The sequence below is a fragment of the Tildeniella sp. genome (assembly GCF_059505325.1).
This window is the reverse complement of sequence record NZ_JCACKI010000073.1, coordinates 135,291-191,533: the sequence shown is the minus strand read 5'-3', so window position 1 is coordinate 191,533 and position 56,243 is coordinate 135,291. Positions and strand designations below refer to the sequence as shown.

Genomic DNA, 56,243 nt, shown 5'->3' with positions numbered 1-56,243 from the left:
TGAAACATCTACCTAGAGAGGCATTCAAAGATCGAGCAAAAATGATTTCGCCTTAACTTGTCTTTACGTTTCGTTGGAGTTTGCAACATGGCGATCAGCGATCGCCTGTTTTTGATCGCGGTCAGGTTTGACACGCTCTCACTCGTTGAAGGCGATTGAGAATCCTATTGGCTAGATCAATTCCGACCACAGGCTTGCACAAATAGTCATCAGCACCGACGGTAAAGGCTTGATTTTGGGTGACTCGATCGCTCAACACACTCAAAAATAAGACCGGTAAACGCTGCCAGTGAGGATCGCGTCGCAATGCCTGACAGAGTTCAAAGCCATTTGTCTCCGGCAGATTAACATCTAAAACCAGCACGTCAGGCACAACCGCTTGTAGCACTGTCCAGAACTGGTGAGGATCTGCTAGAGTCGTGAGCTTAAAGTTCCAGGGACTGAGCAACTGTGGCAGCGATCGCAACCAATTTTGATCCTCATCAACAACCATGACTTTCGTTTCTGCCTCCGCTTCACAGCGAATCAGCGGCACCTCTAGTGATTGAGCCGCCCCCGCAATTTGTCGGCTCTGAATGGATTCTGTGTATTGAATTTCCTGCCGAAGCTGCTGTACCAATGCTGCGATCGAAACAGCCTGATAGGATTGCCAACCGTCTTGACTACTGAACGCCTGTTCGAGTTGACGCGCTAACGCCATACCCTGGTGTAGCCCAAAAATGCCCAACGTGCCTGCTAGTTTATGCGCTGTGTGTCGAGCCTGTTCGCATAGCTGAGAATCGAGTGAATCTAGCTGTATCGCTGCGATCGCCGACGCAAAGACAGTCAATTGAACCAGAAGTTTCGGTTTGTCAGCAGCCCATGTTTCATTGAGAAACGTCAGATATTGAGCTTGCAGATCAGTGGCGCTGTGCGATCGAGGGGACGTATCTAAAAGGGAACGATCGCCCTCTGGGGCTTTCAGGTAATACCCGCGCCCATGTACCGTTGCAATACAATCTGAGGGCGCACCCGCCAGCAAAAGTTTATGACGCACCCGCCGAATATGGGAACGTACCGTCGCCTCTGAGGGAAATTCATCTGATGACCAGAGCCGACCGAGAATTTCGTCGGTGCTGAAAACATGCTGACTATCTTGCAACAGCAGCTCTAGTAGCTCATATTCCTTGGTGGTAAGCGTGAGGCGGCGATCGTTGTACGTCACTTCGCACGTGCTGGAGTTTAACAGTAGATCACCCCAGCTCAATAACGGCAGGGGATTACTGCGACTGCGCCGGAGTAACGCTCGAATTCGGGCACCCAACTCTGCGACATCAAATGGTTTCACCACACAGTCATCGGCACCCGCATCCAATCCACTGACTTTAGCTGTGCTAGTGTCCTTAGCCGTGAGCAGCAGAATAGGGGTAGTGCAGCCTTCTGCTCGAAAGCGTTTGCAGAGACTAATCCCATCTAACTTGGGCAACATCATATCGAGCACGATCAAGTCGTAGTCGAACGTTGAGCCATACGTCCAACCCGTTTCGCCATCTTTGACGGTATCGACTACGTAGTGATGATTGGCAAGGCTCTTGGCGATCATTTTGCTGAGGGACTCGTCATTATCAACCAGTAAGATTTTCATCGCTCCAATGACCAGTCCAAAATTTTGGCAACTTGCTCTGGCAAATCCAGTGAGTTGAACGGTTTTGTAATCGCACCACTTACACCGACGTGATTGAACTGGCGTTTTTCGGCAAAAAATCCCACTACATGACTTTTTTCATCAATTTTCCTCAATATGAGGAACGTCAGTCACGCTGACCGCACGAGGACTATCATCCTTACAGTGTAATTTCATTTTCGTCGGCTTTCTAACGGCGATCGCCCTAGCCAATCACTGTATGCCTGATTGTTAAACCGATACTGTGAATCTAGCGGTGTTGCCTGGGTTTGGTGCTTGAAGGTTGGGGCGATCGACGAGAAGATGAACTAGGCATCCAACAAATTCCATCTTCAAAAAATCTCAGGCGGTGCTTCTTACCCTTTCCTCAAGTATAAAAGTTCTGTCTCAACCCCACCGTATCAACAAACGTTAATTGTGTTTAACAATGAGCCAGTTTTGTAAAGCCTCAAATCAAATGTTGCCTGGTCACCCGGTTTTGGCAGCATCGTTTTAGGGCTGCCAGGTATTTATAATGGAACATACAAAGGGTACCCAGCTTGCACAAAATGATGGATGAGTTGCGGCACACCCAAACGGCTCAATGATTAGGAGTTGGCTTGCTTTGATGAATGCAATGGAGTTTTTTGAACAGAGCACAGGGCAGTGGCGATCGCAGCGTACCACGCATCATCTTGCGTTCAAACGCGCTGAAATGGGTGAGTCTGAAATTCATATCGAAACGCTGGCAGTTGGCGATCCCAAAGTGCTTGAGATCTGCCAACTGCATGACGTTGACCCCAGTTTGGCGATCGGTGGCGCATTTGTTTCCTGGCATGGCTCAATGGGATGGGATCGCAACGATGAAAACCATGAAGGGTCTACCGTCTTCGTCCTTGTTCCTGATGCGGATCAACCTCAACAGGGCAGGCTTTTGCGAGAGCGTGGCTACGCAGAAATCGTCCCTGTCATTGGGCAGTATCACATCGACGATGACAATGGTTTGGTGTTGACGACCGAGTACGAGTCGATGAGTTCCACCGAACGCTTCTGGTTTGCTAACTCTAGCCTGCGACTGCGGACTAGCACAGTGAAGCGGTTTGGCGGCTTTAGCACCGCTACTTTCTGTACTGAATTTCGCGTTGAAGCACCTGCAGACAACCTTAACGGCGATGACGCTGATCGCTCCAGCCAGCCTGGTGAACCGCTTCAAACCGATCGTGAAGCCACTAAAACCTTTTCCTTCTTTGGCTGGTAACGTGTTGGCTGCAAACTTGCACATGACGACCAGTACCGATCCGCTTGTCAGAGGGTTGGACTACCTGTATGGCGCTCGGAGTCTGTCGCTAGAGCCAGATATGGTAGCTATAGTGCATGATCTGGAGCAGCGCATTCCCATCTGCACCTGGATTGGCGAGCACATTGAGGCAGTGAACAGCGCTTTGAATGAGTGTCTTCTAGAGTGCCATGCCTGTTTTCACCCCTGGGAGCAGCCTGAAATTCAAATTTTCGCTGCTCCCCTGGCTCAATCCTTTGGCTTGGATGGCTTGTGCAACTTGCAAACTAAGCCCATTACCCTTTTGATTGATGTGGGACAATTGGCACCAGAAGACTGGTCATTGCTGGTGAGTCATGAGTATGCCCACGCCCATGCAGGTTCTCCTGGGCATCACGAAGCCTTTGCCCGATCGCTGACGCATCTATGTCTTGGCTTAGGCATCGCTCCTCCGCCTGATCATGTGGGCAATGCGGTTGACCTGCGATCGTATCCTCCTTACCGCTCAACCCAGGATCCGCTGGCATTCTGGCGTGGCGATGGAGGAGACTGGCAGTGCGTTAGGGCTTAGGCAGAGTCTGACAGAAACGGGTTTCTCCATCAGTAGAGATTACTGAACATCCAGGTAATCTACAGAAACCCGGTTGCTCTCAATGTAAGGTTTGCTAACTTTTATCAAACTAAATCGAATAATGGTTCCGTTGTCCCGTATGATTATGAGCATATTTGTAAGCTTTTGTAAGGAATAGGAGCTTTTGTAAGCGTGGCACTTCCTCTTCTAGAATATAATCCCTCAAGTCAAAATCAGCGGGTCGCTAGTTTTGAAGTTGCTGGTGATGAGCAACCCAGGGTTTTTTCCACCGACAATATACTCTCGCCGTCAGACCTGGATGTGCTGATTGAAGCAGCCTATCGTCAGATTTTCTTCCATGCGTTTGCTGCCGATCGAGAGCGTTTTCTGGAGTCCCAACTCCGCAGTGGTCAGATCACAGTACGCGACTTTATCCGTGGCTTGTTGCTGTCTGACACCTATAAGCGCAGCTTCTATGACCTCAACAGCAACTATCGGTTTGTTGAGCAGACCGTGCAGCGCGTACTGGGTCGTGACGTTTACAACGAGCGGGAAAAAATTGCCTGGTCGATCGTGGTGGCAACGAAAGGCTCCAAGGGCTTTGTCGATGACTTGCTAGACAGCGAGGAATACCTGGAAGCCTTTGGTTACAGCATCGTGCCTTACCAGCGTCGTCGAGTTTTACCCGGTCGATCGGAAGGTGAACTGCCGTTTAACATCAAGTCTCCTCGCTACGACGAATACCATCGCGCCAAGCTTGGTTTCCCGCAGTTTGTGTGGCAAACGTCTGTTCGAGGTTACAAGGCTGCTGAGAAGAAGCCGACTGCGGGCAATCCCTCGCTGTTCCTGGATATGGCGCGATCGATTAATCCAAAAGTGAATGCACCGCAGCGTCTTTCAGCCACCAACGTCGATTACGAAAAGCTGGTGCCTCGTCGTCGCTAAGTTGGTGTCGATCAGTCTAATTCGTTCATCAGAACGCTAAAACAATTGAAGCCTGGAAAGGATGGTGGGTTTACGTCTCTTCTTTCCAGGCTTCAAAGTTAAGGCTGTTGAAACGTTTGAGATGACAGTCAACCGCAGCCAGCAGTCGCCGACCCTACGCGACTGATCGCTTTTAAGCAGATTCTTCATTCTCCGGGCGGAAGCCCAACTCCATCAGTGCTTTGCGGATTTTAGCTTTAGAAGGGCGCGTTTTAGGCGCAACCAATCCGACTTCTCGGGCAACTTCAAACAGTTCTCGCATGATCAAATCGAGAGAGTCGTCGTTTAAATCTTCTGGAACTTTCTCAATCCGACCTTCGTAAGCCAGCGTGTAAAGCTCTAGATGATGCTTCCCAATCACTCTAGCCAGTTTTCTTAGGGTTTCTGGGGTTGGGCAGGTGCCTTTAAAGCAAGCGCCTCGAAGCCGAGGTTGAGGAATGCCAGACAACTCCGCCAGACGGTTCATGCTAATACCTTGCGCTTCCAGGTATTGAAGAATCAACCGCCCTAAAGGGGAGCAATCGTCGGGTTTTACTAACAACCTTGCTGGCATAGGTGTGGTGTCAGGAGACTCTCAACTCTACAAAATCGCTGTAAAAGGTAATTACGTGTAGATGATACAGCGGTTTTTAGAGAATAGCCTACAGCCTGTAGGGTAAGCAATGCTCATCACCCCTGATCAGTTAGCGTTCCGGCTGTGAAAGGTAGTACAGAGAATCACGATCGCCAGTTATCTAGCCTTAACCCATAACCAAGTGACTGAATGCGCTGATAGTGAGTTTGGTTGACAGTATATCTGTGTCTAAAAGCGTTCTAGCCAAAGTTTTGTTGGCGATCGTCTTCGCGATCGTGCCCAATCGACTGCATGACCTGTTCCAACAATTCCGGCTCGTCAGCAAACAGTCCTGTGATTTGGTCGCTGGCAATGATCGGCTGATGCTCTGACTTCCGACTCGTTGCGCTAATCTTCTCCAAAATCAAAGCTGCGATCGCATCCTGCTCTGATTCTGACAATTGAGAAATGGCGGCGATCGCGGCTTGGAGACGGTTTGTCATGGCTAAGATCGAAAGGTCGCTACTCAGGCATTCTAGCTAAAGCAGTGACTTTATAAATTTTAACGAGCGTCCTTCACGCTGATAGAGCGCTTGATCGCACAGCAGGTCGATCGCTGTGAGTTGGCACCCGCAGCAAACTACCAGAGAGCGTCGCTACAGCAACGGTTTGACCGAGCATATCGAAAAACTCAATGCTATAACCTGGTTCAAGCCCTGCGACATCGTGGCGATCGATGATTGTACCAATATCGCCTGCCCGGAGGCTTTCTTCGGGTACATCGACTTGAAGTACGACATCTGTATAGAGTTGAAAATCCATGCTGCCTCCGTTCTAGTCTGGAACTAGTGTAATCAAGCGAGGAAAGGTTTGTCCGTTGTCAACTTGCCAAACGGTTCTGACAAACAGAGACTCGTTTGTAGGGGTTTGCAAGGCGGCAAAGATTTGATACCGAGTACCGTAAGGCGTTTCGCGAACCGTCTCAATATCAGCCTCTACGTGATACAGGCGAATGTCAGCCTCTAGCCGTTGCCATGCGGTCGCACTGTAACCGAAGCGTACTAATAAACGAGCTTTAGTTCCACCACGACGATGGTTGAGGTTAAGCAAGTAATCTGTCAGTTTTTCCGGTTCAATGACTGCAAACTCGCGATTTGGCAACTTCACAAAATATCCCTTTCAAACACTTTTACCTGTTACCTTCACTCCCCCTCCCTCACCGTCAACATTCGTTCTTCAATCCCCGCCCACTTCTCCCGCGACACCCTCACCGCTGCTTCCTTACACCGCACCATGAGTTCATTTGTATACAGGTAATTTGCTAGTGCTCTTAGTTCCTGTGCAGAAAAAGCAACCCATTCTTTCTGAAGATGCAGGGCATCTAACCAAGCTTGATAAATATGACTGGTAAATTCTATGCGTATATGAGGTGGTTGAATATCACTTGGAGCCTTTGTCTGAAGTTCTTTTAATCTGGCAGTTAACACTGGAAAATCTACATCTTTGAAAATTTTGGCTTCTTCAAATCTAAAAGCAAGATCAAGCGCGAGATCAATGTGACGAGAGAGATGAAACGCACGGGCTGGCGGACGAACGCCAAGTTTGAGGACGTTGCTTAGGTCAAAGTCTCTGGTAAGGCTGATAGCGTGTTTGTGAGCAAGCTCACTGGCAAGATTGAGGTCAAGGTCAGGGTCAAGATCAAGATAGAGAGATATAGCCGCTACTCTTTTGGCTGTAGGTTTGAAGTCTCCTTTTGATCCGGTGGTTGCTTTGTCTGCCCAGTTAATTAAAGCAATGAGATTCTCTGTGTTGATGAACATGTCTGCTTGGGCTTGCATCCGTTCCAAAAGATCATCGGCACGACCCATTAACCCTGCAACGAGCAGAAACACTTCTCGCCAGCGTCCATCGGTGAGGTGGTCTGCCACTAATTTTTCGACCCGACGGTAATCTTCGTTGATGTATTTTGCCACCAGATACTCTTGCAGGGTTAGATGCGAGAAGGAGTAGATGTCTCTCGCTCGTTCGACCAAAACGCCCTGCTGCACTTCAATGGCGGTTAAAACCGCTTCGCCATCCAGATGCTTGGGGGCGTTGAGGTTGTCCATCAAGAAGTGGCGGATGTGAAAGATGGCGGACTTCTCCGAGAAGAAGAGTTCATCGCCAAGAAAGGTGGTGTGGGCAATGTCCGCCAGCAATAGCTGTTCCAATTCTGGGCTGAGTTCACGATAGATGGGGTCGCGCTTCAGGCGTTTCTCAGCTGACCACTTTTTCAGCAGCACGTCCAGGGCTTCGCCGTACAGTGCAGCGCGATTTTTGGGGAAGTCTTGCGATTCGTCGTAGACCACGCAAAGTAAAGTCAGCAGTAGCGGCGTTTGCGCTAGTTCTTTGGCAGCAGCAGACTCGGACTGTTTTAGTAAGTCCCAGCATTGGGTGGCAATTTCTGGCTCGGAACGAAACCAGTGGCGGATGAATTCTTCAATTTGGGTATCGTCGAAAGCTGCCATTGCCAGATCTTTGAAGCGCTGGAAGCCGCCTTTGTAGGCAGCGATGCGGCAGGAGGCAATGAAACGGTTGTTGCTGTAACGATCGACCAGATTACCAATCTCAGCAATGACGTAATCCACATTCTCTGTGGGCACTTCATCTAGCCCATCTAGCAGAATTAGAAGCTTGCCTTTCTCCAGTGCTGCATCAGTAAATTTCTTGGGTTCGGGGAAGCCACAGGTCTCAAATTCTTTGACAATGAGATCGACGATCGCGATCTCCTTCGAGTTAAAGTCCTGCAACTTCAAAAAGACAGGCACACACTCATGCTGAAGTGCGCCGTTTTTCCGCTTCAGCGCTTCCAGTCCCACTTTGCGGAGGAACGTTGACTTGCCTACACCGGGACCACCCAACACCATGAGGTACTGATACTGATTGGCAACCGCAATGCCATCCTGACGAGCCGTACTTTTGAACTCAAACCCACGTCCACTCTGGCGAAACAGATCTTGCAGCGTTTCAGCCGACTCAAAATAACGAACATCAGAGCGTTCTAAAAGCTGAACTGCTGTGTAAACCTTATCCAACCTGACCGGAGCATCCATCCGCACGCAGACAATCTTCAGGTTGCCATGCCGTTTCTTATAGTTCTCGATGTACTGATGCGATGCCTTGAAAATAAGCTGCCTGATTGGCTCATCAATAGGTTTATTGCCCATCTCCCAGGCAGTTTTCAGCACCAGCCCTGCCAAACTTTTAGCGGCTTCGAGAAGGAGCGGCTCAAATCCAGTCATAAGCGGCTAACAGCAACGGTATGAAACCAGATTATCCGTTATTTTTTGGTAATGGGAGACGATTCAAACACAATTTCTGCTTTCAAGTGGAACCCACCTTGTTTTGAGTGAAGGGATTTCTACTTTGAGTGCGATCGTTCCTGTTTTGAATGGCATCATTCTGGTCTCAGGTGCGATCGTTGCTGTTCCAGACAGCAAGTTTTCTGCTTGAAGTGCGATCGTTCCTGTTTCAAGTGCGATCGTTTCTGTTTTGAACAGCATCGTTTCTGTTTTAAGTGCGATCGTTCCTGTTCTAGACAGCAAGTTTTCTGCTTGAAGTGCGATCGTTCCTGTTTCAAGTGCGATCGTTCCAGGTCTAAACAACACTGGTCTTGCTTCAGTTTGCATCGCTCCGGGTCAGGACATTTTCGTGCAGCGTTCCGTTCGCATCGCGTTCCGCAGGAAAGGAAGCGTTTCTGTTTTAAACAGCAAGTGGCGAGGTTTAAGCTCGGTGTTCCAAGTTCCAGGCTGGAAGTAGCAATGCACTTTAGTCGTGGGTGGGGCAGGCGATCGATGGAATATTGGTCAGTCAGCCACATGCCAAGCTTTAAACTCGGTAGAGTCTCAGGTTGGAGAGACGAAGTTCAGATAAAAGGGTCTGTATCCGGTCTGACTCCTCTCTCCTCTCCCCTCTCCCCTCTCCTTACAAAATCGTTGCAACTTCCTTCAAATACACCCGGCTAAACGGCTCGTTTTCACCGAGTTTGTATTGCTCAATTAAGCCATCCCGATGCACCGAAACGGTGTCTTTTTGTTTGACGACAACGGTGGAGTCGTCGAATACGTCACGGGTTAGCATCATTTCGGTCTCAGTTGGATCGTCCAACACAACCACGTTGCTGCCGTAGTAAAACATGCCGTCGCGATCGAGCACCTCTTCCCGATACTCGGCGATCAGTAGGTCAAGCCTGGGGTTACGCAACAGGTTTTGCACGTTGGTGTTGTAATCAGGATGCAGGCTTTTCTCAGAGCGGTTAACAAAAACGCCATCACGACAAACGGCACCAATGACCCAGTGCGGGTGCTGAAGCAGGATGTGATCGACGATTTCCTGCAGGTCTGAGACGGAGGTGCGATTGAAGCTAATGGTAGGAATGCGTGCCGCTTTGTCTGTGTCAAAGAACGTTTTCAAGATATGAGCGGGAACATCGACGCTTTCGCCCACAGCGGGCTTGAGATGCATGTTGATGCCCGGAGCCGCATTGATTTCAATAATGCCAAAGCTGCCGTCTTTCCACGAGGCTGCTAGATCAGGGCAAACCACATCAATGCCGAGGCAGGTAAGACGGAAGTGCAGAGCGATGTCCTGCGCCAGAATGATGTTATCTGGGTGAATTTGGCGAGTCGCATCAATGCTCAAGCCACCCGCTGAGAGGTTGGCAACTTTCCGCAGGTAAATGGTGCGATCGCGTTCCAGCACGCTCACCATTGCCAAGCCCTGTTCGTCCAGGTAGCGCTCCATCGCATCATCGCACTGGATTTTGCCTAGAGGTGAGGTTGGAGTGTCCACGCGGGCAGCGGTGCGGTTTTCGCGATCAATCAATTCACGAATCGTTGCGTCTCCATCGCCTGTTACAGATGCAGGACGGCGCTCTGTTGCAGCGACAAATTTGCCGTTTACACACAGCAAGCGATAGTCCTTACCCGCAATGCTTTGTTCAACAATGATGCGGGTGGATTGATCATCCGGGACGGCTTCAACGGCGCGATCGAACGCTAGCTCTAGATCATCCACGTTCTGAACATCAGCGGTCACGCCAATACCCTTGTGACCCACGACAGGCTTCACTGCGACAGGATACCCAATTTGCTTCGCAGCCATAATTGCTTCACCCACCGTATAGACAATGCTCCCTCTGGGAATCGGAAAGCCAAGCGTGTGGAGAAATTCCTTGCAGTCGTCTTTGCCCGTAGTGAAGTCTGAATCGATGTGGCTGTCGTGATCAAATGTGGTGGCAATGCCTCGTACCTGCTTTCTACCGTAGCCGTACTGCATCAACCGTTCGTCCCACAGGTAAAACGTGGGAATGTCGAGTTCGTAGGCAGTCTTGAGCAGTGCGTAAACGGTGGGACCGCCATAGACCGAATCACGGAAGAAGCCTTGCAAAACTTCGATCTGGTCTTCAATCCAAAAGCGTCGATCGCGGGTGATTGCTTCAAACCAGTCCCAAACGCAGTAGACGATCGCTCGACTGGTGCGACCGTGTAGCGACTGCACTGCAACTTTGGCAAGCACTTCCCCAGGTTTGACACTCCATTGCGTTAGATGCAAGTCCATTTCAAGTTTGCTGACTTCTGCAACGGTGCGGGCAAACAGATGAGCGTAGGATTCATGGGTTTCATCCAGCAGATGCGGGTAGCGATCGCCGATGACTTCAAGATAAGCATCCAGCGGTAGAGGCGGGTTCTCCTGCACCAGCGCAAAATCAAACGCTGCCGCTGCTGTCGGCAGGTAGAAATTGGGACCGCCATAATGCCTGAGATTGAAAATATCAAACGCATCGGTTGTCCTGGCGTTTACACGCACCATATCAATGCTTTGATCTAAAACCATGACGAAGTACCATTTCTATGCATCGTTGAGCTTAGCTTTATGGCTTCAACACTTTCCTCTACCGGAGGTTACGACCTGCTGTACAAAGAGAGTAAGAGATGCCGTCTACCTAGAGACATATCACCTTTGGGGGGTGAAAAAAAGCGACATAGTGGCTACAAATGTGTTGCACTTGTGAAGAGGTCATCACCTTATGAACAAGACATTTATGAGTAATCCTTTTACAAACGAGCCAACAATGGGCGAAGCAGTTGATCCCCTTAGAGCCGAAGTCCATGCTCTGGCGGAGGATGCCTTTCACCGTCACCTGATTTCTGGTCATGGTGATAGCGAATACCCCGACGAATATCAGATCGTGCATCAAGGCAAACCAAAGCATCTGTCGCTAAGCGGTGCCCGTGCCTTTCTAACTAAGTTGATACAGCGATCGACCTAAGATCGAGAGACAAATTTCTGACGCGATCGTCATATGCAGATCCTGCTGTTGGGAACCCTGCTTATGTTGTATCGGTCTCACTTCAGGCATGTCTCTTTGTTCGTAAAACCTCTGCACAGGGCGCTGATCTGCGATCGACGTACGGCAGTTGACGTGTACAAACTACGCACCAGAGGTAGGGCATTAATGCTGAAAACATTTCGTCGGCTTGTACCGCTGCCAATCATCGCACTGACGTTGATTCCATGCGTGGAAGGTGTAAAGGCAGAAGAAGAACTGATTGATGGGCAGTGCCAACCGAATCCACCCGTCAATGTTGCGGCAAACTGTCGATCGGCTACGTTTATCGACCCAGCAGCGGTTGAGGTCTACAATGAGTCTCGACGGTTCTGGCTCAGAACCGATTACTACGGTAGAAGCTCCGACCAAAACCGAATCGTGCGCTCTATGCTGTATGAAACGGTTGTTTGCACAGAACGAAAAATTGCGACGACAAAAGTAGTGAGTTACACACGCGGCGGTGCTTCGCAGAGTAAAACGCAGCCGCTAGAGTTTATCTTGCCCAAGCAACAAACGCGCACTCAGAGAAGCGCAATCCGGTTTGTTTGCGAACTTAACTAAGCGTTGTAACGCGTTTCTGTATCAAAATCTACCGAACGGATGTAACCAGCCTCTCGATCGCTATGCTCTACTAGAAGACTACTTTACAGAGAGTTGGAGACGGCTATGGCAGTACAGGATGCTGAAGGGTCAGTTGTAGCGGCATTACCAGACGATACGGCAGAGGCACAGGAGAGTGTAGCGCTCCCCGAAACCCACGGACAATTGGTGATTATTGGTGGTGCAGAAGATAAAGAGGGTGATTGCACCATCTTGCGCGAATTCGTCCGTCGGGCAGGCGGTTTGCAAGCACACATTGTGGTGATGACCGTTGCAACAGGGCTACCCGGTGAAGTAGGCGAAACCTATTTGAATTTGTTTGAGCGACTGGGCGTTGAGTCTGTCAAGGTGGTTGATACGGCTAGACGAGAAGATGCCAGCGATCCTAGAGCACTAGAGTTAACTCAGGCAGCAACGGGTGTCTTTTTTACAGGTGGCAATCAAGCGCGTATTACCGAGTGTTTAAAAGATACGGAACTTGATGCCCTGCTGCACAAACGTTTTGCTGAGGGCATCGTCATTGCTGGCACCAGCGCTGGAGCTGCCATGATGCCCGACATGATGATTGTTGAAGGTGAATCGGAAACCAATCCTCGCATGGAAGTGGTGCGCATGGATCGCGGTATGGGTTTTCTGCCCGGTGTCGTCATTGATCAACATTTTGCCCAACGAGGTCGCTTAGGTCGCTTGCTATCTGCGATCGCCCAACAGCCTGTGCATCTGGGCTTTGGCATTGACGAGAACACGGCAATTGCGATTAACGGCAAAGAGCTAGAAGTGATTGGCGAAGGCGCAATTACTATCGTTGATGTGGCAAACATCACCCACAACAACGTTGATGAACTGCTGCGGGATGAACCTCTTGCGCTCTGCAATGCCACACTGCATATCCTGCCGCATCGGTACAAGTTTGATTTGGAAAAGCGCATGCCGATCGACACAGAATAGCTTGTGGCACTGGGTAGCCTTCTTTCGTAAAGGATAGAGAAACAAGGCTCCCTCAATCACTAGCTCAATGAACCACATCAGTGCGTTGCCGTCTTGCAAGAGATGCCGGATTGCTCCAATGTGGCTGTTCAGGTTCCTGGCAACCACTGAGGTCTTTCTCACCAAGCACGATATTAGTTGTCTTGAGGTGTTGTTGCCGCATTCAAGGTTATCGGTCAAGTCGATCACTACCTTCAACTCAGAGCCGCAACCAGCTCCAACACAATGCTTGATCCTAATCTGCTCAACTCTCAGCAGTTTTCTAGTCTTGGTAATATCGTAACGGCTGGCTTGCAGCTCTCTTTCATACGGTTCAAGCCTTATTTACGTATGGCGATCGCTGCCCATTTTGGGTCACTACCACCTGCGTCGTCGCCGAGAAGGGTTTGATCTTCAGCTTCGCAATCCCGATCGTCCCTCAGAAAGTGTTTGAGTTGTGATGATGGCTGCATTAGAGGCATCGAGCACCATCGCTGCAACGCTACATGCCTGCAAAAACTCTGATCTAGTTAACAATAGGCTTATTTGCTTGTTTAACCGTACTTGATAGCGGTTGAACAGGGAGTTTCACGCTTTGGAGGGGCATTTGTATAGACTTGTGTCTGGCACCTTTGACTAAAATTCGTTTCACTGGCGATCTTTACCTCAGACGCAGTGACTGTATAATTGGCTCGTCCTTCGCAAAAGTTAACCTCAGTCAGGGCTGTGTAAGCTGCTTTTACTCGTAGGCTGCTTTTATGCAGGGACTTTTTACAGAGTGTTCCAAAAGCTTTTACTACCAATGCCGCAACGAACGTCGCCCTCCAAAGACACTCCGCTCCTAGGTCTGGCAATGCTTTTAGCGTTGCTGACAGCATCGAAGCCTTTAGTCGCGTTGCTGACGCTTGACCCGGTGCTGGCACAAACGCCTACGCCATCCTTCTCACCGCCACCTGTTGTTCCTAACGGCTCCACGGTCAGGGTAGATGGTTCCAGCAGCATGGCAACCATTAATCAGGCGTTGAAAAAAGCGTACGAAGAGAAGTATGCGGGCACCAGCGTCACTTTGGCAGAGGAAGGTAGCGATGCGGCATTGAAAGCACTGCTGGATGGAAAAGTTGACGTGGCAGCGATCGGTCGCTCACTCACGGCAGAGGAGAAGCAGAAAGGACTGGTAGCAGCTCCGATCGCACGGCACAAGATTGCCATCATCGTGAGTCCCAATAACCCCTTCACAGGAAACATCACGTTTGAGCAGTTTGCCAAGATTTTCCGAGGCGAAATCAAAAATTGGTCGGAGTTGGGTGGTGCTCCAGGTCTGATTCGGTTTGTCGATCGTCCAACCTTCAGCGACACTCGCCAAGCATTCCGCCCCTACCCTGTGTTTCAGAAAGCGCCCTTTAAGGCAGGCGAGAACACCAGGCAAACCGCTAAAGACAGTACAGATGAGGTTATTCAGGCGCTAGGAACCGATGGCATTGGGTACGCGATCGCGGATCAGGTGCTCGATCGCCCAGACGTTCGCATCATTTCGATGCACAAAACCTTGCCCGATGACCCGCGTTATCCATTCTCGCAACCGTTGGCATACGTGTATAAAGGCACTCCTAGTCCTGCTGTCCTCGCCTTTTTAGGCGTTGCTACAGCACCTGCCAGTAAGGGCATCATCGAAGCGGCACGAGAAACGGGTACAAAAGCGGCGGCGGATGCCAGCCCAATCCCTTCCAGTCCGTCGCCCATATCGCCTAGCCCAGAGACAAGCCCAACTGCGACACCAGATGTCGCTGCTGTGCCTCCTGGAACTACCGCTGAAACACGCGGCGGATTCCCCTGGTGGCTGTTGCTGTTGCCCTTGGCGGGTTTACTGCTCTGGTTTTGGCTGAAGGGTCGTCGTCCTGGAGCAGACCCCGTAGCGCCACCACCAGCACCGCCCGATCGCCTTCCTACGCCCGCCCCACCGCCAGCACCAGATGTTGCAGCCACAGGCGCTGTCCCGACCAGCGCTACGATTGCAGCAGGCGCGGGAGTCGCTGGCGCTGGGCTGGCTGGTGCTGCCGCGATCGCCAGTCATAACGAGGCAACGGAGAGTGCCGCGATCGACGATGCTGCGATCGACTACACCTCGATCGAGCCGCCCATTGTACCTGCTGCCGATGTGTCTGCTCCCGCTGTTGGTTCACCAGGAGACAGTGGGCTTCCTGGCGCTGCCGTGCTGGCAGGCGGAGTGCTGGCGGCTGGCGCTGGCGCTGCTGCACTGGCTGGGCTGGCGGCTGGCGGTACGGCTGCCCGTAGCAAAATCACGCTAACTCCATATCCTGATCAGCAAGCCTATGCGGAATGGGATACGCCCGCCGACCATAAAGCTGAACTGCAACACCAGGGCGGACGTACGCTCAAGTTGCGGCTGTATGATGTGACTGGTCTGAATCTGGCTGAGCAACGCCCTCAGAGTTTTCAAGAATTTTCGGTTGCGGAAGATGCAGTGCAACATATGTCAGCGATTCGACCCGATCGCGATTACATTGCTGAAATAGGCTATGTGACGGAAGATCATTACTGGCTGTCACTGGCACGCTCTAATTCGATTCGCATTCCGTCACCGTCTGAAGGTGTGGCGGTAGTCGGTGGTACAGCCCTGGCAGCCGGAGCAGGATTGGCAGTATTGGGCACGCTGGATAACAAAGCCCAAACCGATGTCGAAGCGACCAAATATGATGTGGGGCAAACTGACCTCAGCAGCGAAGCACTGGCTTCAGTGGACGAGGGGCTACCTGATCTACCAGAGGGCTACGGTGAAAGCCGCATCGTTCTCATGCCCCGTGATCCGCAGTGGGGCTATACCTACTGGGATGCACCCCAGGAGCATAAAGAAGAGCTACGGCAGCAGGGTGGACAGCGCCTTGCTCTGCGGCTGTATGACGTGACGGATGTCGATCTCGACCATGCCAGTGCTCACAGTTTGCAGCAGTTTGACTGTGACGAGTTGGCGCGCGACTGGTACGTACCCATTCCTGTGAGCGATCGCGATTACCTTGCCGAAATTGGCTACCTCACGGGTGATGGTCGTTGGCTGCTGCTGGCGCGATCGAACCCTGTTCGCATCCCACCAATCTACCCGTCTGACTGGTTTGAAGACCAGTTCATCTCGGTCGCCTGGGATGACGATCTGCGCGGTGCGACCCTGCTAGATTTAGTCTCCCCTAAAACGCCTGCCGCTACTACAGCCGCCAGCCCTCTTTACGCGCAAATCTTTGGGCTGGCTCAATCCACCGAGGCACTCCGCCTCGCAGGTTCCCTCTTCGGCTCGATGCAGCATATCGCTGGTTCCATGCAACAGATGCCACAGCAGTCTGTCAGCTCTTACGTTTTTCCATCCGGCGTGGGGGCATGGGCATTACCCGGTGTACCGACGGTTTCTGGCTTAACAATGTCAGGGGTTGGCATGTCAGGAATTGGGTTTGGAGCGTCTATGCCGCCGATCCGAGCGCGTAAATTCTGGCTGGTTGCCGATGCTGAACTCATCATTTATGGCGCGACAGAGCCTGATGCTACTGTGACGATCGACGGTCGTCCTATTCCACTCAATCCCGACGGCACCTTCCGCTTTCAGATGTCCTTCCAGGATGGTGTACTCAATTTTCCAATTATTGCTGTTGCTGCGGATGGCGAACAAACGCGCGCTATTCGCATGACGTTCAACCGTGAAACCCCTCACCGCCATACCAATGCAAAGGACGAAGCAGTGGATGAATTGTTCTAAATTCTCTGGTTCAGCTTTAACAGCGTGAAAGAAACACTAGAAGCTTCCATCTATATGTTTTACTTGAACAGTCAGGCATTGGCGTTTGTGCTGGATCACTCTGTAGCCCTACGCGAACTAGCGCAAATTGATTTTGGAGAACACAATGGCGAATGCAGTTGGGATGGTTGAAGTGCTGGGTCTCCCCCCTGCATTGTCAGTAGCCGATACGATGTGCAAGGCGGCTAACGTCACACTCGTAGGGACGGAAAAAGTCAGTGGTGCTCGTTATACGGTGATTGTTCGCGGTGATGTTTCTGAAGTCAATATGGCAGTAGAAGCGGGCGTGGAGGCAGCGAAGCGGATCATCGGAGACAAGCCGCTCTACCTTTCCTCTCACGTCATTGCCCGCCCCAGCGAAAACTTAGAGTATGTCCTAAAGTCGATGAGACCGAACGCAAAACTTGCGCAATATCTTGAGCGAGCCACCGATCGCCCACCGCTGGTCAGTTAAACCACAGCTAACTCGACTAGATGCGGTTTGGACGCTCCCCTTGTGAGCGGTCAAGCGGTTTTGCTATAGGCGATCGGTGGCTTAACGAGTTCTATACTCCTTGCTGCTTAAACCATGCCTGGAGTTTCTTCCAGCCATCTTTTGCGTCAGCCTCCCGGTAAGACGGGCGGTAGTCCGCAAAGAAAGCATGAGACGCATCAGGATACACAACGATTTCAGACTTGCTGCTGCCAGACTTGAGGCGATCGCGCATTTGCTCCACCGTAGTCAGCGGAATGCCCGTATCTTTGCCACCATAAAGCCCTAGCACAGGCACTTTCAACGTCGAAGCAACATCAACCGGATACTTCGGCATCAGTGCATTTGCATCGCCGACTAACCGTCCATACCACGCGACACCCGCTTTAACATTGGGATTATGAGCCGCGTAGAGCCAGACGATGCGACCACCCCAGCAAAAGCCCGTCGTTGTTAGCTTTGCCGCATTTCCCTTTGAGTCACTCACTGCCCAGGCTACCGTTGCATCAAGATCAGACATTACCTGAGCATCCGGCACTTTAGCAACGATCGGGCGAATTTCATCCACGCTGCTGAGCTTGAGAACATCGCCCTGCCGCGTAAAGAGCTGGGGCGCGATCGCCACGTAGCCCAGTTTGGCAAAGCGACGGCAAACATCCTCAATATGCGCGTGTACACCAAAAATTTCGTGGAGCACCAGCACGATCGGAAAGTTAGTGCCTTTCGCTGGCATCGCTCGATAAGCGGGGATCGAAGGAACATCCTTGGTAGGGATTTTGACTGCACCTGCGATGATTCCTTCCGCACTGGTGTTGATTACGCTGGCAGCGATCGGCTGGACTGCAAGTGCAAAACCACCAGCAAAGGCAGCCGTAACCATAAATCGGCGACGTGTAAATTCTGGCATGACGTTGATTGTTAGCGTTAGAAGTCCAGCTTCGATCTTAAGCCGTTAAAAATTTGCTCCAACGCGCAATAATGCCTTTCACCGTTGCAATAGTGTCCCTCAGCCAGATTCGATCATAACGTTATACAACGCTTTGAACAGAAGGCGAGGCTCTAGGCAGAGATAATTGTAAGAGCTTGACGCGATCGCTGTGCGTTCTGCATCCTGGTTAGATTAGCCTCGCTGGATGCTGACCGCTATCCGTTTGTAGAGAGCTTTAATTTACCTAACAGGGCGATAAATTGAATCAACCGATTGAACCAAAGAGTATGGAAAAAACTGAAGAAGCGTCCTTGAAACGAGTGTTTGGCTTACCGACACTCGTCATTTACGGCGTTGGTGATATTCTCGGCGCTGGCATTTATGCAGTGGTGGGCAAAATTGCCGGACTGGCGGGCACTCTCGTCTGGGCTTCGTTTCTGGTAGCGATGTCAGTCGCGGCACTGACTGCCTTAAGCTATGCCGAACTCGGTAGCCGCTTTCCGCTGAGTGGAGGCGTTGCCTGCTTTGTGCATCGAGCCTTTCGCACCGATTGGCTCTCCGTTATCGTCGGTTGGCTCATGTTTTGCACCTGTATTGTTTCAATGGCGACCCTTTCCAAAGCGTTTGCAGGCTATTTGACCACCTTCGCTCCCGTTTTTCCAGCCTGGTTGGTTGTTCTGGCGCTTTTCTGCGGTCTTGCCTTCATTAATTTTCGAGGAATGCAGGAATCGTCAAGCCTCAATATTTTTTGTACGACGCTTGAGGTTTCAGGTCTCCTGGTTGTGATTTTGGTATCAGTCCTCTTTATCAGTGGTGGCGGCACTGCTGGCAATGTGGCTGTGACGGCTCCTGTAGTGAGTGGTCAAACCTTGGGCTGGGTTGCCATTCTTCAAGGTGCCGCACTTGCCTTCTACGCTTTTATTGGGTTTGAAGACATCGTCAATGTTGCGGAAGAAGTCAATAATCCTGAGCGCAATGTGCCCAGAGCTATTTTGCTGGCACTCGGTATTGCTGGAGTGATTTATGTTCTCGTTTCCTGGCTTGCCACTCAAGTCGTGACTCCTGCGGAACTGTCTGCTTCTGGTGCACCACTGCTGGATGTGGTGCGTCGGGCACAGCCAAATTTTCCAGGCGTGGTATTTACCTTCATTGCGCTGTTTGCGGTGCTCAATACGGCGCTGCTGAACTTTATTACTGCCTCGCGGCTGCTTTTTGGGATGTCACGTGATGGGTTGCTGCCTGCCTGGTTTAGCAAACTACATGCAACACGCGCCACGCCCTACCGCACGATCGTCGTCATTTTGCCGATCGCCATCTTTCTGGCGCTATCAGGTACACTCCAATTTCTGGCAGGCACCACCGCAACGCTCATTCTCGCCATGTTCTGTTTAGTGAATTTGTCGCTGCTCATCATTAAACGTCGAGAAGGCAACGCTGATGGGTTTCGAGTGCCTGCGATCGTTCCCATATTGGCGCTGGTTTCCAACCTTGTGCTGATTGCCTTCGCGTCTAAGGAAAGCCACCTTTTAGCCGCCGCCTTCACAGGTCTGGGCTTCCTCCTCGTCCTGGTACGAAAAGCCTTGATGAAACCGAGTGCCGCCTAGTGCCAGTTGCCTCAGAGACTAAGACTTCTGTAGTACTTGATCAAAGTACTGATGCCTGACAAAGGGGCAGGATTTACAATAAAGTTGTACTAGTGTGAAGCAGTTCTCAGGATGCTTATGTCAATCCAGTTTCGGTTTCATCCAGAGAAAGCTGTTGAAGCCGCAGCGGTCTTCCTCAAGCTGCATGGTAAGCCTATGAAGTATTTAGGTTTACTGAAGATGCTTTATATTGCTGATCGTTTTGCGTTGGAACGTATGGAGCAGCCCATTACTGGTGATCATTACGTGTCAATGGATTACGGTCCTGTCCTTAGCGGCGTTTATGACCTGATTAAGGGAAAGCCTGTAGATGATGCTTTACCGCTCTGGTCTAAGTTTGTTTCTCCTCGCAGTGAAAACCAAGTTTTCTTATTGGATGATCCAGGAAACGAAGATCTTTGTGAAGAGGAAGAGGAAATTATTCAGCAGGTTTATCGATCGTTCGGGCATCTTGATCCTTTTGATGTAGCTGAGTGGACTCACGACCTTCCGGAGTGGAAAAACCCGCATGGTTCTACAATTCCGATTCTAGTAGAAGACATTCTCAAAAATGTGGGCAAGAGTGGCAGGGAAATCGAGGAGATTCAGCAGGAAGCCATTCGAGAAGCTTACTTAGATGGAGTCTTGAATGTCCAGCATCACCATTAATTTGGGCGATGCCTTCTTGTTGGATACGCCTCCCAACAGCGAGCATCTTTACATTGCCATTGCACAAATGTCTGAAGATGACTATCTGTTTGTCAATGTCACTAGCCGCAGACCTAATTCTGAATCTGCCTGTGTTCTTCTCCCTTGTTCAGACGTACCAGGCTTTATAGTCCGTGAGTCGGTAATCGCTTATCAGTTTGCCCGTCAGATGAATGCGATTGAACTGGCTGGGTTGATTACTGCTGGTAGTCCTATTCCCAAAGGAGTTTGCTCGGCTACTGTTTTGGCACAAATTCAGCAAGGTGGTTTAAATTCTAAGCGGTTGAGGAATCGTTACAAAGCTGCTCTTAAGACCTTTTTGGGAATACCATAAGCTGACTGCCGTCAGTAGTCTTACAAAAGTCGATAGCATTTAATTCTCGCTCCTAAGGCTTTAGCGACAGCAATTGTCACAGTGCCCACAACGTAAGCTGGTTGCCTCTGCTTCAAACCCAAACGCTTTCAGCAAGCATTGCCAGCGACAGTCTCGCGTTTTGAGGTAGTCGGTCATCTGCTTGGCAGCATGAGCGTTGGTTTGTCCAGAAGAATGAGCCTTTCCAGGCTTCATCACGTAGTGGAAGGGATCAGACCATTCGAGCTGTCCGGTGCTGTTGAGAAGAGAGAGGGCGATCGCGCCATCCTTAAATTCTCGACTGACGCTGGTGACGTTCCCTTGAGATGGCAATTTGTGGCTGAGTGCTTGAGCCGATCGCTGCTGCTTTGCTGCCTGTTGGATAAAAAACTGTCGACGCTGTTTGTCATCTGGGTCAAGAAAACCCGTTGTTTCGCTAATGAGCGTCAAGGCAGTAGCAGGTTTGCCATCCCGTCCCGATCGCCCGACTTCCTGCACGTATTCTGATAGCAACAACGGCGAGTGAAAATGCACTACCCAGCGGACATTTGGCTTGTCGATGCCCATACCAAACGCACAGGTGCAGATGACAAACTGCGTTGAACCGCCCAACCAGGCTTTTTCCATCTGTCGTCGCTCATCGGGACTTAAGCCCGCGTGATAGGCTGCTGTCTGAAAACCTTGCTGCGAAAGCCATTCTGCTAATAATTCACTGTCTCGACGGGTGCGAACATAGACCAAGCCCGCCTGTCCTGGTCTTGCTTGAATGAACTTCAGCAGTTGCTGCCGCCGCTGTCTCGGTGTCCAAACTACCTGCACATTGAGGTGCAAATTGGCGCGATAGGGATTGAGCCGAAAAACCTCTGGCTGCTGGAGTTGCAGCACTCGCTGGATCGTTTGCTGCGCGTCGGGATTGGCAGTTGCAGTGAAGGCAGCGATCGCCATCTTCGTCCCTTCTGGCTTAGACTTCAGCAATGCCGATCGCACCATACCTAACCGATAATACGCTGGACGAAACGTATCGCCCCATTGCACCAGGCAATGCGCCTCATCCAAAACCAGCCCGTTAATCTTTAGCTCTGGCTGACATAACCGCTCCCACACAGGCTCACTCAGCAGCGTTTCAGGCGAAAGATAGAGCAACCGCAAGCTTTGATTCTCTAGTGCCCACAGCGTTTGTCGGCGCTGCTGCTTTGACACTTCACTGTGCAGCAGGGCGGCTGGCAGACGGCGCTGACGCAATTCCTGCACCTGATTTTCCATTAGCGCCACTAAGGGCGAAACGACGATCGTCAACCCGGTTTGCATCAACGCTGGTAGCTGAAAGCAAATGGATTTGCCCCCACCTGTCGGCATAATGATCAGCGCATCCCGTTGCTCTAACAAGCACTGGACGATCTCTCCCTGCGGCGATCGAAAATCTGCATAGCCCCAGATTTGTTGTAACTTAGCGCGAATGGTTTCACGCACCAACACAGCCTGATGATTCATGCTAGATTTCCCCGATGGCAAAGCGCTGTCGATCGCATTGCCTCAGCATTCCCATCTTTGCAACGCGAATTGAACCATTTTCTCTAAAACGATCGTTAGACGTTTGGCGCTCTATTCCAGCAGCACAAACGGCATCAAATCATTAGAGTCTCTATGTCAAGCAATTTCAAGGCTGACAACGAGCGTTAGATATGCCCAGTGACAGCTCATCTGACCGCAGCCATAATAGAGGGGCTGAGGCAGAACCGCAATGAGGGCGTGCCAGATGAGTTTGACGGCGCAACAGCTAGAGGCAATGATGCCAGATGCCAGCCAGCTTTTAAGCAATGAGCCAGAGATGGAGAGTTCACTACATTACGCCCAACTGGCGCTTCTGGTTGCCTGTTTAGAGTTCTTATGGCGGGAACGGAATGACTTTTTCATTGGGGCAAATCTCACGGTTTACTTTAGTCGGCAACAACTGCGAAACCGAGACTTTCGGGGACCCGACTTCTTCCTGGTCAAACAAACGCAGAAGCAGCCGCGTAACGCCTGGGTTGTGTGGGAAGAAGACGGTAAATATCCCAACCTGATCATTGAGCTGCTCTCTGTTTCAACGGCGGACACCGATCGCTCCCTCAAAAAAGCGCTGTATCAAGATCGGTTTCGTACGCCAGAATATTTTTGGTTTTCACCCGAAACATTGGAATTTGCTGGCTTCCGATTAGCGGGACATGACTATCAGCCCCTTTCACCCAACACAAACGGCTGGCTTTGGAGCGAGGAACTAGACCTTTATCTGGGCATTGATGCAGAACAACTGCGTTACTTTACGGCTGAGGGTAGTTTGGTGCCAACGCCAGAAGAAGCCGCTTTACAGGCAGACCAACGAGCGGAACGCTTGGCTGATCAATTACGATCGTTGGGTGTAGAGCCAGATCAAATGCACTGAAACAGTGGTGCATCGGTTACACCATTAGCCAGATCTACAGCGCCATGCGCGATCGCCGAACGCCTACACTCCGTTGCCCAAAACAGCTCCAAAGACACTGAAAAATGCCTTTTCACAAATAGAACACTTGTTCTAAATAGTGTTATGAATAGGAAGAATACGATCGTTTCGCTCACACGATCGTTGAGAGGCTACACTAAACACGGACTTTTCTCCCCTAAGCGGCTTAGTTAAGCTGTGTACATTAAGCGTCTAGAACTTTCCAACTTTAAATCCTTTGGTGGCACAACGCCGATTCCGTTGCTGCCCGGTTTTACGGTGGTGTCTGGACCCAACGGTTCTGGGAAATCGAATTTACTGGACGCGCTGCTGTTTTGCCTCGGTCTGGCAGGCTCGAAAGGGATGCGGGCAGAGCGACTTCCCGATCTGGTGAACCATACGCAAAGCACTCGCGGTCGCGCTACGGTCGAAGCAAGCGTCACCGTCACCTTTGATCTATCCGATGAGCCGGAGTTATTGGAAGACGCGATCGAACGACAGGTTAACAGCGACGGCTCCATGCGCCAGGAAGATTCATCTAACGAACCTCATAACGGCAATGGTCACATAGAAAACGGGCACTTACAGAATGGCAATGGAACGCGACCCATCCGTACAGAATGGAGCGTTACCCGCAAGCTGCGCGTCACCCAGCAAGGCACCTACACCTCCAACTATTACATCAACGGCGAACCCTGCACCCTGACGGAACTTCACGAAGAGTTGAACCGTTTGCGCGTCTACCCCGAAGGCTACAACGTCGTCCTGCAAGGGGACGTAACTCGCATTATCTCCATGAATGCCCGCGAACGCCGCGAGATCATTGATGAACTGGCAGGTGTGGCAACGTTCGATCGCAAGATCAACCAGGCAAAAGAAAAGCTGGATGCCGTCAAAGACCACGAAGACCGTTACCACATCGTTGAAAAAGAACTGATCGACCAGCGCGATCGGCTTGCCCAAGATCGCATCAAAGCCGAAAAATACAAAAAGCTGCGGCACGAACTGCAAACCAAAGAGCAGTGGGAAATCGTCATCCGCTATCAGCAGTCCTTTCAGAGTGCTCAGCGACTACGAGAACAGCTTGAAGGGGGCGATCGTGAACACGCCGATATCACGACCCAACTTGAAACTCTGACAACTGCAATCCAACAAGCAACAGGTGAACTGGAGCAACTGAATGCCCGTGTCCGTGCGTTAGGCGAAGACGAGCAGTTGGCACTCCAGTCCACGCTGGCAACCCGCGAGGCAGAACTCCGTCAACTCCAGCGACAAGAGCACGATTTACAGGCAGCCAGTCGAGACGTAGCCGCAAAACTCGCGCAAACCCAACGAGAGCTTCAGGAACACGTGCAGGCGATCGACACCCTCGCCCAGCAGCAAACCGCAGAAGCGCAACTCATTGCTGCTCGACAGCAAGAGCGAGATCAGGCAAAACAAACCCTGGAGCAAAGCCGTGAAGCCGCCAATGCGTCAGCCGCCAGTGCCGAAGCTTGGGTGCAGGAGCAAACGGCTTTGCATCATGCGATCGAAACGCTAGTCGATACCCTGGAACCGCAACGTACCGAGCAGGCACAGCTACAGGAGCGCACCCGCCAGCTAGAGCGCCAGCTTCAGGAGCAAACGCAAGCACTAGAAACGACACAGCAACGGTTAACCGATCGCCAAACGCAAAAAGCGGACGTTGAAACACGGTTATTAGCAACTCAAGAGCAGATCCAGGCGATCGCTCAAAGCCTTGCTGCTGCCGAACAAGAACTCCAGATTCAGCAAGAAACCCAGACGCGACTCCTGCACGAACAGCGCGAAAAGCAGCGACGACTCGATAAACTCGAAGCTCAAACGCAGGCAATTCAGGAAGCGCAGGGCACCCACGCGACTCAAGTCATTCTGCAAATGGGTTTGACAGGCGTTTGCGGACTGGTCGCTCAGTTGGGACGAGTTGATCCCCGCTTCCAACTGGCGCTCGAAACGGCAGCAGGTGCACGGTTAGGGAATCTGGTTGTCGAACATGACGCGATCGCCGCTGCTGGCATCGAAATCCTGAAACAAAAACGAGCTGGACGCGCTACATTTTTACCGCTGAATAAGCTTCAGTCTGGACGAACTCCTTCTGGTAACGGTGTGCGATCGCTCTCTGGTTGTGTTGACTACGCTATTAATTTAGTGGACTTTGACGATCGCTACCGCAATGTATTCGCTCACGTTTTCGGCACCACCGTTGTGTTTGAAACCCTCAGCGCTGCCCGTCGTCACATGGGTCAGCACCGTATTGTGACCCTGGATGGCGAACTGCTTGAAACCAGCGGTGCCATGACAGGCGGCAGCAGCAGTCAGCGGCAGTCCATTCACTTTGGCACGGTCGAAGCAACCGAGTCGGCGGAAGTGGTGTCACTGCGCGATCGCCTGCACGAAATCGATCGCATCCTCGATCGCTGCGACCACGCCATGCAGCGGGCAACCCAGCTCACCAAAGAACGGACTCAGGCATTGGCAGAAGCCCGACAGCAACACCGCGAGGCACAGCTTCAAACCGAACAATTGGATGCCGACCGTCAAAATCTCACTGCTACGCTTGCCCAGATCCAAACGCAGTTGGCTCAAAACACGCAGGAAATGGCGATCGCCCAGACGCGCCTGCAAACCCTCGAAGCCGAGCTTCCCGCTCAAGATCGTCAGCTACAAACGCTACGGCAGACATTGGCAGACCTGGAACAATCTCAAACTCACAGCGAATGGCAGCACATTCAAACCGCCCTTCGCGCTCAAGAAACTGAACTCTCCCAGCGAGAACTGGCAGTGCGATCGCTCGAACAACGGCTGCAAGATTTAGATAATCAACGTCAGCGATCGCAAGAAAAAATTCAGCAGGGGCAGGAACGTTTAGAGGACTATCGGACGCAGCAAACAACGCAAATGCAGCAGCAGTCAGCGGTCAGCGGTCAGCAGTCAGCCTTGCAGGCACAAATTGGCGAAACGCAGGCGGCACTGGCGGAATTGGAAAAACGGTTGGGGCTGGAGAAGCAAACCCGCGATCGTGCCGAGCGTCAGTTGCGTGAACAGCAAACGAAGCAGCAGGAATTGACCTGGCAGCAGCAGAAACTTCAGGAAACGCAGCAGGCACGTCGAGACGAATTGACGGCTCTCCAGGTGCAGCTAGAAGCACAACAGCCCGACTTGCCCGATCCCTTGCCCAAAATTCCCGATACGGCAACCCGCGACTTGGTAGAGCTACAGCACGAACTGCGATCGCTCCAGAAGCGCCTTCAGGCAATGGAACCCGTGAATATGCTGGCGCTGGAAGAGTACGATCGCACCCAGGCACGACTTGAAGAACTCACCGACAAACTCCATACTCTGCAAGAAGAGCGTACCGAACTCCTCCTCCGCATTGAGAACTTTACCACGCTTCGCCAACGTGCTTTCAAGGAAGCCTTTGATGTAGTCAACCTAAACTTCCAGTCTATTTTTGCCACGCTTTCGGATGGTGACGGGCACCTACAGCTAGAAGACTCGCAAGACCCATTTAACGGAGGATTGAATCTCGTGGCTCATCCCAAAGGTAAGCCCGTTCAGCGTCTCGCCTCGATGTCTGGTGGTGAAAAATCGCTCACGGCACTCAGCTTCATCTTTGCCTTGCAGCGCTACCGTCCCTCGCCCTTTTACGCCTTTGACGAAGTGGATATGTTTTTGGATGGGGCAAACGTAGAGCGATTAGCTAGAATGATCAAACAGCAGGCGCAGGAAGCACAGTTTCTTGTGGTCAGCCTACGACGACCCATGATTGAATCTGCCGATCGCACGATCGGGGTCACTCAGGCACGTGGGGCATACACGCAAGTTCTGGGTATTAACCTACTGCCTCAAAGCGCCTCCGTCTAAGTTAACTGCTGTATGATTTCACCGCTATATGATTTGATAGTGATCATGCTTCGATGATCGGGATTTGACAAACAGGATTCGACCCATAATGGCATTTGAAGAGATCCGCCAACGCTCAGACCTTCTTGGCACACAGGTTATCACCCGCGACACTGGCAAAAAGCTGGGTGTTGTCAGTCAACTTTGGGTCGATATCGACCAGCAAGAAGTGGTTGCCCTCAGCCTGCGTCCAAATATCCTGTACGGTACACCCCAGCCTATGCTCTTAAGCAGCATTCGGCAGATTGGGGATGTCATTCTGGTGGATAACGACGATGTGATTGAGGATATTGATGTCGAGTCGTACAGCAGCCTGATTAATTGCGAAGTCGTCACCGAAACAGGCGAACTGTTGGGTAAGGTGCGCGGCTTTAAGTTTGATATCGACAACGGCAAGGTGACATCATTGATTCTGGCATCGATCGGTCTCCCCCTCATTCCCGATCAGATTGTCAGCACCTATGAATTATCCGTAGACGAAGTTGTAAGCAGCGGACCCGATCGCCTCATCGTGTTTGAGGGATCAGAGGAACGCCTGGATCAACTGTCTGTCGGTGTGCTGGAACGACTTGGCATTGGTAGCCCTTCCTGGGAGCGCGACGAGGAAGACAGCTATGTTGCGCCTGTTCGTGCTGACAATCAGCTTGGCACTGGGCTACGTACCCCGATCGCCACTCCTGTACGCCAAAAAGAACCCGTCATTCAAGAAAACTGGGACGATGACAACTGGAACGACGCGCCACCTCGCCAGTTGCGTCAACAGCAGCGTCGATCGATGCCTCTTGATTATGACGAGGACGAGAAAGACAATTGGGATGAGGCAACGCTGCCTACCCGCGATCGCTACGCTCAGCGTCCAGCGCCCCAACAGCCTTATCCTGACGTTGAATACGAAGACGAAGATCTGGACGGGGATGCGTGGGAAGATGAAACGCAAAAGCCTTTGCCCTACCAGCCGCCTCGCATCAATATTCCTGAGAAAACAAAAGCCCCAGAATACGAAGAAGAGGGCTATTAAGGTTTGCCAGGTATTGGTTTTGGGGTTTTAGCCTGATAACGCCTCGGTTTTTTCAAGAAGTTAAGCCGCTGGCAGTGATAGGCGGTTCTCCTCACTTGGGCGATCGTGCGTGAGCGACTACAATGAGGGGACTAAAATATAACGTTTTGTAACGTGAATCCCACAAACTTACAGCAAATTTCCGTCCAGCTAGGAAGCCAGAGCATGAAGGATCGCATGTTGGGGCTGGTATCTCTGCGCGAAGTCTCCGCTGAAGAAGCGGTGCCGCTGATCAAGAAAGTGCTCAACGATGAGAGCATTCAGGTGCGATCGATGGCAGTTTTCGCCTTGGGCTTGAAGCAAACCGATGAGTGCTACCCACTGTTGCTCGATATTCTCACCAATGAGCCAGACTATGGCATTCGAGCGGACGCAGCCGGAGCGTTGGGCTATCTGGAAGATCCAAGAGCGCTGGAGCCGTTAGTCCGAGCTTTTTACGAAGATACCGATTGGCTGGTGCGATTCAGCGCGGCAGTGTCGCTTGGCAACCTGAAAGATCCTCGTGCGTATGATGCGTTGATTCAAGCGCTCGACAGCAAAGAGGTGGTGCTGCATCAGGCGGCGATCGCAGCATTGGGCGAAATCAAGGCGATCGATGCCGTTGATCACATCTTGCGGTTTGCTCAAGCGGAGGACTGGCTGGTGCGGCAACGTCTCGCCGAAGCGCTAGGCAACTTGCCAAGCCCCAAGAGCATCTCGGCGCTGAAATATCTGGAAAAAGATAACCATCCCCAAGTCGCTGAAGCGGCGAGAATTGCCTTACAGAAGCTAGCAGCATAGCCTACCATCAAGATCCCCGACTTCTTCAAGAAGTCGGGGATCTAAAGCTTTAAGGTGCTTAAGTTAACCAGGCAACGATCGCACCCCTACTGGCATCCAAGCCCTTATAAACCAGCGAATCTGGTGGCATAGAGTGAAGTGCAGACACCAGACTGGCTTTCAATTTGGGATGCTGCTTGATGGCGTGACAATCTCTAAAGTAGGTGCGAATCGTGAACAGGGCAGCATCACAGTCGGGCAAGCCCCAAACAACTTGGCGTTCCATTCTGAGATAGAGTTGCGGATTTTTTGGATCAAACGCTCTGCCCTGCCAGGTATCGATCGCCACACCAGCAGGCGGCACGGGATGATGGTTTAAGCGTGTGTCGGTGCTGAGTCCCCAGGCAAAGCGCACCGAGGGCTTGCGGGTGATCATCGTGTGAACGATCGCGTTTCCTCTTTGATTCATCGCTGCCATGCCTGCAACGGGTGCATGAACTGTCGCAAAGTTTTGACCGATTTTTGACTCGGCTGACCAGTGGTTGGGGTAGCAAAGATGAATCGCGCTGATCCAGTGACGATCGCCCGATCGACTAACAACGGTGACATCTTCTTGCAGTTGCGCGGCTAAGGCATCCAGCGCAGAGCTATAGGACGGTACAATAGGGTTCGCTGCTTCCACCTGCTGTAGCTGGTACGCAGCATTAAGGTACAGCGTTTCTCCGGTAAGCTGGCTATGAAACGTCAAGATGCCATTTGCCTGTAATTTCAGTTGAAAGTGCTGCGGCTGTTCCTGTACGAGACGCTGGGTGATGAAGTGAGCGATCGCGCCTGCCACAGCATCCGTGTAGTCGTGGGTCTGATAATACTTGCTTAACCGCTCTGCCCGCGCCAGCCGCTTCATCTGGCGATAATGCACAAAGTTGCTGTCAAATTGAAACACCTGTCGATCGGCGTTACCATTGCCAAAGTCAGTACCCAACGGCACTAATCCCGGTTTCACATCATAACGTCCATGCGCTAGAGGAAAGTAGTACGCTGAATCGTGACACACCTCAACGGTTGGTGCTTCTTGCAGGTGTCGATCGGTAGAAAAAGCCATAGCCACCCTCCTGTTTTATGGATCTTTTTCAGCAGCATCGCTTAGACGTGACGGAGGCGGAAGCACCGCTGGCAGCACGGTTGCGTCCCCGCACGTTGGATGAGTTTGTGGGGCAGGATGCGATCGTCGGACCAGGGCGACTGCTGCGACGGGCAATCCAGGCAGACCAACTCTCCTCACTTATCTTCTACGGACCACCAGGAACGGGAAAAACGACGCTGGCAAGGATTATTGCTAACACCACCCAGGCACATTTTATTGCGATTAACGCGGTGCTGTCTGGCGTGAAGGAGATTCGAGAGGCGATCGCGGCGGCTCAAGACAAACGTGGCATGTACGGACAGCGGACGATTCTCTTCGTAGACGAAGTGCATCGGTTTAACAAAGCACAGCAGGACGCACTGCTGCCCTGGGTGGAAAACGGCACCGTGATTCTCATTGGCGCGACGACTGAGAATCCCTATTTTGAGGTGAACAAAGCGCTAGTCAGTCGATCGCGCTTGTTCCAACTCAAGCCACTGGACGAACAGGATCTACGGAATGTCGTGCAACAGGCATTGCAGGACGACGATCGCGGCTACGGCAAGCTCAACGTGCAGTTGGATCAGGACGCGATCGATCATCTAGTGAATGTCGCCAACGGTGATGCCCGTGCGCTGTTGAATGCTCTGGAACTGGCAGTCGAAACCACACCACCGGATGACGCAGGCAGCATTCACATCACGCTGTCGGTTGCAGAAGAGTCCATTCAGCGTCGTGCCGTCCTGTATGACAAAGAAGGGGATGCTCACTTTGATACCATCAGCGCGTTTATCAAAAGTGTGCGCGGCTCTGACCCTGATGCAGCGCTTTACTGGCTGGCACGCATGGTTTACGCAGGCGAAGATCCACGCTTTATCTTTCGTCGGCTGCTGATTTTGGCGGGTGAGGATATCGGGATGGCAGACCCCGACGCGATCGCGATCGTTCATGCCTGTGCCGAAACGTTCGATCGCATCGGTCTACCCGAAGGTCGCTATCCCCTCGCTCATGCCACCCTTTACCTGGCAACGGCTCCCAAATCCAACAGCGTCATGGGCTTTTTCGATGCGCTGGCTGCTGTGGAGCAAGAACGCGAAGGCGATGTTCCCAATCCCTTAAAAGACTCCAACCGGGACAAGAAAGGGTTTGGACATGGCGCGGGCTACCTCTATCCCCACGCCTACCGTGATCATTGGGTGGCACAGCAGTATTTGCCCAGTAGCCTGCAAGGTCAGGTGTTTTACCAACCGTCCGCTCAGGGCTTTGAGGCAGCGATTCAAACTCAGGTCGCACGACAGCGCGAAGCACAACTGGCAGCACTGGTAGACGATGGTGCATTCTCTGACGCGCTGACTTTTAGCCCTGTGGATTCGGCACAAGAGCGCTGGCTGCAACGCACAGTAGGGCAGGCAGGCGATCGACTGGGAGCCGTGCGCGATCGCCTCTTTGCCCTCGCGTCTCCACAGCGGCATCATGTCGTGCTGGATCTCAACGCTGGCAGTGGCTTGCTCACCTGGGAAGCGATCCGACAGGTGCCCGAAGGTAGTGTGGTTGCCTGTGTTCGTACCCCAAAGGATGCCGACGCATTGACCCAGCAAGCCGCTGCTTTACCAGAACTCACGCGCCCGATCGTGCTGCAAGCCTCCCTTACGGAGTTGCCGATTGTTCTAAACGCACAGGCAACTGATCTACGGTTTGATCGCATTGTGGGACGCAACGCGTTGATGCGAGAAGTGGACAAAGCAGGCATTGTGCGATCGCTTCTCAACTGGCTCCAACCCAACGGCACCGTCACTTTAGCGGAATCTGTTCCCCGGCAGGCACAGCGCCTTTATCAACTGCTCGATCCTGCATGGCTTTCTACTAAGCTCTATCAAACGCTGGCGCAGGCAGAAGATGCCATCTACACTCAGCCCGACGATCCGATGGTGAATTGGGATGTACCAGATCTACGAACCAGCTTTGAAACCGCTGGCTTCACGGTTGAGATTCAGCTTGAGCAAACTTTTACAGATACTTTGATCACCAAAGCGCTGCTCGATCGCTGGTTCACCGCCACTCACGCCCAGCCCACTTACGCGATGCATCTCTCCCAGCAACTCTCTCAAGCAGAGCTTACAAACATTCAGTCAGCCTTTAGTCGCCTGCTCAATCAAACGGTGAAGTGGCAAAGCGCGATTGCATTCGTCCAGGCTCATCGCTAAATGTACGTTCTGTGAAACAGCGTGTGCGAAGCACGTATCGCGTTTGTCCAGGCTCGTCGTTAAAGAGTCATTTAGATCCCCGACTTCTGGTTAAAGCCCAGCCCTGAAGTTGACCTCGATCGCAGAAGTCGGGGATCTTGAATCAGTCCTGATGCTAGGTTAAAGCAACGTTGCCGATCGAGTTAAAATTCAGCTTATTAAACGTTATACAACTCTACAAAATCGCCCTACAGATTCGTTTTTGCTGCTGACCGCTGACCGCTGACCGCTGACCACTGACCGCTGACCACCAGCCGGAGCTTGCTTGTGTAGCCACAGTTTAGTGAAATGGTATTAGAGCTATGGTGCCTCAACTTAAAACAACCGATAATCCACAGATCATCTACCCAGACAGCGACGGCAAGCCAATGGCAGACAACACCAAACAGTTCCGCTGGATTGTGGTCATTCAGCAGAACTTGGAATGGTTGTTTGCGGATGATGCCAACGTGTTTGTGGCGGGTGATTTGCTCTGGTATCCCGTTGAGGGCAATAACAGCCTCTGCACGGCTCCCGATGTCATGGTGATTTTTGGCAGACCCAAAGGCGATCGCGGCTCTTACCAACAGTGGCGTGAAGATCAGATTGCACCGCAAGTCGTGTTTGAGATCCTCTCCCCTGGCAACACGCGCACCGAAATGGATAAAAAGCTGGTCTTTTACAGCCGCTATGGGGTGGAAGAATATTATCTGTATGACCCCGATCGCAACGATTTGAGCGGTTGGCTACGCAATGAAAACGGGCTAGATGTGATCGATCCAATCGCCAATTGGGTCAGCCCTCGACTCGGCATTCGGTTTGACATAGCGGGTGCCGTGTTGCGTCTCCTCAGACCGGATGGTGAACCCTTCGCCTCCTACACAGTCACTGCACAACAGCTTCAACAAGCAGAAGCAAACGTAGAGCAAGAGCGGCAACGCGCAGAACAAGAACGGCAACGGGCGGAACAAGAACGGCAACGGGCAGAACAAGAACGGCAACGCGCTGAGCGCTTGGCAGAACGGTTGAGAGCCGCTGGTATTGATCCAGAAGCAGGTTAGAAGGAGCGATCGCAGCCGCCACGAACTTCAAACCCTCAACGCCGAACCTCAGAGTATCGTGCTTGAACCTCAGAGCATCAACCGCGAACCTCAGAGTATCAACCGCGAAGCTCGAAACATCAACGATGAAGCTCAGAGTATCAACGACGAACCTCAGAGCATCAACCGCGAACCTCAGAGCATCAACGACGAACCGTGGAGTATCAGCGATGAACCTCAGAGTATCAACGACGAACCTCAGAGCATCAACGACGAACCTCGGAACATCACTACGAAGCTTGCTTGACTGATAAAACTGCTGAAACTCTGTTGCTTCTGTGTTATCCCGCCCTGCATTCAAATGCAGGGCTAACGGAACCAAGTCCGTTGAAACGGACTAAATCCTTATCGAGTCCTTTTTAGAGGACTTGAACCAATTAGCCCACACTCTAGTCACGGGCGGGGACAGGCGATCGACCAGAAATTTCCCAGTCAGCCAACTGACGAAGCGTGGAGCATCAATGTCGAACCGTCGTTACTCGTCTACAACATTCGATACCAGGTTGCTTTCGTGTCCTCCCAGCCCTTTGCCGGGAGTCAGTCCGCGTCGCCCTTCTACCTGCGATCGGCGTAAAAATTGCCTTAAGTGGAGCAAGTGCTCATTGTCGGGCAGTGTGTCCAGCTTTTCGAGCGACTCATCGAGTGAGAAGCCCGATCGATACAGCAAGCGAAAGGCAGTTCTCAACGTCTGAATCACTTGCCCTTCTTGTTCTGCCGCCAAACCTGCACGCTTCAGACCGACTCGATTGAGCGATCGTACTCGTGCAGGCTGCCCCTCTACCAACATATAGGGTGGGATATCGCGTGTAATCTGGTGCATAAACGCCACCATGACCAACCGCCCGACATGGACAAACGGGTGAATTTCACCAACGCCACTAATGAATGCCCGTGATTCAACGTGAACGTGTTCGCCCAAAATCACCGCATTAGCAATCACGACGTGGTTTTCAATGACACAGCCCTGCGCGATGTGGATGTAAGCCATCAACAGGTTGCGATCGCCAATAGCCGTCACCTCATCCGCTTGATTCGATCGACTAATGGTGACATATTCTCGAATTTGGTTGTCATCGCCGATTTTGACCAGACTATTAACGCCAGTACTCGTCGGGTCTTGCGGCTCTACACCGATCGCTGCACCGGGAAAAATTTGATTGCGTGCGCCAATTTCGGTCCAGCCGTCCAGCACTACATTCGGTCCAATCACGGTTTCAGGACCAACTTTAACTTTTGCCCCAATCACAGCATGGGCACCGACTTGCACGGTTGGATGCAGTTCGGCATCAGGATGAATCGTCGCCGTTGGATGCAGAGAGGTAATCAAGAATGCGCTCCTATCAAAAAAAGCATCAAAGAAGTTTAATGAAGCGATGTTTGTCAATTAATGATGCCTTAACAAAAGGCTCAATCGCTTTACAAGCAACGGCTCACAAGTTGAGAGTCTATACTTGAGAGTGCTTTCAGCCTTTCGCAACACCAAAGCCGTCACTTTCTGTCTATTCACTAGCAAAAAGTCATCGTTTGATTTTAAAGCCATTCAATTATCAACGATCGTTAGCCATTTAATCGCGTTACCACTGCTCTTTAATTCGTTAAAAAAGTTTTCATTGTCAAAGTCAATCAACAACAACCCCTCAAATTATAAATTATCATGACGAAAAATAAATGACTAAAGGATGAATTGCTTAGTAGACGATCGCATTACCTTTTTAAGGAAAACAAAACGCCTGGAAAGCGACAGTTGGCATAGTCCATTAAGGCACTCAAACCTTGCTGCCGACGCAGGAAGAGCCACAAAACTGCTCCTTTTGCCGTAGCCATAGCAGTCCCAAATCAGGTTTGAGCGGCACTGAATCATTGAGCGCTCAGCGGTCAGTCACCAGCTTATCTCTAACCGCTGACCGCTGACTGCTAAGAACTGCTAGCCATATTGCTGCTCACAATGCATTTAGGATCGCTATATCGGTAACAGGTAATTGGCTGACATCCGCCCTATTAGGGAATCTTGTGCTAGGCTTGCTGGTAAGGATTATTTTCGGCTGTGTAATTCGTTTCACGAGCGTCCCTCCGAATCTAACTCTCCATACTTTTTGATTCGGGAGACTTTTCATGTCAATTTACGTTGGCAATTTATCCTATGAGGTCACTCAGGATGATCTCAATAAAGCGTTCGCAGAATATGGCGAAGTCAAGCGAGTGCAGTTGCCGACAGACCGAGAAACAGGACGTTTGAGAGGTTTTGCCTTCGTTGAAATGGGTACGGAAGTAGAAGAATCAGCCGCGATCGAAGCGCTTGATGGGTCTGAATGGATGGGACGCGATCTCAAAGTCAATAAGGCTCGCCCCCGAGAAGAGCGAGGATCGTCAGGCGGTAACTGGTCAAACAGCAACCGCACCTCCAGACCTTACTAACGTTGGCAGTTAAAGCTTTGACTCTAAGGTCTTGAAGGCAGACAGGAGAGTCTGCCTTTTTTGCAGATGGCTTCTTACAGTAAACCTTCATTCAGCGTCATACCAGTTAATCTGCGAGGAATTTGGATGACTCAAATTATTCCTGGTGAAAGTGAAGGTATTGATTCAGCGCTGCGTCGGTTTAAGCGCGCTGTTTCAAAAGCAGGTATTTTCCCAGATATGCGGAAGTATCGCCACTTTGAAACACCGATCGAAAAACGTAAACGCAAAGCACTTGCCAAACACAAGCAAGGCAAGCGGAGATCTCACTCATGACCACTGAAACATCCAATCTTCCGATCGAGAGCGTCATTTTGGAGTCCCTTCAGCAAGGTGACAAAAATCGCGGTCAACTCTTCGATGTCACTGGCAAAAGCTATCCCTTGCTGGTGCGTGCCTTGCAGCACCTCAAAGACCAGCACCACATTGAGACCTACTTTACTCCTACCGGAGATGTCTCTGTACTTACTTATCGCCTGCGCGCCGAGCGTTGACCATCCTGTTATGCCACCTCTTACCCTTCTGAACCCCATGAACACTAAAGAACTTATGAGTCGATACTCAGCAGGACAAAGAGATTTTAGAAATCTGAACCTGATGGCAGCGAATCTCAGAAACTTAAATTTAAGTGGTGCAAACCTAAGTGGTGCAAACCTAACCAAGGCAAATTTGACCCGCACAAATTTAAGCCATACTAATCTGACCGATGCGGTTCTGGTAGGAGCCAACCTTACAGAAACAAACTTGACTAAAGCCAATCTAACCAATGCAGATTTAAGCGAAGCAAATGTTAGTGAGGCGAATTTAAGCCATGCCTACTTACGCGGGGCAAGAACGGCGGATGGACTAAGCCCCAGCGCTATCGCAGACCCTCTTAAAGTCTCTCAGTGAGCCAATGTGGAGAAGACTGGAGAGGTAAAGGGTTTCATTTAGCTATGCCGCTGAATCAGGACTGCTTCCGAAGTGAATCTGGGCGATCGCAGCCAGCTAAAACAACCATTCCAAGCCAATGCTGACACGGCTGTCGCTACGAAAACGAGAATTTTGCTTCTGAAGATCGGTTGCTAGGCGCAGATTGCGTGTGAGTGCATAGCCGAAGGAAAGAGTCGTTAAACCAACTTCGTCTCCACTACCGGGAGCAACCCAGCTTTGCGTGAGGGCGAGATCGGCAGCACCTGTCCGTGACGGTATCAGCAGTAAGCGTAAGCCCGCATGAATGCCATTTGTTGAGTAACGAGTGGTTTCTAAATGGCGGTAGCCCACAACTGGTGCCAGATTAACAACACTACCCAGCGGACGCACGTAGTAGCGCAAATCGCCTCCCCAGGCTTCACGACTGCCATTAAACGCGGTTTGATAATCGGCACTGAGGGTCACGCCCGATCGCCCCACAAACACATCTTCAATGCCAACACTCAGCCCTCCTGCCTGTTTGGATGACGGAAACTGGGAGTAGCTCAACCGCAGGCGCGTCCTAAAGCTGGGATCATGCTTGATGTCAGCCAACACGTCAGGCACTTGTTTTAACCATCGTTGCAAGACAGGGCTACTTTCGATGAGTTTGGGGTCAAGGTCGATGGGAACGAGGGAGTGGGGAGTGGGGAGTGGAGAGTGGGGAGGTAAAGCCGGATTTGATACTGGCTGCTGGCTGCTGACTGCTGAAGCGTCTATTCCTTTTACTCCCTCCGATCGCTGCCTTGCTTCCACAAGATCGATCGCTGAGTGCGACACCAACTCAACGGGCAGACTCCAGGCAGGACGGGTGATAAAAGCCAGACCGATCGCTAGCAACAACATCTGAAGCAGGCAACGGGAAGGGCACAGGCGCGATCGCCATTCTGTGACTCGACTCATGAACACGTTAATAAAGGCATCCAGATTGCTTCCACAAAAAAACGGCTTTGCACCTATGTCCAGGTTATGCAAAGCCGCTCAAATCAAGGGTCAGCACACAAACGCTAACGAGCAGTCCCTTGCAACGGGGCAATCTCGATCGGCTTCATAAAATAAAGCTGAAGAAGCTGCCATGCGTTAGAGGCGTAATAAGGCAGCTTTTGGAAGAACTGCACAACCTTTGGCGTATTCGCGCTGACGATCGCTGTCAATTGGGCATTGTTCTGTACACACCGATCGAGTCGCTGGTAGAACGCTGGATTTTCGACATCCAGGATGACTGGAAAGACCTTACCAGTGCTTTCGTTGGTCTTGTTGATGACGTGAATATCGTATTCACGGGCATCCAAACCGAGCGCTTTGTAAAAGCCCGATCGCTGGATGTCGTTCAGGTACATGGTAGCAAACACGGACAGTAGAAAGAAGCGACACCACAGCTTTGCCCTCCAGTCGTTGAGAATCTGTGGCTGCGATCGCATCATTGCATCAAAGAAATCACCGTGCCGATTTTCATCCTGGCACCAGTTTTCAAAGAAGCGGAAAATTGGGTAGATGCGATCTTCGGGATGTGCTTCGAGATGGCGATAGATGGTGATGTAGCGCCAGTAGCCAATCTTCTCAGACAGGTACGTTGCGTAGAAGATAAACTTCGGCTGGAAAAAGGTATAGCTGCGGCTCTTGGTCAAAAAGCCCAGATCAAGCTGGAGGTTAAAATCCGACATCGCCTTATTCAGAAAGCCCGCGTGCCGTGCTTCATCCCGCGACATCAGTGAAAAGCACTCCGCCAAGACTGGATTCTTATCCTTTAGCTTGCGTGCCAGTTCCTTGTAGAGCAAAAAGCCGGAAAACTCAGCCGTGCAGGAGCGCTCCAAAAACTCAACAAACAGTTGGCGCGTCTCCCCATCAATGTGCTCCCAGGACTGATCAAACTCAGCCGTGCGGACAAAGTGATGTCGATTGTAGTCCACTCGAAACTCTTCCAGAATTGCCTGCAGTTCGTCCTCGTTGGGCGAAATATCCATCGCCGCCACTGCATCAAAATCGGTTGTGTAAAACCGGGGCGTTAAGATCGTTTCCTTTGCAGGAACTTTTACTCCGGGGCGTATTTCTTCAAAGCTAGGCTTTTTAAGGGAATCTACCATGAGTCGTTTCGTTCTTTTTTCAGAGACTGCATCAAGGGGATGGTGCGCTGAGCTACCGCAGTGTATCGCTGTCAAGTGCGGACTGAATCAGATGCGATCGGTCTACAAAGACTCTGCCAAGGTACAGCAGCGCGCAAAACCACTGTAATGATTACGCAGTCTAGTCTATCAAGGTATAGGGTGACAAAACTGAGCGATCGCATTAAGACTTGCAACACACTATCAACTTTTGTAATTACTAGGCAATGTCGTACCGCCTACCCTGCCTGCTTAAGAGCAAAGTCTTTATGATTTAGGAACGTGGAGAAAGCATCTCATAGGAAGAGGACTGTGGAAACGAGAGCATCCCAAACAGGTATGAACAAAGTTGGCACGGCTTACATTCTCTGGCTCGGTTGCCTACTTCAGATACATGGACTGCACCGCCTTTACAACGGCAAGATTTTGACGGGCTTGCTATGGATGTTCAGCTTTGGTCTGTTTGGTTTTGGGCAGATTATTGACCTTCTGCTGATCCCAAACATGGTAGATGAGCACAATTCTAAACTGAGAGCGAGTCAGGGGCTTCTGCCTGAAGGTGTTTTGCCAAATCAAGCCGCTATTCAGCAGGTCATCGCTACCCATCCAACCCCATTGCCACCGTCGTCAGAACCGAATCCCTTACTGGTTAAACTGCTGAGAGCGGCAGAAGCTAAAGGTGGTAGGCTCTCCGTTACGCAAGGCGTGATGGAAACAGGGGCTAGTTTTTCCCACGTGGAAACCACACTCATACACATGGTAAAAGCAGGCTACGTTGAGATCACTAATGATCCAGAATCGGGCGTTGTGATCTATGAGTTTAAGGAGCTTTGAAAAAGGCTAACACTAGCGATCGCGCCTTGGTCAGCCTCTACGTTTAATCCCTTAGTTCCTCACTAGCCACTTTTGGGCGTTCAGCCGTTGTAGCGTCCAAAAAACCAGCAATCCTAGATCAACCTTGCGTTCATCAATCCGAAACGACTCCATAGTGCTGGCTTTACCACCGCTTTCTGAGTAGGAAAAGCCTTTTTGACCGTTAATTTTCTCGTCGAAGAAATAGATGCTAAACGCTCTAGTTTGCTTGCCACCGCTGTTCCATTGACCAACGACTTGCCAACATTCTGGCGCTTGAGCGAACCCAATGACGTTGATCTTGCGCTTCGCAAAGGTCAGCTCGGCATCCGGAATGTCTTGCTTTGCTAAGCCTGCTTTGAGAGCGGGTAAATAGTCTTGCTGGATAAAGTCAGTGAACGGCTTGTCTTCCAACGCGGGCGGCTTTTCTTTCTTCGCTTTAGCGGCTGGTTTCGCGCCATCTTCACCGTCAGACGCTGCCTTAGGTGGACGCTTGGCGGCTGGTTTCTTAGGAGCAGTGTCTGCCTCAGGTGCTTCAGAAACAGCCTCTGGCTTATCGATCGCTGGCTCTGGTGCATTTGCCGTTGGTATATCCGTTGCCTTCGCTTCAGTATTAGTAGGAGCTTGTCCTTCAGATTGGTTTGGCTCAGCCTGGTTCGGAGTGGTTTCTTCTGCCATGTTTCAGGTCAATCCTTGTTTCAAATTGCAGCGATCGCCGCGCAGTCTTGAGCGTTAGATTCGAGTGAAGCATCACTCCCTGCGCTTCATCTTAATAGAATGCAGCGTTGCGGGCTAGTGGCAGGCGTAACCGTTAGCATAGAATCTGCTGCCAGGACAACGCGATGCTTCAAACTGTGCCTCAAACTTCATCACAAGCAGTACGTCTCCATACCTTAGTGCAAGGACAGGGCTTTCCCATTCTTTGCTTACACGGTCACCCAGGTTCGGGGCAGAGTTTGTCAGTCTTCACACAACCGTTGTCTGCTCGATTCACGACGATCGCGCCTGACTTGCGAGGCTATGGCGGCAGTCGCGCTCCAGCAGATTTTGTGATGACTGACCATTTGACCGATTTGGAGGCACTGCTTAATCGCTACCAAATCTCGCGCTGCCTGGTTTTGGGCTGGTCTTTGGGCGGTATCCTAGCCTTGGAGTTGGCGCTGCGAATGCCAGAACGGATCAGTGGGCTGATCTTAGTCGCAACAGCAGCGCGTCCTAAAAGCAGCCATCCGGCGATCGCGTGGCAAGACAATGCTTACACGGGCATCGCGTCGATCGCAAACTGGCTTAACCCTGGCTGGCAATGGAATATTGATACCTTTGGGCGGCGATCGTTGTACCGCTATCTCATTCAGCAGCATACGCCCTCTGCTTACCAGTACCTCGCCAAAGAAGCCTTGCCAGCGTATCTGCAAACCTCTAATCGAGCGACACAGGCGCTGTCTATGGCGCTTCAGAGGGGCTATAATCGCCTTGCCGATCTACCCGCTATTCAATGTCCATGCCTCGTGCTGGCAGGCGCGGACGATCGCCACATCACGGCTGCCTCCAGTCTGGAAACGGCTCAAGCGTTGCCCCATGCCCAGTACCATTGCCACCCCAACACAGCCCACTTGTTTCCATGGGAAATCCCAACCATCGTGCAAGCGGCGATCGAGCGTTGGCTTGACCAACATCCAGACGTTGTGACTCCTCCATCAGAAGATAGTACTGCCAGAAAATAGTGCTGCGTCTGCCTTTTCTTGACGTGCAATGCGTTAAGTGAATGTGAACGGCTGATAAAGCGATTCTTAAAGAATTTGTTCGTTCAGCAAATTCCCTGGCAATATCGGATCGAACGCGCTCAGAAAAGACACAATAGCTTGGAAGTTGAAATCGCCTCTGTCTCTCACCTGGGTGCTTCACAGTAATGCAAGAACCATCGATCGCGCCACTCCTCGAAGATCTGAAAAGTGTTGACGAAACTGTTCGCGAACGTGCTACTCACGCACTTTGGCGCATCTGGTTTGAGCAAAAAGGTGTTCTTGGTTTAGAAAGCATCCGACGTGCTCAAACCTTACTTGAGGCAGGCAATAATGTCGAAGCAGAGTCTACTCTGACGGCATTAGTGCAAAGCCAGCCCGATTTCGCGGAAGCCTGGAATCGGCGTGCAGTTCTCTACTACAGTCAGGGTCAATACTACCGGGCGATCGCGGATTGCGAAACCGTTATCCGCCTTAACCCAGTTCATTTTGGTGCTCTCCACGGCTTAGGACTATCCCATGCGGCATTAGGCAACTATCCAGAAGCCATTGCAGCCTTTCGCCAGGCAGCAGCCATTCAGCCTTTTGCGATCGCAAACCAGCGGTTGCTTCTTGAATGCACGCTGCGCCTTGGTTAACCTCCAGATTGTTCTACTGTCCTGACCTCTCATGAAGCTTCTTTCCATTATGGGATGAGTATTTTGCACTTACTCCCTACATTTTTGCGAGGCAAAGCGGTCGGTATCTGTGGCAATGGTTTATGCCCCAGCAGCTTTAGAAGATGTAAAAAGCATTACATAACGCCTTATAGATCTAGCCGTGAAAACAGGGCTAGCTTAACGAAATCTACGCGATCGATTGGCTGGAAACCAAACAGTTGAGAAGACCTAATATGCTTGCAAATGGCGGTGCGAAGCTCTCTTTGCTTCGTTTGAAAACGCCCAACCTAGCATCCATTTTCCCCTGATTCCGTACGATTCACATCATAAACAGTGATCTAAATCACCCATACTTCTAGGGTTAGATCACTTCCATTAATACGTAAGCAGAAGAGAATTTATGCAGAGCTCCTGCTAATCAAAATGAAAAAAACAGCAATTATTCGACACCTTGTCCAAAAAGCCTTACATATCAAAAAGCTCACTCCCGACATTGAGAATGAGATTAATTATGAGCTTACGCGCTTAGGACACATCTCAGATGTCGATTTTGAAGCACTTGAACTGCTGATGTCTGAGATGGACGCTGGACGAATTCAACTGATCTCTAGCCCTTAAGCCTATAGCTATTCCTGAATAAAGCGTTTCATCTCACTGCTTCCGCGCTTTTGAAGCTAACGCTTGTTCGGTTCAAGCTGAGAAGATGGGCTTCAGTCGGTAAATGTTGCTCTGATAACTACTGCTCAAGTATTACAACCGTTATGTCGATAGAGAGAGAACGCTAGGTTTTGTTTGAGTCTGCTCGATTCTGAAATACTTCTGTATGAGCCTGCCAGACTTGCTGGATGAAATGTCTGAACGGTACGCGCCCTCTTTCACAAGCACCGTCTTGTTCAACGCTAGTGCGATCGTCTGCGTAAAAATCGGCAAGCCATGGAAGCGCCTCAGTATCAAGCGCCGCTCGAAACAAAGTTGGCGGTAAAAGCAGATCGGAGTCTTGGCGTAGATCGTAGCAGTCTAACTGTTCACCCAGGGTCTCCTCCGACGTAGCTGTTTCAGCAGTGCGGAGTATCAACACCAGAGGGCGCACCCAGCAAAGGTGACGGCTTGCAATCATCTGAACCACTTCTGCATACAGATAACTGGTTTCATGTTGCAGGCAAACAATCTGGCAGGGTTGAAAGCCTGGAGCGTCGTCACCAACGAATTCGTGTGTTGCAGGAAAACCCATAGGGTTGAGGTAAGTACTAAGCTCCTCTACCGATCTTAGAGGATCAAATCATTCTCTCACTACAGCTATAACACTGAAATTAGCTCTGAGAGCGTCAGCATTTACAAGCTCTAGTAAACATCTGTTAACATTGGAAAGCGTCCGTTTTCAATCGTCGTGAATTGCTTAGAGAGAGGATAAAAAGTGTCTGTCGAAACCATTGAACGGCGTTCAACGGTTCGCAAGCTCGCGCCCCGTTATCGCGTGTTACTCCATAACGATGACTACAACTCAATGGAGTATGTAGTGCAGACTTTGATTACCACCGTTCCTAGCCTGACTCAACCCCAGGCAGTGGACATTATGATGGAGGCTCATACCAATGGGCTAGCTTTGGTGATTACGTGTGCACAAGAACATGCGGAATTTTACAGTGAGACTCTTAACAGTCACGGGCTAAGCAGTACGATCGAGCCTGATGAATAGCACCTCTAGAGCATCTTGAAGCAGGTGTTGACTCAGCTTGTACGATACCCAGCTCCGATCAGAATTGCTGCCTTCCTTTTGACATTGGTGTTGGTTTGGGTGCCGATCGCTGCACCAATTTACTGGCTGATTAACGACACCAACACCGTTAGCATTCTGACCCTGCTCTTACTGTATGCAGAATTCATTCTTCTAGTGCGTTTGTGGGGACGGTGGGTTTACCGTCAGCCTGGTTTACTTTGGCTTTACGGGCTAGAGTTTTCTCGGCGCATGGGTTTAGAATTGCTAGCTGGTCTAGGGATCGGCAGCTCCAGCGTGGCTGTACTGTTCATCACCCAGAGCGCTTTTGGGTGGGTAATGTGGCAACCGTTTTCGATCGTGGTGCTGCGAGTTGCTTTAGAAGGACTACTGGTGGCTTTGGGCATTGGTTTTGCGGAGGAGCTGTTCTTTCGGGGATGGTTGCTGGATGAACTGCAACGTGATTACCGCTTGTCGATCGCGCTTGTGGTCGATGCGACAGTCTTCGCTTTAGTGCATGGGCTGAAGCCGCAGTTTCCAGCCTTATTTTTAATGGCAGTCACGCTGATTTTGGCGAAGCGATCGTGCGCTGACTCTAACGACGCAGCAGGCTTTGATGGTCAGAGGTGGGGGCACCCGATTCTGAACACGCCTCGTGGACGCTTGGGGTTGCCAATGGGGCTACATGCAGGCTTGGTTTGGGGTTACTACGTTGTGAACGTGGGGCAACTCATCAAATATGCTCCGCAAGCGCCTGAGTGGTTGATAGGCTTTGATCGGAACCCACTCGCTGGAGCGATCGGTTTCCTGTTCCTTACTGCTTTAGCGATAGGGCTTTGGCGTTATGGTCGTAGGCTACAGGTATCGGAGCCGCGATCGTGATGATCTGTAGGACTGCGATCGCGCTCTTGCATTGCTTCTACATACAGCTTTTAACAGCGTTAGACGCAACAGACACTACTTTTTAGACCGAAATAAGCCAAACAGCCCGCCATTCTTGGCAGCTTGATTGCCTGGTTGAGCTTTTTGAGTGTTGCCGTTTTGCTGTCCATCGATTGGGGCAGCAATTTCAAGACCAAGCTTGGGCGCAAATCTGCGGGCTAATGGGTCTTGAGGATTTAGCTTTAGCGCCTGACGAAGGTAGACTTTTGCCATGCTTTGGAGATTCTGCTGGAGGTATGCAACGCCTAAAAGGGCATGGTACTCGCTTTTGCCCGCTTCAATCTTGATGGCATCCCGTAGTTCTTGCTCAGCTTCTTTCCAGTTGCTTTTCTTCATGTATTCTTGCGCTCGTCGGTAGTGGCGCTGAGCATAACTTTCAGAGCTAGTTTCGGTATCAGCCGGGGTAAATTGGATTGGCTTTGCCTCGGCGGCAGAGACCAGTCCTGTAGGCTTTTCGCGCATGAGCACGTCGCCCATTTTGAGCTGTAAGTAAACCAGGTTTAGTTCAATGAGCTGTTGAGTGAGCGGTTCAAATTGATCGAGTGGTTGATACTGCGCTTCGGCAAGTTGGGCGATCGCCTGCTCGTAAAAGATATCAACACCATTAATCGGCTGCTGTGTCAGTTGACATGCCAAGTCACTTTGAGGAGTGAGGGGCGTAATGCGGTAAAGCCGCCTTACCTGAAGTCGCAGCAAGGAGACATTCTCTTTACGACCTTTCTCTTGCTTCAGCTTTTGGTAGGCAGGGTTGACCAGCCGCGCAAAAAGCTGGCTTGCCATATCTTTAGCGGTGTCATCTTCAGGGGTGTAATGATCAGGATGGAGTAGCTTTGCAACCGTGCGGTAACGCTTGAGTACGCGGCGATCGTCAGCAGCAAGCGAGACCCCTAAAACGGCGTAGGGGTCAGAGAAGTTGGCTAGCCATTCTGAGGGAAGCGTACTTTGCGACATCAACCAAGTAACCCTAGAAGACTTTAAAAACCAGTACAGTTAGACATCCACTGCACACATTCAAGCACTGAATTTCAATACGCGTTGCCACTCGTGCGACAAACAGATGGCTTTTAAGAAACGTTTAAGAGCAAAATTGTCTCCACTAAACAGCTTGCTTAGCGCTAGTAGCCGACGAAAACAAGCACCGACTAGAACCCTAACAACTAGCGTTTGTGCAGTCAGGCTGTATCGCTTTAGGCTCTAAACTGGTGAGACTTTAGCGTGATTAACGGCTTAACTAAGCTGGGGCAGGCGAGGCTTGAACGTATTAATTGAGTCGCTGTTCGATCGGGATTATCATTACCTTACTGTACATCGACGGATTGAACCGGACAGATCTCAAAATGCTACCGCTTCGCTACGATTTGGGTTGCTTAACCAAAACACTATGGCGCATGAATAAGCGGAAGCACCCGTCAGGCAATGGCAGAAGTTGCCTGCTGTTGGTGTCATCTCCGCTTGAGAGTCAATATGATAGAAGTAACGGTGTTGGAGTGGGCATCCTTGCCCTTCTACCGATAGATACCTGATGGATTGGGTGTCATTCCTTACAACATCATAAATCTGAATGCAGCTATTTTGGGGTGAGACTGGCATGTTGGATAAGCCAAGAAATCGAAAGGTTGCTGCTGCTTTGGCGTTTGCTGGAGCTGTAGCGCCGATCGGTGCAGGGCTGCACAAGTTTTATGTCGGTCAACCACTGTGGGGCATTTTGTATTTGCTCCTGTCGATGACACCGATTCCGCGCGTTGCCAGCGCGATCGAAGGTGTTTGGTATTTGACCCAAGGCGCTGATGAGTTTGATCTAAAATTCAACGAGGGCGTTGTTTCTACCGTGAAAGTTGTGTCGAGTACAGAGAGCGTTGACCCAGGACAAATTAGTGCTGTTGCTGATGCTGTCCGTCAACTTGATCAACTCCGTGCTGATGGGCTAATTTCGGAGTATGAGTTTGAACAGAAGCGCCGCCAGTTGCTCGATCGCATTACATAGCCGTTCGCTATTGGTGGTTGGTCGTTCGTAAGGTCAACAGCCACTCTAACTTTTAGCCTTTATCCTTCATTGTTTATCCTTCTCCAATGCCTCTCCCTCGCTGGTTTTCAAGTGCTGGTCAAACTCGTCAGCCGCCGCAGATAAAAAGATTCAGCGATCCGTACTACCGCTTTCAATCAGTGGCAGAACTTGAGCTTGCGGCTAAGTTGGGGGTCAAGATTGACGTAAATCAGGCAGGTGTGGATGATTGGCTGCGGCTTCCAGGTCTATCGATTCATCAAGCGCGATCGCTCGTCGAACTAACTCAAGCGGGATTACAGCTCCATTGCATTGACGATATTGCCGCTGCGCTGAGCTTGCCCATACCACGGCTCAAGCCATTGGAACCAGTCCTCCAGTTTTGTTACTACGATGCTGACAGCGTTGCTACGGTCAAACCTGTCAATCCAAACATGGCGACGATCGAAATGCTGATTCGCATTCCGGCGGTTGATCTGTACCTGGCACGGGCGATCGTCGCCAACCGTACTGTGAGTCCTTATCGCAATCTCGTCCATTTTCAGCGACGACTAGCCCTCTCCAGTCAGCTAGTGGCTGAGCTGATGCATTACCTCAAGTTTTGAGCCGAAACTCCCAAAATACCTTCTTTACGGCGTTGGTTTGATTAGCCCAATCCGTTTAAAGGGATAAAAGCGCAACCAGGCGCGACCGATAATGTTTTGCTGCGGCAGAAAGCCCCAAACGTGCGAGTCATTGCTGTTGTTACGGTTGTCGCCCATCACAAAAAACTCACCGTCTGGCACCACTACGGGTGGCAGCGTGTAGCTAGGTGGCGCGGCAATATACGGCTCCTTGAGCGGTTGCCGATCGACATAAACCGTTCCATTTTTGACCTGCACCGTTTGCCCTGGTTGACCAATGATGCGTTTGATAAATGCCTGATCTTTGGTGTAGCCCTGGATCTGAAGCTGCTGGGGTGGATCAAAAACGACGATTTCGCCAAACGTGGGGGGACGAAGGCGATATGAGAGTTTTTCGACCACGAGGCGATCGCCTACCTCCAATGTCGGCAGCATCGAATCAGAGGGAATATAGCGTGGTTCTGCCACAAACACCCGAATCAACAGTGCCAAAATCAGCGCAATAATTAGGATTTGTATGTTTTCCCACCAGGTTCGCCAGCGCGGTGAGGTAGGCGGCACAACAACTGGAACCTGCGGTTCAGAGGTTTTTTCAGAGGTCATAAAGGTGTGGCTTAGACAGCGGACATTAGACGTGAGGCACATAACCACAGATCGCCCTTTTGATTTAGGCAAGTCTGCGATCTAGAGTCTTTAGTCTAATGTCCAGATACCCTTTATTCTCGCAAGAGCCATTGTTAGAACGCAATAAGTTAGAACGCAATGAACTTTTCCGATCGCAACTGGTCATTCCTCGCGCCTAGCGACAGCATAAACTCCTGAAGCTGATCGGAGCGATCGCCCACCGCGCAGATGACAATCTCGAAGTCTGCCAGATTGAGCCTCAACCCTGACACGATCGCTTCAGGGCATTGGGCGATCGCCTCTCGATACTCGAAGGCTTTCCAGCTTTGTTGCAGGCGCTGCCAGTGCTGCTGATACGGTAATTGGTCCGTCGTTTCTGGGTTTGCTTGCACTAGCCAAACAGGTTGCCGATAGCCGCATTCGTGCAGCCAGTCGATTTGGCTTTTCAGTGGCGCGATGCCTGAGCCTTCAGCAATATAGAGGCGAGGACGTTGAGGCAATTCGCTTAACGTCATCAGTCCATAGGGACCACGTAGAGGCAACGACTGCCCGATCGCCAAATCTTGTAGAAAGGCAGAACTCCAGCCCACACGCGAAACACAGAGTTCAACTTCAGGACAATGAGAGGGTGAAGAGGCGATCGAGTAGATCTTGCTGAACTTGCGACCATCGCGTTCAAATTTGGGCCACACTGACTGTCCTGGCAAAAAACTGAAGTCATCTCGATCCAGCCGCAACCGAATCGCTTTGATGGTTGGTGTTAACGAAACAGAATGAATGACCGTAGCGCTGTAATCCGCCGTAGGCGATCGGCGCAGAACGTCTAAACTTTGCATTGTAAATCCTTACCTGTGCGTCGCAGGCATGATGGTGTATGTCGCTTCAGGCAGGCATTCTGACTTTGGAAAGGATAAAGGATGAAGGCTAAAGGCTAGAAGTTATCTCCCTTTTTATCCTTTAGCTCTTAGCCTTTCGCTTCACAGTTGCGGCACAGTGCCGGACTTTTTTGCACGCTGCAAAATCACCGGGCTTTCCCCAGACGAGATCATCTCTCGTCCTGTCTGGGCTGACTCCCCAGACAACCTGAAGTAGCTTGGGTATTGTAGCCTACGGTGCAATCTTTTAACCGATCGCATTTCTCTTTGACAAGTGCTTAAAATCTAGAGAGTGGCTCATGCGGCTCGACTATGTGAACCCGGACGATCAGGTGTTTTACTTGAAGCGTCAGGTAATGAACTTGGCACATCAGGTTTGGCACTCAAATGGTCAAGCTTTGAACTCAAATGGTCAAGCTTTGAACTTGAAGCGTTGAGTTCGGAAGTCGAATCGTCAAGCTTAGAACCTGGAAGGTCGAGCTTTTAGCTTGAATCGTCGAGTTCAGAACTCGGATTGTCAGGCTCAGAAGTCAGACGTTGGAGCTTTTAGCTCAATTGGTCGTGTTCAGAACTCGAAGGGTCAGGATCAGAACTCGGAGCAGCGGGTTTGGAGGACGATCGCTCAGGATCAGACGCTGAATTGGCTTGAGTTGGTTGGGTGAGATGTGGGAACAGGCAGCAGTGGGGCGATCGCGATCAGGAAAAGTCAGGAGAAAGACTGAGTGGATGCCATTCTTAAGTTCTTGAGCAGCAATAAAGACGCACTCCTGGTTGTGATTGCGGGCATCACAGTAACGCTGACTCTATTCACGCTGCTGTTTGGTTCTGGCTTCCTGGTGGCGTTCTTTAAGTCGATCGCTGCTTACCTGCAACAGCGCCGCCATCCCCGGATTCCACCACTCGACACCTTTCCGTTTGAGGTGATTAAGCCCAACAGTGATATTTTGAAAGCCGTATTTGGCGGAGCGAGGGACAATCCGCTTGCTGATCGCAACATTCGCTATTTGCAACGGGTGGCAGACCGAGATATTCAGCAGGAACTAGAAGCGCAGCTAGAAGAGTCTCGCTGGGTCATCATCCTGGGTGAGACAGGATTGGGCAAAACGCGGGAAGCCGCAGAACTGGCTCAGAAATATAGCCGCAGGGGTTGGACGGTTCTCAGGCTGAAACATTCGGAACTGCTGGATGAGCCGTATCAGTTTCCGATGGAGCAGGTTGGCAGCGATCGCAAGCTGCTGTTTTTCCTGGATGACCTGAACAAGCTGATGTACAAGCGGGGCGAACTGCTGAAGGATGACCCGCGACAGTTTCGAGATTTGCCACCCCAGGAGCGATTGCGCCTGACGCTGGAGTACTATGAGCGCTTTTGCCGTCCCGAAGAAATCCGCATCATCGCCACTGCCCGCAATGAAACTGTTCCCCAGTACAATGAGCCGATCAGCGAACTCGACAAGCTCGGTTTCGACCAGCATCCCAGGCTATGGCAGAAATTTACACGCTATCTTCTGGTCAAACCAAGCGATGCTGCCATTATTCAACTGATTCAAGCAACGGTAGAGCAGACAGACATTACCGCTAATCCCGATGAGTATGCTCGTTTAGCCAGACGGAACGATCGCACCTTCCGAAATATCCAGTTGAACCTGCAAACGGCAAAAGATGAGGGGCGGGCACTCACCCTGGATACCTTTCGGGAGTCGTTGCGGGAAAACTGGGAGGCAAAATATCGCAAAGCCAGACGAAAATACCCGATCGCTGCCGTAATTTATGACGCGGTTGAACTGCTGCGGGCGGTGAATGTCGAGCTACACGATTTCACGGTCATCGCCACCACACAAATGCTGGCAGGCGGGAACTTCCTTCAGCGGCTCCAGCGCTGGCAACCGATTCGTCGCGCCCTTCATTATTTGATCCACGACGGCAACAGCATTCTGGAACCCCGCGATGGTCAGGTTGAAGCAAAGGGAACCTCGGTAGCGGTGGCTGAAAACATCCCTCGTCTTTCGCGTTTGCTATTGAGGTTGAGCGATCGTCATTCACAAGTGCTTGTCTCACTGTATAGCTTCGCTGTTGCAGCCAACGGCTTGAAATGCTGTCGAGAAAGCTTCACCAGCTTGAATGAACTCCTCAAAGTTGTCCCTCATGTGGACTTCATCTGGTTTCAAAGAGGGAATTCTCTGACTCAGTGGGGGAGTTTACTCAAGGATTCGGGACAAAACCAACAGGCATCGGAAAAATTCCTAGATGCGATCGCCAGCTATGACCAAGCGATCGCCATCAAATCGGACAAACACGAAGTTTGGCACGGTCGGGGCAATGCACTGGACGAACTGAAGCGCCACGAAGAGGCGATCGCCAGCTATGACCAAGCGATCGCCATCAAATCGGACAAACACGAAGTTTGGCACGGTCGGGGCAATGCACTGGACGAACTGAAGCGCCACGAAGAGGCAATTGCCAGCTATGACCAAGCTCTCGCCTTTAAACCAGACTATTACGAAGTCTGGAGCAATCGGGGCACTGCGCTGTACAAACTGGAGTGCTACGCGGAGGCAATTGCCAGCTATGACCAAGCTCTCGCCTTTAAACCAGACTATTACGAAGTCTGGAGCAATCGGGGCACTGCGCTGTACAAACTGGAGTGCTACGCGGAGGCAATTGCCAGCTATGACCAAGCTCTCGCCTTTAAACCAGACTATTACGAAGTCTGGAGCAATCGGGGCACTGCGCTGTACAAACTAGAGTGCTACGAAGAGGCAATTGCTAGCTATGACCAAGCGATCACCATCAAATCAGACAAACACGAAGCCTGGTATGGTCGTGGCATTGTGCTGAGCAACCTGAAGCGCCACGAAGAGGCAATTGCAAGCTATGACCAAGCGATCGCCATCAAACCGGACGAACACGTAGCCTGGTATAACCGGGGCGCTACGCTGATGAAGTCAGGTGATTATAAGAACGCCATTCAGAGCTTTGACATGTCGCTGGAGTTCCTGCCGGATGATGCTGGCGCTTTCTACAACAAAGCTCGCTGTTTTGCCCTTTGGGACAAGGTTGAGGAGGCAGTTGCCAATCTGCAACGGGCAATTGAGCTGAACCCTGACAAATACCGAGAGATGGCAAAGACGGACGCTGATTTTGATGGGATTCGAGGCGATGGGCGGTTTCAGGCGTTGATGGCAGCGGATGGGTAACGGATGAAACGGATAAGCAGGGCAGCAGATGAGTAGCGGATGAAACAGATAAGTAGTCTGTTAGTCTGCCTAATTTGCCATCATTCCCTATCCGTTGCCAACAACCCATCCGCTTCATCCGTTAACATCCGTTGCTCACTATCCCCCAACGACCCATCCGCTTCATCCGTTGACATCCGTTGCTCACTATCTCCACCCGTTAATCACTGCTTTCCCCAGGGAATCCTCAAGAAAGAGGTCATCAAGCATGTATTGTGAGCAACCCGCCAAGCACATCTGCCATTCTCCATCAGGACATTACTTATCGCATTATTGGTGCAGCGATGCGGGTTCATCGCCGGATGCCACGCGGACTGAGAGAACAGCACTACCAGAAAGCATTGACGGCTGAAATGCTTCAGGATGGACTGGTTGTGCTGGAAGAGTATCATCTCGAAATTTATGACGGTCAAACCTGGCTTGGGAGACTGTATCTCGACCACTGGGTTAATGAGTGCGTCGTTGTAGAAGATAAAGCAGTATCACACATTATGGGAGATGTAGAGATTGCTCAGGTAATTGCATATTTAGCAGCAACAAAGGCACAAGTTGGATTACTCCTCAATTTTGGACGATCGCGCCTGGAATACAAACGCATTCTGCCGCCCACGGCAATAGAGGAGTGGCAGACCCAAGTCACCAAATATCTGTGGAAACCAGAGCAATTTGGCAACGGATGGAAAACAGATGAAGCAGATAAATAGTTTATTTCTCATCACTCATTTATCTATTTCCAGCTCACTCATCCGTTTCATCCGCTTCCATCCGTTGCTTCATCTCTCCTGTCCTCAAGCATGGTCGTTTTTCACAAACGCTCTATAAACAAAAACGGTAGAGAGACAATGCTCTCTACCGTTTTACTATCTAAGCAATTTCGGAACTATTCAACGGCTTGAGGCAAGAGTTCCCGCTTTTCGCCTTGTAGCACCTTCACCTGACCATCGCTATCCACATCAACGACAGCAGTGTCGCCATCCTTGATGCGGCTAGAAAGGATTTCCTCTGCCAGCGAATCTTCCAGCAAGCGCATAATGGCTCGGCGGAGTGGACGAGCACCGTAGCTAGGATTGTATCCCTCTTCGACTAAACGATCTTTGAATCGTTCAGTGACCTCTAAGGTAATACCCTGCTCACGCAAGCGACCGAAGACCTCGTTCAGCATGATGACAGCAATCTCTTTCACCTCGTCCTTCGACAGTTGGCGGAAGACAATGATTTCATCAAGGCGGTTGAGGAACTCAGGGCGGAAGTACTGCTTAAGCTCTTCGTTGACCAAGGAACGGATGCGATTGTACTGAGATTCGGCGGCATCACCTGCTGCTGAGAACTCGAAGCCCAAACCACCGCCACCTTTTTCAATCACCTTAGAACCAATGTTGGAGGTCATGATAAGCAGGGTGTTCTTGAAGTCCACCGTACGACCTTTGGCATCAGTTAGGCGACCGTCTTCCAGGATTTGCAGCAGCATATTGAAGACATCAGGGTGTGCCTTCTCGATTTCGTCGAACAGGACGACGGTGTAAGGACGACGACGAACGGCTTCGGTAAGCTGTCCACCTTCGTTGTAGCCGACGTAACCTGGAGGCGAACCGATGAGTTTGGAGACCGTATGGCGCTCCATATACTCCGACATATCCAACCGGATCATGGCTTCTTCAGAGCCGAAGAAGTAGGTTGCGAGTGCCTTGGTCAATTCAGTTTTACCAACCCCGGTAGGACCAGAGAAGATAAAGCTTGCGATCGGTCGGTTCGGATTTTTCAGACCAACGCGAGCACGGCGAATGGCACGAGAAACGGCTCTCACGGCTTCTTCCTGACCAATCAAGCGCTGGTGCAGAGTATCTTCCATGTGAAGCAACTTCTCGGACTCGGACTCCGTGAGCTTGTTGACCGGAACACCCGTCCACGAAGCAACAATATGGGCAATATCCTCTTCATCCACAATGGGAGAAGCGTCGTTGCCCGTCGATTCGTTTTTCTTGGTTTGAGCGATCGCCCGAATCTCGGCTTTGATCTCCATTTCGCGATCGCGTAGTTCGCCAGCGCGATCGAAGTTTTGAGAACGAACCGCATCATCCTTGTCTTTGAGTACTTGGCGCAGCTCTTTGTCTAACTCCTTGGCTGCTGGGGGCAGTTGGGAATTCATCAAGCGCACCCGCGAACCGGCTTCATCAACCAAGTCGATCGCCTTGTCCGGTAGAAAGCGATCCGAAATGTAGCGATCTGAAAGCTTTGCTGCCGCTTCCAACGCTAGATCTGAGATCTTCAACTTATGGTGCTGTTCGTAGCGTTCACGGAGACCACGAAGGATTTCAATGGTTTCGTCAACGCTCGGTTCACCCACTATCACAGGTTGGAAACGACGCTCAAGAGCAGCATCGCGCTCAATGTGTTTGCGGTACTCATCCAGCGTCGTAGCACCGATGCACTGAAGTTCACCTCGAGCCAAAGCAGGCTTGAGGATGTTTGCAGCGTCGATCGCGCCTTCAGCCGCACCTGCACCAATCAGCGTGTGAACTTCGTCAATCACCAGGATGACGTTCCCAGCGGAGCGAATTTCATCCATGATCTTCTTCAAACGCTCTTCAAACTCACCTCGGTATTTGGTGCCTGCGACCAGCAAACCAATGTCCAAAGTGACCACGCGCTTGTCTTCGAGGATATCTGGGATATCGTCATTGGCGATGCGTTGAGCAAGACCCTCCGCGATCGCGGTCTTACCCACACCTGGCTCCCCAATCAGAACCGGGTTATTTTTGGTACGGCGACCCAGGATTTGAATCACCCGTTCAATTTCTTTCTGACGACCCACAACCGGATCTAGTTTGCCATCAGCTGCCATTTGAGTCAGGTTTGAACCAAACTCGTCCAGCGTCGGCGTTTTAGTGCGCCCCTGACTACCACCTGAAGTAACCTCTGCGGTTTCGCCTAGCATCCGGATGACCTGAGTGCGCACCTTTGAGAGGTCAACGCCCAGATTTTCCAGCACTCTGGCAGCAACACCTTCGCCTTCGCGGATTAAACCGAGAAGCAGATGTTCAGTACCAATATAGTTATGACCAAGTTGACGGGCTTCTTCTAGAGAGAGCTCCAGAACCCGCTTTGCTCGTGGCGTAAAGGGAATCTCAACAGCAACGAAGCCAGAGCCTCGACCGATGATTTTCTCTACTTCAATGCGGGCATCTTTGAGATTGACACCCATCGATTTCAGCACTTTGGCGGCGACGCCGGTCCCTTCTCCAATCAGACCCAGGAGGATCTGTTCAGTACCCACAAAGTTATGTCCCAGGCGGCGTGCTTCCTCCTGGGCAAGCATGATCACCTTAATGGCTTTTTCTGTGAAGCGTTCAAACATGGCGTATTCCTGTCACCTGCTGCTTGCCGGTAGAGTTGATTCTATCATAGACGATTTGACTGGAGGCTTGAGAAATGCCACCAGTCGATCCGTGATCACCGTACCGTGCAACGGGGATCGACCATTTTAGAGCTGCTACGAGGTGTGATTGTCAGTGGAAAGCGGCTGTCAAGTCAAGCAGGATTTCTTAATCTTTTCAGCATTGAAGCTTAAGCACTGGAGGCTCTCAATCAATGGTTGACTGCCAACCAGATGTGCAAAGACGATCGCAAACCTGCTGTTGCCAGACCTTGAGGCGCTCAGAAAATGCGGGCGTTTGTATGCCTCCATGCCATAGCACGAGAGCATCTTCGCCATCGTCTGGGTAGTAGCGCCGTCTGCGACCCGCTTCACGAAAATCAAATTTTTGATACAAGGCGAGCGCTGCGTGATTAGAAACTCTTACCTCCAAGGTGGCTCGTTCTAGCCCGCGCTGATAGGCGGAGGCTAACAGCGCGTAGAGTAATGCCTGCCCCAACCCCTGACGGTGATGCGCGGGATCGATGGCTAGCATGGTGATATGCGCCTCCTCAAGAATTGCCCAGTAACAGCCGAGACCGAGGAGCATAGAAGCGTGGGCAGCGTGGGAA

56 protein-coding genes, 2 pseudogenes and 1 riboswitch are annotated in these 56,243 nt (G+C 51.1%); of the genes and pseudogenes, 35 read left to right on the top strand and 23 right to left on the bottom strand.

Annotated elements, in window-relative coordinates:
* Positions 1–121 precede the first annotated feature (121 nt).
* Together AC5JO6_RS26900 and AC5JO6_RS26895 are read right to left on the bottom strand one after the other, a co-directional pair.
* The gene (locus AC5JO6_RS26900; protein WP_496084112.1) at positions 122–1,624 is read right to left on the bottom strand and encodes a response regulator; all 1,503 of its coding nucleotides are present in this window, start codon (positions 1,622–1,624) and stop codon (positions 122–124) included.
* On the bottom strand, positions 1,621–1,749 hold the full coding sequence (locus AC5JO6_RS26895; RefSeq protein ID WP_496084111.1) for a hypothetical protein: 129 nt from the start codon (positions 1,747–1,749) through the stop codon (positions 1,621–1,623). The genes AC5JO6_RS26900 and AC5JO6_RS26895 overlap by 4 nt, the downstream gene beginning before the upstream one ends.
* 521 nt (positions 1,750–2,270) lie before the next feature.
* On the opposite strand from AC5JO6_RS26895, the gene AC5JO6_RS26890 reads away from it, so the two are divergent.
* From AC5JO6_RS26890 to AC5JO6_RS26880, 3 genes are all read left to right on the top strand, one after another.
* Positions 2,271–2,900 carry a phycobiliprotein lyase gene (locus AC5JO6_RS26890; RefSeq protein ID WP_496084140.1) on the top strand — a complete coding sequence of 210 codons (630 nt, stop codon included), beginning with the start codon at positions 2,271–2,273 and terminating at the stop codon, positions 2,898–2,900.
* Positions 2,815–3,489: a hypothetical protein gene (locus AC5JO6_RS26885; protein ID WP_496084110.1), complete on the top strand. Its 675-nt coding sequence runs from the start codon at positions 2,815–2,817 to the stop codon at positions 3,487–3,489. The genes AC5JO6_RS26890 and AC5JO6_RS26885 overlap by 86 nt, the downstream gene beginning before the upstream one ends.
* Positions 3,490–3,681: 192 nt before the next feature.
* Positions 3,682–4,434, top strand: coding sequence for a phycobilisome rod-core linker polypeptide (locus AC5JO6_RS26880; RefSeq protein ID WP_496084109.1), 753 nt, complete (start codon positions 3,682–3,684; stop codon positions 4,432–4,434).
* 172 nt (positions 4,435–4,606) lie between these two features.
* On the opposite strand, the gene AC5JO6_RS26875 is transcribed toward AC5JO6_RS26880, so the two are convergent.
* From AC5JO6_RS26875 to AC5JO6_RS26845, 7 genes are all read right to left on the bottom strand, one after another.
* Entirely contained in the window at positions 4,607–5,026 is a 420-nt protein-coding gene (locus AC5JO6_RS26875) for a helix-turn-helix domain-containing protein (protein ID WP_496084108.1), read from the bottom strand.
* Between the two features lie 260 nt (positions 5,027–5,286).
* Positions 5,287–5,529 carry a hypothetical protein gene (locus AC5JO6_RS26870; RefSeq protein ID WP_496084107.1) on the bottom strand — a complete coding sequence of 81 codons (243 nt, stop codon included), beginning with the start codon at positions 5,527–5,529 and terminating at the stop codon, positions 5,287–5,289.
* Between the two features lie 73 nt (positions 5,530–5,602).
* Positions 5,603–5,848, bottom strand: a complete 246-nt coding sequence (locus AC5JO6_RS26865; protein WP_496084106.1) for a DUF4926 domain-containing protein — start codon at positions 5,846–5,848, stop codon at positions 5,603–5,605.
* A 12-nt stretch (positions 5,849–5,860) separates the two neighbouring features.
* Positions 5,861–6,193 (bottom strand): DUF6883 domain-containing protein, encoded by a 333-nt coding sequence (locus AC5JO6_RS26860; protein WP_496084105.1) that lies wholly within the window; start codon positions 6,191–6,193, stop codon positions 5,861–5,863.
* A 35-nt stretch (positions 6,194–6,228) separates the two neighbouring features.
* Entirely contained in the window at positions 6,229–8,307 is a 2,079-nt protein-coding gene (locus AC5JO6_RS26855; protein WP_496084104.1) for an NACHT domain-containing protein, read from the bottom strand.
* A 63-nt stretch (positions 8,308–8,370) separates the two neighbouring features.
* Entirely contained in the window at positions 8,371–8,694 is a 324-nt protein-coding gene (locus AC5JO6_RS26850; protein WP_496084103.1) for a hypothetical protein, read from the bottom strand.
* Positions 8,695–8,989: 295 nt separating this feature from the next.
* Complete coding sequence (locus AC5JO6_RS26845) at positions 8,990–10,900, bottom strand: ATP-binding protein (RefSeq protein WP_496084102.1); 1,911 nt, start codon at positions 10,898–10,900, stop codon at positions 8,990–8,992.
* Positions 10,901–11,108: 208 nt separating this feature from the next.
* Between AC5JO6_RS26845 and AC5JO6_RS26840 the strand changes: the two genes are divergently transcribed.
* The 3 genes from AC5JO6_RS26840 to AC5JO6_RS26830 all read left to right on the top strand — a co-directional run bounded on the left by AC5JO6_RS26840 (position 11,109) and on the right by AC5JO6_RS26830 (position 12,944).
* Entirely contained in the window at positions 11,109–11,336 is a 228-nt protein-coding gene (locus tag AC5JO6_RS26840; protein ID WP_496084101.1) for a hypothetical protein, read from the top strand.
* A 186-nt stretch (positions 11,337–11,522) separates the two neighbouring features.
* A complete protein-coding gene (locus AC5JO6_RS26835; RefSeq protein ID WP_496084100.1) occupies positions 11,523–11,957 on the top strand; it encodes a surface-adhesin E family protein in 435 nt (144 codons plus the stop codon).
* A gap of 105 nt (positions 11,958–12,062) precedes the next feature.
* Complete coding sequence (locus AC5JO6_RS26830; RefSeq protein ID WP_496084099.1) at positions 12,063–12,944, top strand: cyanophycinase; 882 nt, start codon at positions 12,063–12,065, stop codon at positions 12,942–12,944.
* A 359-nt stretch (positions 12,945–13,303) separates the two neighbouring features.
* On the opposite strand, the gene AC5JO6_RS26825 is transcribed toward AC5JO6_RS26830, so the two are convergent.
* Positions 13,304–13,435 carry a hypothetical protein gene (locus tag AC5JO6_RS26825; protein ID WP_496084098.1) on the bottom strand — a complete coding sequence of 44 codons (132 nt, stop codon included), beginning with the start codon at positions 13,433–13,435 and terminating at the stop codon, positions 13,304–13,306.
* A 329-nt stretch (positions 13,436–13,764) separates the two neighbouring features.
* Between AC5JO6_RS26825 and AC5JO6_RS26820 the strand changes: the two are divergent.
* From AC5JO6_RS26820 to AC5JO6_RS26805, 4 genes and pseudogenes are all read left to right on the top strand, one after another.
* Positions 13,765–15,555, top strand: a pseudogene (locus tag AC5JO6_RS26820) (substrate-binding domain-containing protein); the annotation flags it as partial.
* A gap of 87 nt (positions 15,556–15,642) precedes the next feature.
* Positions 15,643–16,722: pseudogene (locus tag AC5JO6_RS26815) on the top strand (DUF4912 domain-containing protein); the annotation flags it as partial.
* Positions 16,723–16,746: 24 nt separating this feature from the next.
* Positions 16,747–16,893: a hypothetical protein gene (locus AC5JO6_RS26810; protein ID WP_496084097.1), complete on the top strand. Its 147-nt coding sequence runs from the start codon at positions 16,747–16,749 to the stop codon at positions 16,891–16,893.
* On the top strand, positions 16,868–17,215 hold the full coding sequence (locus AC5JO6_RS26805; protein ID WP_496084096.1) for a carbon dioxide-concentrating mechanism protein CcmK: 348 nt from the start codon (positions 16,868–16,870) through the stop codon (positions 17,213–17,215). Before AC5JO6_RS26810 ends, AC5JO6_RS26805 begins: the two co-directional genes overlap by 26 nt.
* Positions 17,216–17,306: 91 nt before the next feature.
* Here AC5JO6_RS26805 and AC5JO6_RS26800 read toward each other — a convergent pair whose 3' ends face one another.
* Complete coding sequence (locus AC5JO6_RS26800) at positions 17,307–18,140, bottom strand: dienelactone hydrolase family protein (protein WP_496084095.1); 834 nt, start codon at positions 18,138–18,140, stop codon at positions 17,307–17,309.
* A gap of 308 nt (positions 18,141–18,448) precedes the next feature.
* On the opposite strand from AC5JO6_RS26800, the gene AC5JO6_RS26795 reads away from it, so the two are divergent.
* The 3 genes from AC5JO6_RS26795 (at position 18,449) to AC5JO6_RS26785 (ending at position 20,825) form a co-directional block, all read left to right on the top strand.
* Complete coding sequence (locus AC5JO6_RS26795) at positions 18,449–19,765, top strand: APC family permease (protein ID WP_496084094.1); 1,317 nt, start codon at positions 18,449–18,451, stop codon at positions 19,763–19,765.
* Between the two features lie 117 nt (positions 19,766–19,882).
* Positions 19,883–20,452: a Panacea domain-containing protein gene (locus AC5JO6_RS26790; protein ID WP_496084093.1), complete on the top strand. Its 570-nt coding sequence runs from the start codon at positions 19,883–19,885 to the stop codon at positions 20,450–20,452.
* Positions 20,433–20,825 carry a hypothetical protein gene (locus AC5JO6_RS26785; protein WP_496084092.1) on the top strand — a complete coding sequence of 131 codons (393 nt, stop codon included), beginning with the start codon at positions 20,433–20,435 and terminating at the stop codon, positions 20,823–20,825. The genes AC5JO6_RS26790 and AC5JO6_RS26785 overlap by 20 nt, the downstream gene beginning before the upstream one ends.
* Before the next feature lie 60 nt (positions 20,826–20,885).
* On the opposite strand, the gene AC5JO6_RS26780 is transcribed toward AC5JO6_RS26785, so the two are convergent.
* Positions 20,886–22,334, bottom strand: a complete 1,449-nt coding sequence (locus tag AC5JO6_RS26780; RefSeq protein WP_496084091.1) for a RecQ family ATP-dependent DNA helicase — start codon at positions 22,332–22,334, stop codon at positions 20,886–20,888.
* Between the two features lie 14 nt (positions 22,335–22,348).
* On the opposite strand from AC5JO6_RS26780, the gene AC5JO6_RS26775 reads away from it, so the two are divergent.
* The 5 genes from AC5JO6_RS26775 (at position 22,349) to AC5JO6_RS26755 (ending at position 29,062) form a co-directional block, all read left to right on the top strand.
* Positions 22,349–22,480, top strand: coding sequence for a hypothetical protein (locus AC5JO6_RS26775; protein WP_496084090.1), 132 nt, complete (start codon positions 22,349–22,351; stop codon positions 22,478–22,480).
* Positions 22,481–22,599: 119 nt separating this feature from the next.
* Positions 22,600–23,265 (top strand): Uma2 family endonuclease, encoded by a 666-nt coding sequence (locus tag AC5JO6_RS26770; protein ID WP_496084139.1) that lies wholly within the window; start codon positions 22,600–22,602, stop codon positions 23,263–23,265.
* Positions 23,266–23,502: 237 nt separating this feature from the next.
* The gene (smc, locus tag AC5JO6_RS26765; RefSeq protein WP_496084089.1) at positions 23,503–27,186 is read left to right on the top strand and encodes a chromosome segregation protein SMC; all 3,684 of its coding nucleotides are present in this window, start codon (positions 23,503–23,505) and stop codon (positions 27,184–27,186) included.
* Positions 27,187–27,274: 88 nt separating this feature from the next.
* Complete coding sequence (locus AC5JO6_RS26760; protein ID WP_496084088.1) at positions 27,275–28,243, top strand: PRC-barrel domain-containing protein; 969 nt, start codon at positions 27,275–27,277, stop codon at positions 28,241–28,243.
* A gap of 204 nt (positions 28,244–28,447) precedes the next feature.
* Positions 28,448–29,062: a HEAT repeat domain-containing protein gene (locus AC5JO6_RS26755; protein WP_496084087.1), complete on the top strand. Its 615-nt coding sequence runs from the start codon at positions 28,448–28,450 to the stop codon at positions 29,060–29,062.
* A 58-nt stretch (positions 29,063–29,120) separates the two neighbouring features.
* Here the strand turns inward: AC5JO6_RS26755 and AC5JO6_RS26750 are convergent, their stop codons facing one another.
* Entirely contained in the window at positions 29,121–30,143 is a 1,023-nt protein-coding gene (locus AC5JO6_RS26750; RefSeq protein ID WP_496084086.1) for a heme-dependent oxidative N-demethylase family protein, read from the bottom strand.
* Between the two features lie 17 nt (positions 30,144–30,160).
* Between AC5JO6_RS26750 and AC5JO6_RS26745 the strand changes: the two genes are divergently transcribed.
* The 3 genes from AC5JO6_RS26745 to AC5JO6_RS26735 all read left to right on the top strand — a co-directional run bounded on the left by AC5JO6_RS26745 (position 30,161) and on the right by AC5JO6_RS26735 (position 33,733).
* On the top strand, positions 30,161–32,368 hold the full coding sequence (locus AC5JO6_RS26745) for an AAA family ATPase (protein WP_496084085.1): 2,208 nt from the start codon (positions 30,161–30,163) through the stop codon (positions 32,366–32,368).
* Positions 32,369–32,709: 341 nt separating this feature from the next.
* Positions 32,710–33,447 carry a Uma2 family endonuclease gene (locus AC5JO6_RS26740; RefSeq protein ID WP_496084084.1) on the top strand — a complete coding sequence of 246 codons (738 nt, stop codon included), beginning with the start codon at positions 32,710–32,712 and terminating at the stop codon, positions 33,445–33,447.
* Positions 33,428–33,733, top strand: a complete 306-nt coding sequence (locus tag AC5JO6_RS26735) for a hypothetical protein (RefSeq protein ID WP_496084083.1) — start codon at positions 33,428–33,430, stop codon at positions 33,731–33,733. Before AC5JO6_RS26740 ends, AC5JO6_RS26735 begins: the two co-directional genes overlap by 20 nt.
* Positions 33,734–33,961: 228 nt before the next feature.
* On the opposite strand, the gene lpxA is transcribed toward AC5JO6_RS26735, so the two are convergent.
* Positions 33,962–34,813, bottom strand: a complete 852-nt coding sequence (lpxA, locus tag AC5JO6_RS26730; protein ID WP_496084082.1) for an acyl-ACP--UDP-N-acetylglucosamine O-acyltransferase — start codon at positions 34,811–34,813, stop codon at positions 33,962–33,964.
* Positions 34,814–35,598: 785 nt separating this feature from the next.
* Here lpxA and rbp point away from each other — a divergent pair.
* The 4 genes from rbp (at position 35,599) to AC5JO6_RS26710 (ending at position 36,831) form a co-directional block, all read left to right on the top strand.
* Positions 35,599–35,901, top strand: a complete 303-nt coding sequence (gene rbp, locus AC5JO6_RS26725; RefSeq protein WP_496084081.1) for an RNA-binding regulator — start codon at positions 35,599–35,601, stop codon at positions 35,899–35,901.
* Positions 35,902–36,027: 126 nt separating this feature from the next.
* Positions 36,028–36,216 (top strand): 30S ribosomal protein S21, encoded by a 189-nt coding sequence (gene rpsU, locus AC5JO6_RS26720; RefSeq protein WP_496084080.1) that lies wholly within the window; start codon positions 36,028–36,030, stop codon positions 36,214–36,216.
* Positions 36,213–36,434, top strand: a complete 222-nt coding sequence (locus tag AC5JO6_RS26715) for a hypothetical protein (RefSeq protein WP_496084079.1) — start codon at positions 36,213–36,215, stop codon at positions 36,432–36,434. Before rpsU ends, AC5JO6_RS26715 begins: the two co-directional genes overlap by 4 nt.
* 37 nt (positions 36,435–36,471) lie before the next feature.
* Positions 36,472–36,831 carry a pentapeptide repeat-containing protein gene (locus AC5JO6_RS26710; RefSeq protein WP_496084078.1) on the top strand — a complete coding sequence of 120 codons (360 nt, stop codon included), beginning with the start codon at positions 36,472–36,474 and terminating at the stop codon, positions 36,829–36,831.
* A gap of 96 nt (positions 36,832–36,927) precedes the next feature.
* Here AC5JO6_RS26710 and AC5JO6_RS26705 read toward each other — a convergent pair whose 3' ends face one another.
* Both AC5JO6_RS26705 and acsF read right to left on the bottom strand, forming a co-directional pair.
* The gene (locus tag AC5JO6_RS26705) at positions 36,928–37,794 is read right to left on the bottom strand and encodes a hypothetical protein (RefSeq protein WP_496084077.1); all 867 of its coding nucleotides are present in this window, start codon (positions 37,792–37,794) and stop codon (positions 36,928–36,930) included.
* A 104-nt stretch (positions 37,795–37,898) separates the two neighbouring features.
* A complete protein-coding gene (acsF, locus tag AC5JO6_RS26700; protein ID WP_496084076.1) occupies positions 37,899–38,975 on the bottom strand; it encodes a magnesium-protoporphyrin IX monomethyl ester (oxidative) cyclase in 1,077 nt (358 codons plus the stop codon).
* Between the two features lie 357 nt (positions 38,976–39,332).
* On the opposite strand from acsF, the gene AC5JO6_RS26695 reads away from it, so the two are divergent.
* Complete coding sequence (locus tag AC5JO6_RS26695) at positions 39,333–39,827, top strand: NINE protein (protein WP_496084138.1); 495 nt, start codon at positions 39,333–39,335, stop codon at positions 39,825–39,827.
* Positions 39,828–39,878: 51 nt separating this feature from the next.
* Here the strand turns inward: AC5JO6_RS26695 and AC5JO6_RS26690 are convergent, their stop codons facing one another.
* Positions 39,879–40,523: a DUF2996 domain-containing protein gene (locus tag AC5JO6_RS26690; RefSeq protein ID WP_496084075.1), complete on the bottom strand. Its 645-nt coding sequence runs from the start codon at positions 40,521–40,523 to the stop codon at positions 39,879–39,881.
* Positions 40,524–40,687: 164 nt separating this feature from the next.
* On the opposite strand from AC5JO6_RS26690, the gene AC5JO6_RS26685 reads away from it, so the two are divergent.
* From AC5JO6_RS26685 to AC5JO6_RS26675, 3 genes are all read left to right on the top strand, one after another.
* Positions 40,688–41,569, top strand: a complete 882-nt coding sequence (locus tag AC5JO6_RS26685) for an alpha/beta fold hydrolase (protein WP_496084074.1) — start codon at positions 40,688–40,690, stop codon at positions 41,567–41,569.
* A gap of 185 nt (positions 41,570–41,754) precedes the next feature.
* Entirely contained in the window at positions 41,755–42,225 is a 471-nt protein-coding gene (locus AC5JO6_RS26680) for a tetratricopeptide repeat protein (protein WP_496084073.1), read from the top strand.
* 444 nt (positions 42,226–42,669) lie between these two features.
* Positions 42,670–42,864 carry a hypothetical protein gene (locus AC5JO6_RS26675; protein ID WP_496084072.1) on the top strand — a complete coding sequence of 65 codons (195 nt, stop codon included), beginning with the start codon at positions 42,670–42,672 and terminating at the stop codon, positions 42,862–42,864.
* A 163-nt stretch (positions 42,865–43,027) separates the two neighbouring features.
* Here the strand turns inward: AC5JO6_RS26675 and AC5JO6_RS26670 are convergent, their stop codons facing one another.
* Positions 43,028–43,477 carry a hypothetical protein gene (locus tag AC5JO6_RS26670; protein WP_496084071.1) on the bottom strand — a complete coding sequence of 150 codons (450 nt, stop codon included), beginning with the start codon at positions 43,475–43,477 and terminating at the stop codon, positions 43,028–43,030.
* Between the two features lie 183 nt (positions 43,478–43,660).
* Between AC5JO6_RS26670 and clpS the strand changes: the two genes are divergently transcribed.
* Both clpS and AC5JO6_RS26660 read left to right on the top strand, forming a co-directional pair.
* Positions 43,661–43,942 (top strand): ATP-dependent Clp protease adapter ClpS, encoded by a 282-nt coding sequence (gene clpS, locus AC5JO6_RS26665; RefSeq protein ID WP_496084070.1) that lies wholly within the window; start codon positions 43,661–43,663, stop codon positions 43,940–43,942.
* An 87-nt stretch (positions 43,943–44,029) separates the two neighbouring features.
* A complete protein-coding gene (locus tag AC5JO6_RS26660) occupies positions 44,030–44,842 on the top strand; it encodes a CPBP family intramembrane glutamic endopeptidase (protein WP_496084137.1) in 813 nt (270 codons plus the stop codon).
* 75 nt (positions 44,843–44,917) lie between these two features.
* Here the strand turns inward: AC5JO6_RS26660 and AC5JO6_RS26655 are convergent, their stop codons facing one another.
* Positions 44,918–45,853 (bottom strand): J domain-containing protein, encoded by a 936-nt coding sequence (locus AC5JO6_RS26655; protein WP_496084069.1) that lies wholly within the window; start codon positions 45,851–45,853, stop codon positions 44,918–44,920.
* A gap of 637 nt (positions 45,854–46,490) precedes the next feature.
* Between AC5JO6_RS26655 and AC5JO6_RS26650 the strand changes: the two genes are divergently transcribed.
* Together AC5JO6_RS26650 and AC5JO6_RS26645 are read left to right on the top strand one after the other, a co-directional pair.
* Positions 46,491–46,886, top strand: a complete 396-nt coding sequence (locus AC5JO6_RS26650) for an SHOCT domain-containing protein (protein WP_496084136.1) — start codon at positions 46,491–46,493, stop codon at positions 46,884–46,886.
* Positions 46,887–46,972: 86 nt separating this feature from the next.
* Positions 46,973–47,509: a ComEA family DNA-binding protein gene (locus tag AC5JO6_RS26645; protein WP_496084068.1), complete on the top strand. Its 537-nt coding sequence runs from the start codon at positions 46,973–46,975 to the stop codon at positions 47,507–47,509.
* 24 nt (positions 47,510–47,533) lie between these two features.
* Here AC5JO6_RS26645 and lepB read toward each other — a convergent pair whose 3' ends face one another.
* Together lepB and AC5JO6_RS26635 are read right to left on the bottom strand one after the other, a co-directional pair.
* Positions 47,534–48,130: a signal peptidase I gene (gene lepB, locus AC5JO6_RS26640; RefSeq protein ID WP_496084067.1), complete on the bottom strand. Its 597-nt coding sequence runs from the start codon at positions 48,128–48,130 to the stop codon at positions 47,534–47,536.
* A 149-nt stretch (positions 48,131–48,279) separates the two neighbouring features.
* Entirely contained in the window at positions 48,280–48,987 is a 708-nt protein-coding gene (locus AC5JO6_RS26635) for a ferredoxin--NADP reductase (protein ID WP_496084066.1), read from the bottom strand.
* Positions 48,988–49,019: 32 nt separating this feature from the next.
* A riboswitch (cobalamin riboswitch) is annotated at positions 49,020–49,253 on the bottom strand.
* 495 nt (positions 49,254–49,748) lie between these two features.
* On the opposite strand from AC5JO6_RS26635, the gene AC5JO6_RS26630 reads away from it, so the two are divergent.
* A complete protein-coding gene (locus AC5JO6_RS26630) occupies positions 49,749–52,220 on the top strand; it encodes a tetratricopeptide repeat protein (RefSeq protein ID WP_496084065.1) in 2,472 nt (823 codons plus the stop codon).
* Positions 52,221–52,474: 254 nt separating this feature from the next.
* Positions 52,475–52,963 (top strand): GxxExxY protein, encoded by a 489-nt coding sequence (locus tag AC5JO6_RS26625; RefSeq protein WP_496084064.1) that lies wholly within the window; start codon positions 52,475–52,477, stop codon positions 52,961–52,963.
* A 176-nt stretch (positions 52,964–53,139) separates the two neighbouring features.
* On the opposite strand, the gene AC5JO6_RS26620 is transcribed toward AC5JO6_RS26625, so the two are convergent.
* Complete coding sequence (locus AC5JO6_RS26620; RefSeq protein WP_496084063.1) at positions 53,140–55,614, bottom strand: ATP-dependent Clp protease ATP-binding subunit; 2,475 nt, start codon at positions 55,612–55,614, stop codon at positions 53,140–53,142.
* A 226-nt stretch (positions 55,615–55,840) separates the two neighbouring features.
* On the bottom strand, positions 55,841–56,243 hold a 403-nt coding region (gene rimI, locus AC5JO6_RS26615; protein WP_496084062.1), incomplete at its 5' end, for a ribosomal protein S18-alanine N-acetyltransferase.

Bases quoted from the DNA above. Each gene is read 5' to 3' on its own strand.
- AC5JO6_RS26900 (WP_496084112.1), bottom strand. From the start codon at position 1,624: ATGAAAATCTTACTGGTTGATAATGACGAGTCCCTCAGCAAAATGATC.
- AC5JO6_RS26890 (WP_496084140.1), top strand. From the start codon at position 2,271: ATGAATGCAATGGAGTTTTTTGAACAGAGCACAGGGCAGTGGCGATCG.
- AC5JO6_RS26885 (WP_496084110.1), top strand. From the start codon at position 2,815: ATGACGCTGATCGCTCCAGCCAGCCTGGTGAACCGCTTCAAACCGATC.
- AC5JO6_RS26875 (WP_496084108.1), bottom strand. From the start codon at position 5,026: ATGCCAGCAAGGTTGTTAGTAAAACCCGACGATTGCTCCCCTTTAGGG.
- AC5JO6_RS26870 (WP_496084107.1), bottom strand. From the start codon at position 5,529: ATGACAAACCGTCTCCAAGCCGCGATCGCCGCCATTTCTCAATTGTCA.
- AC5JO6_RS26865 (WP_496084106.1), bottom strand. From the start codon at position 5,848: ATGGATTTTCAACTCTATACAGATGTCGTACTTCAAGTCGATGTACCC.
- AC5JO6_RS26855 (WP_496084104.1), bottom strand. From the start codon at position 8,307: ATGACTGGATTTGAGCCGCTCCTTCTCGAAGCCGCTAAAAGTTTGGCA.
- AC5JO6_RS26850 (WP_496084103.1), bottom strand. From the start codon at position 8,694: ATGCAAACTGAAGCAAGACCAGTGTTGTTTAGACCTGGAACGATCGCA.
- AC5JO6_RS26845 (WP_496084102.1), bottom strand. From the start codon at position 10,900: ATGGTTTTAGATCAAAGCATTGATATGGTGCGTGTAAACGCCAGGACA.
- AC5JO6_RS26840 (WP_496084101.1), top strand. From the start codon at position 11,109: ATGAGTAATCCTTTTACAAACGAGCCAACAATGGGCGAAGCAGTTGAT.
- AC5JO6_RS26835 (WP_496084100.1), top strand. From the start codon at position 11,523: ATGCTGAAAACATTTCGTCGGCTTGTACCGCTGCCAATCATCGCACTG.
- AC5JO6_RS26830 (WP_496084099.1), top strand. From the start codon at position 12,063: ATGGCAGTACAGGATGCTGAAGGGTCAGTTGTAGCGGCATTACCAGAC.
- AC5JO6_RS26825 (WP_496084098.1), bottom strand. From the start codon at position 13,435: ATGCAGCCATCATCACAACTCAAACACTTTCTGAGGGACGATCGGGAT.
- AC5JO6_RS26805 (WP_496084096.1), top strand. From the start codon at position 16,868: ATGGCGAATGCAGTTGGGATGGTTGAAGTGCTGGGTCTCCCCCCTGCA.
- AC5JO6_RS26800 (WP_496084095.1), bottom strand. From the start codon at position 18,140: ATGCCAGAATTTACACGTCGCCGATTTATGGTTACGGCTGCCTTTGCT.
- AC5JO6_RS26795 (WP_496084094.1), top strand. From the start codon at position 18,449: ATGGAAAAAACTGAAGAAGCGTCCTTGAAACGAGTGTTTGGCTTACCG.
- AC5JO6_RS26790 (WP_496084093.1), top strand. From the start codon at position 19,883: ATGTCAATCCAGTTTCGGTTTCATCCAGAGAAAGCTGTTGAAGCCGCA.
- AC5JO6_RS26785 (WP_496084092.1), top strand. From the start codon at position 20,433: ATGTCCAGCATCACCATTAATTTGGGCGATGCCTTCTTGTTGGATACG.
- AC5JO6_RS26780 (WP_496084091.1), bottom strand. From the start codon at position 22,334: ATGAATCATCAGGCTGTGTTGGTGCGTGAAACCATTCGCGCTAAGTTA.
- AC5JO6_RS26775 (WP_496084090.1), top strand. From the start codon at position 22,349: ATGGCAAAGCGCTGTCGATCGCATTGCCTCAGCATTCCCATCTTTGCA.
- AC5JO6_RS26770 (WP_496084139.1), top strand. From the start codon at position 22,600: ATGAGTTTGACGGCGCAACAGCTAGAGGCAATGATGCCAGATGCCAGC.
- AC5JO6_RS26760 (WP_496084088.1), top strand. From the start codon at position 27,275: ATGGCATTTGAAGAGATCCGCCAACGCTCAGACCTTCTTGGCACACAG.
- AC5JO6_RS26755 (WP_496084087.1), top strand. From the start codon at position 28,448: ATGAAGGATCGCATGTTGGGGCTGGTATCTCTGCGCGAAGTCTCCGCT.
- AC5JO6_RS26750 (WP_496084086.1), bottom strand. From the start codon at position 30,143: ATGGCTTTTTCTACCGATCGACACCTGCAAGAAGCACCAACCGTTGAG.
- AC5JO6_RS26745 (WP_496084085.1), top strand. From the start codon at position 30,161: ATGGATCTTTTTCAGCAGCATCGCTTAGACGTGACGGAGGCGGAAGCA.
- AC5JO6_RS26740 (WP_496084084.1), top strand. From the start codon at position 32,710: ATGGTGCCTCAACTTAAAACAACCGATAATCCACAGATCATCTACCCA.
- rbp (WP_496084081.1), top strand. From the start codon at position 35,599: ATGTCAATTTACGTTGGCAATTTATCCTATGAGGTCACTCAGGATGAT.
- rpsU (WP_496084080.1), top strand. From the start codon at position 36,028: ATGACTCAAATTATTCCTGGTGAAAGTGAAGGTATTGATTCAGCGCTG.
- AC5JO6_RS26715 (WP_496084079.1), top strand. From the start codon at position 36,213: ATGACCACTGAAACATCCAATCTTCCGATCGAGAGCGTCATTTTGGAG.
- AC5JO6_RS26710 (WP_496084078.1), top strand. From the start codon at position 36,472: ATGAACACTAAAGAACTTATGAGTCGATACTCAGCAGGACAAAGAGAT.
- AC5JO6_RS26705 (WP_496084077.1), bottom strand. From the start codon at position 37,794: ATGAGTCGAGTCACAGAATGGCGATCGCGCCTGTGCCCTTCCCGTTGC.
- acsF (WP_496084076.1), bottom strand. From the start codon at position 38,975: ATGGTAGATTCCCTTAAAAAGCCTAGCTTTGAAGAAATACGCCCCGGA.
- AC5JO6_RS26695 (WP_496084138.1), top strand. From the start codon at position 39,333: ATGAACAAAGTTGGCACGGCTTACATTCTCTGGCTCGGTTGCCTACTT.
- AC5JO6_RS26690 (WP_496084075.1), bottom strand. From the start codon at position 40,523: ATGGCAGAAGAAACCACTCCGAACCAGGCTGAGCCAAACCAATCTGAA.
- AC5JO6_RS26685 (WP_496084074.1), top strand. From the start codon at position 40,688: ATGCTTCAAACTGTGCCTCAAACTTCATCACAAGCAGTACGTCTCCAT.
- AC5JO6_RS26680 (WP_496084073.1), top strand. From the start codon at position 41,755: ATGCAAGAACCATCGATCGCGCCACTCCTCGAAGATCTGAAAAGTGTT.
- AC5JO6_RS26675 (WP_496084072.1), top strand. From the start codon at position 42,670: ATGAAAAAAACAGCAATTATTCGACACCTTGTCCAAAAAGCCTTACAT.
- AC5JO6_RS26670 (WP_496084071.1), bottom strand. From the start codon at position 43,477: ATGGGTTTTCCTGCAACACACGAATTCGTTGGTGACGACGCTCCAGGC.
- AC5JO6_RS26655 (WP_496084069.1), bottom strand. From the start codon at position 45,853: ATGTCGCAAAGTACGCTTCCCTCAGAATGGCTAGCCAACTTCTCTGAC.
- AC5JO6_RS26650 (WP_496084136.1), top strand. From the start codon at position 46,491: ATGTTGGATAAGCCAAGAAATCGAAAGGTTGCTGCTGCTTTGGCGTTT.
- AC5JO6_RS26645 (WP_496084068.1), top strand. From the start codon at position 46,973: ATGCCTCTCCCTCGCTGGTTTTCAAGTGCTGGTCAAACTCGTCAGCCG.
- lepB (WP_496084067.1), bottom strand. From the start codon at position 48,130: ATGACCTCTGAAAAAACCTCTGAACCGCAGGTTCCAGTTGTTGTGCCG.
- AC5JO6_RS26635 (WP_496084066.1), bottom strand. From the start codon at position 48,987: ATGCAAAGTTTAGACGTTCTGCGCCGATCGCCTACGGCGGATTACAGC.
- AC5JO6_RS26620 (WP_496084063.1), bottom strand. From the start codon at position 55,614: ATGTTTGAACGCTTCACAGAAAAAGCCATTAAGGTGATCATGCTTGCC.